The organism is Bacillus sp. FSL W8-0640, assembly GCF_038007725.1.
Classification (GTDB): Bacteria; Bacillota; Bacilli; order Bacillales; family Bacillaceae_G; genus Bacillus_A; species Bacillus_A cereus.
This window is the reverse complement of the sequence record NZ_JBBOXT010000002.1, coordinates 173,015-230,685: the sequence shown is the minus strand read 5'-3', so window position 1 is coordinate 230,685 and position 57,671 is coordinate 173,015. Positions and strand designations below refer to the sequence as shown.

Below are 57,671 nucleotides of genomic sequence, written 5' to 3'. Positions count from 1 at the left end.
TAAGGCAAGAGGAAATTGAATATAAGGATTTTCATAAGTATTTAAGCTTAATGGAACATATTAAACATTTTCATTTTAGTTCTTTTAAACATTTAACGATTCCTTATAGTGAGGTACGTTGCTTTGAGGGAGAGAATCCAGTTAATGGATCTATTGATGAGAGTATATTACATGAAACTTTATTAAAATTGAAGAAAAATACTTTGGATAAAAACATAGGTATTGTATTTGAGGTTCAGGAAACGGATTATACGAATAGAAAGAGGTCATGGGAGACTCTTAATTGGTTTCAAAAGAATATTGCTGGTATGCAAACAAAAATGAATTTTTTGGAGATATAAAAAGCACTATCGGTTTATTTATTTTTACATGCAATTTGAGTTAGAGATTATTTTAATGAACCTTTTCTTCTAAGTAAGTGTGTTAGGAGGGAAGGTTTTACTATTAATCTTTTTTAATTATAGGGAGGACAAATGAAGAAACTAATTCTGACAAAGAAGACTATTGTAACTTTTGGGGTTTTATTGCTTTTCCTTTTTAGTAATTTATCTGGAAAAGTAATACCAGTACATGCTATGACTAAGAACGACCAAAGTTCTCTCATGGCAGATAAAGTTCGTGCTAGTCGAGCTATTGAACATACACGTTTTCTGTCTGAGAAAATTGGTCCACGTCCAAGCGGGACTAAGGAAGAACATAAAGCAGCTATATACATTGGAGATACATTAAAAAAATTAGGGTATGAAGTTGAGTATCAGGCATTTCCTGTACCAGATCAATATATTGGGAGTATCTCTTTTAGTATGTATGGAGAAAAAGAATGGCAAGTTGGAGCAGCATCTAATGCATCTATACCTAAAGATCCTGTCGTGGGGAAGGTAGTTTCTATAGGAAAAGAGAATGATATTAAAAATTCACCTGAATCAATTCATGGGAAAATAGTATTATTGGAACAAGCTGATACGTATGAGAAATATAATGAACAAGTTGAGTATGCAGCAGAAAAGGGAGCAAAAGCTGTATTGTTATATAGTACGATTGGGGATAGGGGCAACTATGGAGAAGCCTTTAACCCAGTTTTAAAAAAGAAACAAGAAATACCTGTATTTGGGCTTGCTTATAATCAGGGAATAAGAATGAAAGATAAGATAGTGCATAATAAAAATATAGTTAGTTTAAAGGCAAAACACGAAATGAATTTGAGTTCATTAAATGTTATTGCGACAAAAAAGCCCAAATACAAGACAGATAATGAGGATGTAGCAATAATGAGTGCTCATTATGATAGTGTTATCGGAGCACCTGGAGCAAATGACAATGCTTCCGGCGTAGGACTTTTATTAGAGTTAGCATACAATTTTAAAGATATAGAGACTAATAAAGAAATTCAATTCATAGCCTTTGGAGCAGAAGAAAATGAATCTTTAGGTGCTTACCATTATGTTAATCAATTATCTACAACAGATAAGAAACATATTCTAGGGGTTTTTAATGCAGATATGATAGCGACAAGTTACAAACAGGCTAAGGACTTATATGCAATGACACTAGATGGTTCTCAAAATGAAGTAACAAATACTGCGGTAGCTACTAGTAAGGCATTAGGGAAATCGGTTGTATTAACTGGAAAGTTTGATTCTAGTGATCATGTGCCATTTTACGAAGCTGGAATTTCCTCGGCACTATTTATTTGGATGGATGTAGAGAGTTGGAATCCCCTAATTTATCATGTTGAAAAGGTATTCCATACACCTCAAGATACCGTTTTAGAAAATATTTCTCCTCAACGTATGCAGGAGGCACTAGAAATTATAGGGACAAGTTTGTATTACTTTATCAAAAGATAGGTTTTTCGGAGGTTTCAGCATAGCCGGCTAAATTTAGGTTTTAATAATAATATAGTAAAACTTTTGTTGGGATAAAAATATACTTTGAGCATAGGCGAGGTAACTATATGAGGAGTGCATGGAAAGAATTAAGGGGGATGGACCTTAATGTCTGGATCCGCTTTATTGGGGAAGCTTTAAATGGTATTGCAATGATGATGTTAATGCCATTTTTTGCATTATATTTGAAGGACAAAGTGGATTCTCTACTTGAGGTAGGTATAATTATAGCCTTATCTCCAATTGCAGCAAGTATTGGTTCATTAATTGGAGGGCATATAGCAGATACTTATGGTCGGAAACCAACTATGGTGCTCTCTATGGCGAGTAATGGGCTACTAATGCTTGTTTTTTTGTTTATTGATGGTTTTATAGCATATGCCATTTTATCTATTGGTTTAGGACTATGTAATTCTTTCTTTGAACCAGCGGCATCTGCAATGGTTACCGATGTAACAGAACCCGAAAAAAGAACTGAGGCATATGGATTACTTAGAATGGCTCATAATATAGGAGCTGCGATAGGCCCTATAATTGGTGCAGCAGTTGTGGTTGTATCAAAAGATGTCATATTTTTGATTACTTCTGGGACCATGCTGTTTTATACAATATTAATGTTATTGTTTCTAAAGGAAACAAAACCTAAAAATATCATAATACATGAGGAAACACATAAACAGTCAATAAGATTTACGTTAAGAGTTGTTATAAGAGATAGAATATTTCTATTTTATATAGTGACGGGAATCATTATATTTATGGGATTCTCACAATCGGAAGGTATGTTACCACTTCATTTTAGTAATGAGGATACAATGATTTTTGGAAATAGTAATCCATTTCCATATTTAATGACTTTAAATGGCTTATTGGTTGTATGTTTTCAATTTCCTATTTCAAAGTGGTTAACTCACAAATCAATTGGTAAATCAATGCTATATGGTGCCATTCTTTTTGGCGTTGGTCTTTTAGCAATAGGATGGTTACCGAAGTGGTTTCAGGTAATAGACGCAAATGATTTAGTTATTCTAGGCTCATTATTAATAGCCTATACAATTTATACAGTAGGAGAAATGATTATGTCACCTGTCCAAATGACATTTGTTGCTAATATAGCTCCAGAACATTTGAGGGGGACTTATATGGGAGCAGCTAATCTGCAATGGATTACAGGTAATGTATTTGGGCCTCTTCTAGGTGGTATATTACTGGATCAGCTTTTAGGGCATATGTTATTTACAATCTTAGGTGTAGGTTGTATTATTTCTGGATTTGTTTACTTACTTTTAGATAGACTTATTGAGAATAGAAGTAAAGAATTACCTATAAAACAAACATCTTAATTTTAATATTGTTAATGAGTTGAAAATTAAATTTTATGTTTTAAGAATTAAATAAAGTACACGTTTATTATTAGTAAACGTGTACTTTATTTATTAGTATTTAAATTAACTCATATATAAATTTTTTAGGTTACGACTTAAGTATATAAAAGTAATTTACTGCTTCTTTTAATCAATCATAACTAAACTTCTTGACCTATCAATATGATTAAGTAACATACGATACTCTTCTTCGTACATAGTTACACTTTGTAGAAGGGACTGGTTTTCTGCTTCTAAGTTTTTTATTTGGTTTTGTAAGTTTGTAAATTCATTTGTTTTTTTATAATTTTGTAGAAAGAGAATAATATCATCTAATGTCATAGATAAAGAATTTGTTTCTTTTTTTTGTTGAGAGAGAGAAATATTGTTTCCCACTTTTCGATTTTGTTTTGCTTGTTGTATTTCCTCTTGGTATTGTTTTCTCACGTATGAATTCCAACGAAATCCACAAGCCGCAGGTGTCCGATTTAGTAGTTTTGCTACTTCCTTGAATGCAGCTAACTGTGTTCCACCGTTACGAATATTCTGGAGTACTGTTGATGCGAGAAGTAAATCGTTATCGTTAGTCCAGGAATCTTGTCTTGAGATTACCACGTTTTGCCCCCTTTATATGTTTTATATTACATATATGCAATTACCTATAATGATAGAAGCCTAACTTCTATTGAAATATTTAAGACTAAGTGGATGTAATTAGACATTCTTTCTTTAAAATGCGAAATTGCATAAAAAATTAGATTGACTATTCGTTATAGTTGTAACTATAATGGTTACAGTTGTGCAGCTAAATTAATAGGTTTGATGACATGAAGTAGTTGTATTAATGATGTATAAGCAATTATTGAAAAATGAACGGAGTTGGAAATATAAGAAGCTTATATAAAAAGAATTAAGGCCATATAAAGCATTTTATAATCATATATAAATTAAAAGAGGTGCACATTTTGAAAATTTTTAAGGGAATTATAGTTTCTTCAATTGCGTTAACAGCATTTAATGGGGTGGGTGGATTACTTCCAAGTGATAAATCAGAAGTTGCCTATGCAGCTAGTTACAATTATTCAAATAAGCAATTGAATTCTACTGTACATAAGCAAGCTACTAAACAATTAATTTTGAAATTTAAAAATGAAGTAAATTTACCATATCAGGATGGGGTGGAAAAATTCATTAAAGAAGAAAAACAAGACCCTGAATTAATTAAAATTTTAGCCGAATATCCAAATGTAACTATAAATCGACTTTTTAGTTCTTTAAATCCTAAAGAAATTAAAAATTTAGGTAGAGAAATAAACGACTCCGAACATATTTCTTCCAATTTGCTAAACTATTATATTGTAGAAAATCAAGGTGATATGGATGTACAAGCCTTACTTGCAAAGTTTGAGAAATCATCTCTTATTGAAACGGCATATCTACAGGAAGAAGAAACGCCACCTGAAGAGCGTTTACCAAATTTATCTGTTAATCCATATGATGAGCCTAGACTTACAAGACAAGGTTACCTTGAACCAGCACCATTAGGAATTAATGCACCTTATGCTTGGAGTATAAATGGTGGAGACGGAAAAGGAACAACTTTTGTAGACATGGAGTATGGTTGGTTATTAAGTCATGAAGATTTAGTGAACCAGAAGATAGAATTGATGTCTGGACAGAATAAGAGTGAACACCATGATCATGGTACCTCAGTATTGGGAATTGTTTCTGCAGAGGATAATAACATAGGTGGAATTGGGATTGCACCAAAGGCTAAGGTAAAGGTTGTATCCCAGATTAGGGATAACGGAAATTATAATACAGCTGATGCTATTTTAAGTGCCGTTAACAATATGCAAGCTGGAGATATTCTTTTACTAGAGGCACAAGCAACTTACGATGGATATGGAGATAAGAACTATTTTCCTGTGGAAGTAAAACCAGACATATTTGATGCAATTCGCATGGGAACAAATAAGGGAATTATTATTATTGAAGCAGGTGCAAACGGTGGAAATGACTTGGATCAATTTAGAGACCGTAATGGTAAACAAGTTTTAAATCGTAATAGTCCTGATTTTAAAGATTCAGGGGCAATTATGGTTGGGGCAGCTTCTGCAAGGGTTCCTCATAAACGTTCATATTTCTCTAATTACGGTAGTAGAGTGGATGTGTATGGATGGGGGAATGCAGTAGATACTACAGATGCTAAACCAAGTGAATTTATAACAAATCTATATACATCTAGTTTTGCTGGAACATCTAGTGCATCGCCTATTATTGCTGGTGCTGCTGCATCAATTCAAGGAATTGCAAAAAATAATAAGGGAAAAGTATATACACCAAGCCAGCTTAGGAATATTTTAAGCGACCCTAGTACTGGAACGAAATCTAACGATTCAATCTCTGATAAAATTGGTGTTTTACCTGACTTAAAAGCTATTTTATCTAAACTAGGTTTTTCACCAAACTTAGGTAATGATTCTTCCATTGTATTTCCTGAAGAGCAAGAAATAAATAAAGGAAATCAAGGTTCTACTATCACGTTCCCGAAAGAGGATTCCGATAATAGTGAAGGGAACTCTAATTTCATTTTCCCAGAATAATAAAAATACCTCCTATTTAGAATGATGTAAAATAGTTTACTCAATAAGAATAAAGGATATGGATTCAATAGAAATATGAATTCATATCCTTTTAATTTTAAGCTGTTTTTACTACCTTACAAAAACGTAATGTTAGCGTAATGGAAATGAATTTTGGCAGCCAATAGATTAGGATATAATTTTTGTGAGAAAAGATATGAGGTGAATAATATGAAACGAATAGTGCTTATGTGTAGCGTTTTTGTGATGTTTACTGTGGTGTTATCCGGGTGTAATTTAAATCGTCTTGGTACAGATACATATTATGTGCAAATTACCAAGGATGGTGAAAAATTAAAAGAGAAAAATGTAAATGGGGATACGACTTACGAATATAAATTACCTGGATTTGATAAGGATGGTAAGGAGAAAGAAATGGAGTTTACAGCGTTAAAAAATCTTCGTAAAGAAGCGTTTTTACGTATATATTACTCTGAGAAAAAAGGTGTGAAATCTTGGGAAGAAGTTAAAAAAGATGAACTCCCTACAAAGGTAAAAGAAAAAGTAAAGGTGGATTAATATATAATGCTTTGTTAGAGCAATATATCCTCAAACTATTAGAATGTATATTGTGAAATAGGCTAAAGTTCTTTAGAGTTGTTAAAGTAAGAGGCTGACAGTTATTGTCAGTCTTTTGCTTTTGCAGGAAGAAAATATAAAAGGTATTTAACAGGCAAGTGTTGGATTATTAACAATTATTTAAGATCCAAAGCTACAATATATCTACCCCTGAACTATAATAATTTTAGGTCAGAAATAAGCTTCTGATTTTGTGAGGAGTTAAGTACTAAAAAAGCTTAATTTTGTTTACATATTTATAGTCGTTTAAAGGATTTATGATTGGTTATGATATAATAAAATTCAAGTACAATAAGGGGGATTAATTAAATGATTTTTCAAAGCATGATAACAGCTATTATAGAAAAATTACAAGAGACGGTGAATCCCTATTGGATAATTGTGTTTGGATCAACGGCTGAGAACAGAGAACGAGAAGATAGTGATATTGATATAGCTTATGTAAGTGACACAACATTAGGGAACTATGAACGTTTTTTATTAGCACAGGAGTTAGCTAACATTGTTCATAGAGATGTTGATTTAGTTGATTTATCCGAAGCTTCTACAGTTTTTCAAGCTCAGATTATACATACAGGTAAGACAATATTTTGTTCGGATGAAAAACGTAAGGTTATTTTTGAAATGAAAACCTTAAAAATGTATTCAAAATTGAATGAAGAACGACAGGTAGTATTTGATGATATAAAGAAAAGAGGTTCTATATATGAAGAATGAGGTTATTTTAAATAAAATTTCTACAATAGAGCGTTGTATAAAAAGAATCCAAGATGTGTATGGAAATGACCCTGAAAATTTAGAGGACTTTACAAAACAAGATTCAATAATATTGAATATACAAAGAGCTTGTGAAGCGAGTATTGATTTAGCAATGCATATTGTTGCAGGGAAAAAATTAGGATTACCCCAATCTAGTCGAGAGGCCTTTGATTTATTGGTTACAGCAGGATTACTTAGCGCTGATCTAGCAAATAAGTTAAAGGCGATGGTTGGATTTCGTAATATTGCTGTTCATGATTATCAAAGTGTAAATTTAGATATTGTTCGTCAAATTATTGAAAAACATTTAACTGATTTCAAACTATTTACGAAGGAAGTAATGGGGATATTGGAATTTTAGGCGAAAGAACAGAATAATAAAGCTGAGAGAGAAAGTAATTCTATGACTAAAAAACCAGCTATTGAAACAATTACTTAATTTCGTAAGAAGAAACGCGGTCATAAGATGAGTTTGTTTTTGATTTTAGTGAATAAAAACAACATAAAATAATAGAGTTTCAAAAAAATAGCCCTCCACCAGACCTTTTTTGGTCAGATGGAGGGCTATTTTTTTCATGTTTTGATAAGTTGCGGTGAGATAAGCCTGCATTTGGACAGACTTCAGCCCCCGAAATCGAGCATATCGATAGCCATGTAGTTCTTTGGCGTCCGCAAAGCTTCGCTCTATAGTTGAACAGCGTACTTTGTAAAACTTTTTCCCTGTAACTGTTAGTTTGTTTTTTCTAGCGATATCCTTATATTTCTCCCATATATGATGAGTGATAACTTTTTGTTTCTTTGAAAAACATACCTCACGTAGCGGACAAACAGCGTAGTCTTCTGGGTTGGATTTATATTGATGATATCCTTTATGATCCGTTGTCGCATACTCTAAAATACATCCCATGGGACAAGCAAATGCATTTATTTAATTGGCTTTTTGACCCTTTACGCTCCTTGAGGAAGGAGTCTTCTTGGCTAAAATGATAAATTTGAAGCTATAAAAGCAACAGAATTATGTAATAAGTGAATCAAAAAAACAACCCAAAAAGCAGACATGGTAACCTGATATTTTTCATTCTTTTTTTTATATACCCAATAAGCATAGTTATATAAAAGACCAATTATCGTTGTACCAACTATATAAGTGATTCCGTATTGATGATTTAATCCAAATATAATTGAAGCTATTAAAATGATAAGGTAATCGCGATTTTTAATGTAAGGAATCCAACTTAATAGCCAAAATAAAAATACTTGAAAAACTACTGTTTCATATATAGGTGCCGCTAATACCCCTAATAAAACTTGAAGAATAAGAGTTGCTTCTGTTATTGGGTTTTTTTGTATTTCAGGTAAGAATAGATCTAATGGTATTACAAATAAAAATGATCCTAATAAAATAAGAAAAACAAAAGAAATGGTAGGCAAAGCAAACATAAATCTATTTATTTTTTTTAGCATCTATATTTCTCCTATAATCTTTTATTACATCTATATGAAAAGTAATAAATAATTGAGTCTCTTTTTGTTTGACATGTTTTCATCTACTATTGATAAAAACTGTTCTGTAATTGAATTCTTGGCTTATATGTAGATTTAGCGATAAAGTAGGGATATATTAACACTATATTGTTAATATCAAAATATTAAAGAGCTAAGTGAGATATTAAGATCACACCAATTTTATGATGAATATAATATCAAGCCCGTTAAGGAAATATGATGTATAGGACACGCTTGTACTGCTTATTTTACTATATGAATATTTAAGTGCATATAGTTTTGAAGGAGTATGTATTTTTGCATTTTTTAATACAAAAGTTTTTTATTAAAAATTTACTTTCTGCGCTACCTCATATGAATTTAAGACAATTGAAGAGTAAAGGCCAAAAGAGTCTAAGTTTTGATTGTACAGGTAAATATTATAATGTTATAGAAAAATAAGGAAAAAAGTTATAAAATAGGAAATTGAATTAAACTTTCAGATTTTATTGTTCTGCAAGATAAAAATAACTAAAGACCAGTCTCTTAAAAATTCTTATCTTTATTTAAAACTAACGATAGTATAAAAAATCCTCGCAGAAGGTGCTGCAACAAGTCTAATTTGAAAATCTTTAGGAGATAAATATGGAATTTTAAATATTCTTAGTCGTCTATTAAACATTATAGCAATTATTATAGGTAAACCCTTTAATATAATCGATTTAGAAGAAATCAGTACAAATAGAAAAGATGAAGTAGTAGAAGTATTACGTCTTCCTTTTAATAGATTTCCAGGAGCAGCTGGACATATAAAAGATGAAATTGTAAATGAAAAAAATTGGAACGTTTGGTTGAACGATTAGTATGCGATTTTAAAGTTTAAATTAATAACAGAAAGAGAAACTCTTAATATGCTACTACTTTGTTTTTGTATTGTTGAAAATAAGAAAGGTGAAATCAATGAAAAAATATTGGCATAAGCTATCGTTGCTTCAAAAAAATGTATTACTAACGGTATTAGTAATTCTGACCCTTGTTGGAAGTATGGGAGCGTTAAGTTTTAATATGTTTCAAAATAGTATGATGTCTATATTTGAGAGGCAGTCTTTTGAAACAGGTGATGCGGTATTAAATCAATTAGATCTAGAAATAGTAAAAGATGTAGCAAAAGACCCCACAGCTCAAAGAGTGAAGAAAGAAAAATTGACAGAGCAATTAGATAAATCTATAAAAGATATGAAAAGTGTTGGGCAAACATATGCTACAGGAGCCAAGCTAAATGATAAAGCTGAATTACAAATAGTAGCTTTGGATACACAATTAGCAAATACTGTTTCTGTAAAACCAGGTGAATACTATGAGCAGCCTACTTATTGGATGAAAACATATGATAAAGTAATACAAACAAAACAGGCACAAATGACAGAAGTGTATGAAGATGAATTAGGGTTCTGGGTAACAATTTTAGAGCCAGTTACAGATGAAAATAAAAATATAATTGCAATTGTTGCAGCCGATTTGGATGCTTCCATTATTCCTCTTACAAAGAAACAATTTATGATACAAGGTTTACTATTTATTATAATTTCATTAACAATCGCAATTACAATTCAAATATTTATCTCACGAAACTCTCTATCGCCTTTAAAGGATTTACAAGAAGGGTTACGTAAAGTTGGTGAAGGGGATTTAAGTATTAAATTGAATGAAAGATCTGATGATATAGGAATAACTAATATCTATTTTAATAATACTATTAAAAAGTTTAATAGTATTATAGATAAAGTAAGGCAGACTGCTGAGCAGGTTTCGACATTTTCACAGGAATTATCGGTAAGTACAAAAGAGAATAGCATAGCCTTTAAAGAAATTGCAAGTGCTATTACAGGATTAAATTTAGGAGCACATTCTCATGAATATGTAGTGCAAAAATGTTTAGGGATTGTTCAAGAAATGGAAAGTAAGATGAAAGAAATTAAAGGAGCTGCAAAACAAGTTGGCAATGCTTTGGAAGACATGGACCAGCATTCTGTAGAGGGAAAAGATTTGATTAAGCAAATCGTGAATCAAATGAAAAGAATCAAAGATACAGTTCAGGATGTATCTTCTAGTATTTATGCATTAGAAGTACGATCTAAGGAAATTCATGAAATTCTTACTGTAATTACAACCATTTCAAATCAAACAAATTCATTAGCTTTAAATGCTTCTACTGAATCCTCATGTGCTGGAGAGATGGGAGAAGAATTTTCAGGTGTTGCGGACGAGGTACGTATATTAGCGGGAAGAACCGAGGCATCTGCAAGGGATATAGCTAAATTAATTGGTGAAACCCAAGCTGAAGCAGAGAGAGCTGTAAGATCCATACAGAAGAGTTCAAAGGAAGTTGAATCAGGAATAACACTTGTTCAAAGTAGTGGTGCTTTCTTTGAAAAGATTTCAGAATCTGCACAATCTGTTACAAATCAAATTAAAGCGAATTCGAATCATTCAAGTGACATTCTAAAAGATAATCAAACAATTGTTCAGTTTGTAAATGAATTATCACACATTGCAAATACATATGTGAATAGCAGTAGTAATGTGGAGACAAGTATGAAAGAGCAAGAACTATATGTACAAGATATTGCAGAGTTAGCAAATTCTTTGAATTGGCTCTCGCAAGAGTTACAGGGGTTAATAGGGGAATTCAAAAGTAAGTAGGATAGAAGAAGGTGTAGGTATAGAGTATGACCTATACCTTTATTTATTCCCACATCAGAGATGAAAGCTTAGGTATATATGAAAAATAGCTAAACGAATAATTTTTTTGCATATTTTGTTGGAAATAGAGCATGATATTACCAAATTCAACGGAGGTGTTTAAAAAATGCAAATTCGAGAAAATAATAATTCAAACGAAATCTTAATAGCAGCGGCAGCAAGTGCAATTGAGCAAATGAAGTATGAAATTGCTCAGGAGTTTGGCGTTACACTTGGACCAGATTCAACATCACGAGCAAATGGTTCAGTAGGTGGAGAGATTACGAAACGTTTAGTTCGTATGGCGCAAGAGCAGTTATCTGGTCAATATAAAATTCACTAAAGTTAAAGGTATATCCCATTGAAGGGATATACCTTTTTAATTTGCTTTTAAAGAGAATCGTTACATTTTTTATTGTTGGTTAAGTTGAGAAACTGCAAATTTAGCTGTGAAATTCATTTTCTTCATGTAAGAAGAATTTACTCCTGCTTGAAATTGAACAGAAATATTACCGTCTTTTTGTGCTTTGAATACGCGACCATATGGTGAATTAGCATTGTATGTGCCAATTACTTGATTATCTGCATCAAAGACTGTATAAGAAATTGGGAACCCGGAATTTTGTACAAAGACTGTAAGTTCGTCCCCTTTACTAAGATTAAATGATTCTTTTTGAGAAACTTCATAGGAATTCATAGAGTAATATTTTGTAACTTCTTGAATTTCTAAATTCGTAGTTGCCGCACTCGCTTTTGGTGCCTCTACTCCTGGTAAATTCATACCTGATAGTACTGCAATTCCTAGTGCCCCTGCTAAAATAACTTTTTTCATAATGCTAGTTCCTCCTTTAATATATTTTGAGATTTGAAAAGGAAGTGAAAATACCACTTCTTGAAACCATTATAGTTACAATGAGAATGATTTTCAATATGGTTTGATATGTAATTCTGCATACATAAGGTGGCGCTATAAGATAATCTATCTGAGATTTAGAATATTCTTAGAAGAAGAGGAGGACAAATTTTTAAAACTATGAATGGAATTGTAGCTGTTTTTTTATATATGTTGGTTTTATAAGTGAATATTTCGTTGAGTTTATTTTTGTTCGTTTACTTTAAATGAAATATTTTAATGTTGATAAAGTTTTATGAATTGGGATTATTGAACAAAAATGAGATATTGTGTGTTATGCTAAAGGAGTAACAAAGCACACCATCCTGATAATATTGTGTATATTTACCCTATGTATGTCGTTTGTATTAGAAATAAGAAGTCTCTTAAAAAGAGACTTCTTATTTTTGTATGGAGGGGGTATTGCAGATGATTGATTATTATCATTTTTTTATTTACCATGTCAGGTATTGCCTTATTTTCTTATATACAACATGCTTGAAAACCAATGAAAAGAAACAAATGGATATTCTTTGTTGTAGTATTTTCATTTTTCTTTTTGAATTATTTATTTCTTAAATTCGCATAGGTAAATATAGGTGGGGATACGTTTTTAATTCTAAAATATAAGAAAAAGAAAGGTAAAATTCTTCCTTTCATGATTTAGTATATCTATGTGAATATTCAATAAGATTATTAAAATGTGTATTATTAGATGTGAAGCGAATTCATTATGTAATTTGTTAATGGAATTGACGCTGTGTATATTGTATCAAAATGCCCATAGGCATATGTTACTTCAATATATGAACAGAAGCCCCTGTAAAAGCAGAGGCTAGTAACATGTATAGATAACGAGTAAATCATTGTAAAATTGAAATGTTTAGTTTGAGATAATAATCAATACAATTTTATTGCTATTATTCTTGAATTATATAAAAATATTTTAACTTTCTTTTAAGCTTAAATAGAATTTGGCATAAAATTAGGATTTAGATTGATTGATCTATATAAAAACATAGCCATTTGTTCTCTAGTCACAGGAGCGTTAGGACTAAAATTCTTTCCACCAGTTCCACTAGCTATTCCGTTACTATAAAGGGCCTTTACATATTCATTTGCCCAATGCCCTTTCATATCATCAAATTCGTAGGGAGCTTTTACTTTCAAATCAAATGATTTTGTTAATACAGCTGCGATTTCAGCCCTTGTTGTTATATTTTTGGGATTGAATTTTTTTTCTGGATTCACACTAAATATCCCCATCTTTGTTAATGCTAAAATCTCTTTTTTAAACGGATTATCGTTTATATCAGTGAACGGATTGTTAGTTGTATCTTGTGGTTTTAGGTATCTATACAAAACAGCTGCTAATTGTTCTCTCGTAATATTATCAGTGGGACCAAAATAACCATTTCCATACCCGCTCATAAATTTCTTTTGAACCATATAAGTAATTTCGTTGTAAGCCCAATGATTTTTAGGAACATCAAGTAAAGAAAATGGTGTAACAGTAATATAACTACTAAAATATTTTGCGGATTTATCATAATTTACATACGCATCCGTTGGTGAATCACTCCATGTATCATGCACTACTATGTCACGATAGTTTTCATTTGTTTCAGGCAGGTATAGTTGCATATAACCAATTCCAGTCATTGTATGATTCCCATAATAAGGTTCCTCGAGCGTGTTTATTATTATCGGTCTATCTGAATCAATTTCTTTTATGTATTTTTCATAAGTAGGTTTCTCATCATACCCAATTACAGGATTATACCCGCGACTCTGAAAATACTGTTCAAGCCCTGGCTTCATTCTAGACTCGATAGTGCTACCTGCTGAATCTGTACCCATTGCGGCACCTAAATTATCAATTAATTGATTAGAAGTTTCATTACTTCGAAATAAATTATCATATCCATGTTGTCCCCAATAAGCTACTAAGTTTGCAATTGCTGTTGGAGAACAGCCATGATACCAGGTGTAATCAGGTACATTACTAATATTATGTTCTTTATAATCCGGTTCTTGTGAGTTTAATTCCATCTGGGGTGCATTATATGTGTGAGGTTGATGTTGTTTTTCTTTATCTTTATCTATTTGTATACTTTTGGCTTGATTTATACCTATGGCTTGGCTGGTGTGGATATTAATTACTTTGTCTTTCTCTTTTTTTAGATGGTGAAGTGGCCCAGTATATATAGCTTTTCCCTCGTCAATATTTTTGTAGGGATTAGAACCTTCTCTAGTAGATTCTAAGATAGGAGAACCATTGTTCTTACTATCCGCAATGATATATCCAAGATCTTCATTATTCTTTTGTACTTGAAATAAGTATCCAGTAATCTGTCCTTCTAAATCATATAGTGTTTTACTTTCGCTGAAATGGGTATCTTGCCACTTTGAGTTGGCTTGTTTACTTACTCCTTTAAGATATTTTTCAGCTTTACTTTGTGCTTCTTGTTTTGAAATAGTATGGATATCTGTTTTTGCGGCATACGTATTGCTAGGGTGGCTTAGAGATAGACCTATAAGAATTGCAGCCGCAGATGATAATAAACGCTTTATTTTCATTTAAATTCCTCCTGTGTATTTTTTCCATAAAGTAACAATGTTTATAACATAGCATAATTTTCTAAAAATTTACATATTTTATTTTGATGTTTGTAAAATTTTGGAGAATTTTTAGGATCTTAAAAGGTGGTGCATATATTATTAATTTAATAGGGAATCAAAAGGTTAAAAGTTAATCGTCTTGATATTGCTATGTGATAATTAAATCTAGATTAATTAATTTTTTTATTCTAGAAGTTATATGTTTGTTTAAAAATAGAGATAAAAAAATTGATGTGTACAAAATTTAAGACATTATATTTGTGATTCTTATTTTATTATTAGCCCTTGTAAACTTGTTGATTTAGTGAATATATGCATATAACTTATTTCTTACTATGTATCATGTTTGAATATAGAGGAATAAGAGATTTGAAGTTAAAGAAACCTTTTCTATTGATTACTAGTTAATTATTATTTGATTTTTTTTGAATGAATATGTAGTCTTAAATGATTATTTTTTCCAAAAAAAGTATTTACAATTTTTAGATCATGTGTTTATAATTTACAACGAATACACTGAATAATTTGTTTAGTGAAAAAATACAGAATAATCGGAGGGTATTATGAATAAAAAAATTGTAATTAGTTCATTATCGGCTGTCATGTTATTATCAGCTGCACCTATTTCTTCTTCAGCAGCAACTCAACCTAACAACTATCAAGATATACAAAAAAACATAATCCAAGAAAGTACAATAGGGAATGTGAATTTTAATGTGTTAGAAACAACAGAATTTAGAACTATTAAAGTTCAGGAAAACGGAAAGAATAGTATTGTTAAGTTTAATAAAATGACTAACGAATTAACTATCGATGATGAATTAGTCGAAGACTTGAATATGAATAATGTGTTACAAGGGCAATCGCGTACACTTAATGGATTGGACAAGGGTCCTCAGTATAATCGAGGAGGGCAGGAGTTTACATATATGGGCAAATTGTATGGTAGCACAAGACCATTAAGAGACTCTGTAGCAGTAACAGCTGCAGGTATTTCTGCTATAACTAAATGCCCAGTTGCTGCTTTAATACTTGCTATGGGAGGAGCAAAGGCAGGTTTACTTGATATTTATTACTATTACTATGAATTATATGAAGCAAATCCTTTAACTACAAATTGGTTACAGTTTACTGTTACACGTTTATATTCAGATGAAGCAATGAAGAAGCCGCTTGGAGGAGAAATGACAAGTTCTGTTTATAAAATAAATTTGCCAAATAGTTGATATAAACCTAGATTCTGTGTTTTTACTAGTATAAACACAGCTTTCATCTTTAATTATGGAGCTGTGTTTATTACTGTCTAAAATTAATTAATGATTTTCACGCTTAATAGCTTGCGATGATTCAAGAGTCTTTATCCAAATATCTTAAAGTTAATTTAAAATAACTAAGGGGATATCTATTTCTTTATAATAATCTTTTGGGCTATATATTAGGAGGGAAACTTATGAAAAAAACATTAAGTTCTATAATGGTAATGGGGATAGGGGTAAGTTTAGTTTTCACCAATCCTGCATCTGCAGAAGTTAATTTACCTAATTCAAATGGGAAATTTGAAATTGCGAAAACTCAAGATGGTAGAATTCAAGGGGTAAAATCTATAGAAAATTTAAAAGTTGAGCAAATAGATTATATTTTAAATGAGATGGGATTTTCACAAGGTGAGATTTCAAAAATGAATGGCCAGTTAAAAAAGGATATAGTAAAAGCGGGAGGGAAAAAGGCCTCTTTAGAATTTTCAGAAAAAAAGCATGAATATACAGATTTAAAAGGAACTAAATATGTTATTGACGATCATAATAAAGAATCAATAGAAAATATGGAGATAGAAGAAATAAATGAAATTTTAAAAAGAAATTTTAAAAAGAGTAGTGCTATTCAATATATGGACCCCCCTTCAGTGCTGACGGATCAAGGCCAAAATTTTAATCTATTTGCCATATATCAAGGAGAACAAGATTCTAATTACGTTTATCAAATATTTTCAAGTCAATTTTGGAATGAAATGCCCCGTATTCGAGGGAATGATACACTTGGAATTACATGGGGAGATAAAGGGAAAGCTTTAGATAATACAGATTCAGCTCGTCAATCTTGGTTTGCTGGTGATGAATTTGAGCAAACTTTAAAAGCGGATCGATCAAGTATATATGGAACTCAATGGAAAATACCAGAAATAAATAATTCTACTGCCCGAGGTGTTTACACTTCTCAAAAAATTTCCATTCCTACCAAATATAAAGATTCAAAAATTAATATTAGTGCTGGTTTCGTCCATGGTTGGGGACAACCTAATTATTCATTTAAATTTGGGCCGAATGCAACTATTGACTTAAGTAATGCAAATGGGCATCATAAGTGGAGTTTAAATTATAATATTAATGCAGGATCATAATAATTAATCTTTTTAAGAATGTTAATTATTACTGTTGTAGAGATTATTGGTCAAAATATTAGCCAATAATGAAATGATGGCAAACATAAAAATATGCTTTGGTTGAAAATATATACATATATAAATATATATATATATATATGATAATAGATTCCTAATGTAATCGTATTTTATCCTCTAAGTTTAATAACTTGGTGGATGCACGCTCTTTAATTTTGGACAACTTGTTTTTGCAAATCAAGTTGTCCCCTTTTTATCAAAATTACAATATAGAACATATGTGTTTCCTAATAAATAAATATTCTTTTTCCGCTATATTATTAAGATACTTAACTGGCCCTAGTTGTTTACCTTTATGTATATGTTTTTCTTCTTTCAATTCTTATATCACATGGTAGGTAGGAGTTATTATGCATTGTTATTAAAAATATCATTTGACTTTAATCTAATATAACCAAAAGAGGGGTAAAAATGAAAAAGTATCATTTTATGTATTCTGCTGTTGCGCTTTCAGTTGGATTATTTTTAAGTCAGCCAACTGACTCCCATGCGGCCGAAACAGCTACAAACACTATTTCAAAACAAGAAGCACAAAGTAAAGCTGAAAAATATCTTAAAGGAGTAAGTAAACAAGCCAACTCAAAGTGGCAAGATACCCATTTCAGCGAAAGTAAAACACTATATGATTTAGAAGGACAGATTACTGGATACTTATTTCAAGTACAAAAGAATAATGAAGATCTTGGATATATCATTGCGGATAGTAAGAACAATGGTTCTCCTATCTTAGAATCTACTAGAGAAGGTTCTAATCCCTACAAAAATATTGACGAGGGAAAAGCTATATATACTGGGCCACTTCACCATCTAAAAAAAGAGAAAGACAAAGTAATTAATATCCACACCAGCCAAGCCATAGGTATAAATCAAGCCAAAAGTATACAAATAGATAAAGATAAAGAAAAACAACATCAACCTCACACATATAATGCACCCCAGATGGAATTAAACTCACAAGAACCGGATTATAAAGAACATAATATTAGTAATGTACCTGATTACACCTGGTATCATGGCTGTTCTCCAACAGCAATTGCAAACTTAGTAGCTTATTGGGGACAACATGGATATGATAATTTATTTCGAAGTAATGAAACTTCTAATCAATTAATTGATAATTTAGGTGCCGCAATGGGTACAGATTCAGCAGGTAGCACTATCGAGTCTAGAATGAAGCCAGGGCTTGAACAGTATTTTCAGAGTCGCGGGTATAATCCTGTAATTGGGTATGATGAGAAACCTACTTATGAAAAATACATAAAAGAAATTGATTCAGATAGACCGATAATAATAAACACGCTCGAGGAACCTTATTATGGGAATCATACAATGACTGGAATTGGTTATATGCAACTATACCTGCCTGAAACAAATGAAAACTATCGTGACATAGTAGTGCATGATACATGGAGTGATTCACCAACGGATGCGTATGTAAATTATGATAAATCTGCAAAATATTTTAGTAGCTATATTACTGTTACACCATTTATTTTTAAAGAGAAAAAGTCAAATGTGCATTACAATTGGGGAGCTAGTGGTCCTTTTAAAAATCATACAGATGATTTTATGGCTATATTTGACCAATCTCAAAATTTAAATGCAGGGGATTATTTTGTGCAAACACTAGCAGATGATAGAGTTCGTGTAACCTTTGATGATAAAAAAATAATTGATCGTTGGTATGATTCCGGTGGACAAATTGACAGGGCATTGCTTACAAATATGACCAAGGGCCAACATTCTATTCAAACGGATTTTTATGAGAATGCGGGAAATGCAGTGATTTTCTCTGACATTGTACCGTTTGACCACTGGCTAGCCTATTATTATCCAAACAAAAATTTAGAAGGGACTCCTTCTGATGCCAAGGTAATTGCTCCAAAAGGAAGTGAAAAAGTTTTGTTTGAAGATAGTGGAATCGGGTCTCCCACTTCAAAAGTACCAAATGATAATTTTTCAGTTCGTTATACTACAATAAAAAGGTTACCGGCTGGAGAATATATAATACGTGGAAAAGCAGATGATGGCATGCGTGTATTTATTGATGGTAAACAGGTTATAGATCGTTGGTATGGGAGTGGAGGATATGTAGAGGATGCTCAAAAAGTTATAATTAATGACAATGCAGGAGCGGCTGTATTGGGAAAATCTACTGAAAAAGATATTCATCTGGTTGAAGTACAATATTTAGAAGAGGGTGGTCTAAGTAAAGTAGAATTCGGTATGGAACCATATAAAAATGCTATTTTATCTCCACAATGGACGGCGGAATATTACCCTAATAAAGACTTGAAAGGTAATGCTCTGGTTAAAGGCGGAAAGGGATCAATAGACCAAATTAATAATATTGATTTCAATTGGGGGAGCGCTTCTCCGTCTCCAATTATCCCAAGTGATAATTTTTCTGCACGTTTTACTAAAATAGATACATTTGAACAAGGAAACTATCATTTTCAAGCAAAAGCAGATGACGGAGTTCGTTTGTATATAGATGATAAGAGAATTTTAGATTCATGGGGTCCAAATGGAGGAGATATAAGAACTGTGACAGTTCCTATAACCGCAGGTCAACATAAAATAGTGTTGGAGTATTTAGAGGAAGCAGGGCAAGCTCTTTTACAATTTACCTACAAAAAACAATAAAAGTAAAAAAACAGCTCAATGTGGTGGAATTCCCCCAATTGTTAGGCACCGTCTAACGATTGGGGGACAGTTTTTTATGACTAAATTTACTTTAGAAGAAAAAATGAATGTAGTGATACATTAGCAATTTGACAGTAAGAGTGTAAAGGTTATTGGGAAATCATTGGGGCGAATCAAGAAGTAGACGCCCTTAAACTGAAGAAAAATGTCGTCTATCTATGACTAAGGACAATCAAAAATTAATCAACAAACAAATACGAATGGAAGAGTTAGTGAAACTATTACAAGTTGAATTAGCTACGATTTTTTTATTCAATATAATGCTCACGGTCTATTAAGAAATTCATATTGAATAAAATATTAAAAACCATCAATGTAAAATATAACATTATAGGTAAATAAATTTAATTATAAATGATTAGCTAGTATATATATGCTAAAAGTAAAACCTAGTATCAACTCAATGCTAGCCAATACTTTAGATTTATTTAACTTAAAGTCCCTTATGCCTCTAAATATAAACATAGTCCCTAATAATAAATAGGTTATGTACAGATATTGGCTAATTCTAAAAGTTATAAGAGCGGATACTATAATTAAGGTAGTAAATATAATATCTGGTACCTGGAACTTTATGAATTTCTCCTCATTATTTTTTAACATTATATACCTCCTTAATATTAAAACGACTTAGTTACATATCTATTGCATTATTGTGGCATTTAAAAAAGTTTAATATTATTTTATATTAAATTTATAAACCTAATATAAAAACAGATATCGCATACTACATTCTAACATATATAGAAATAATTTTAAATTAATATTTGATAATTCTCAATATGGGGTATCTTGAAAATTATCAAATATTAATTTAATTTCATATAAAGGTAAATAGAGATGAAATATAGTTTTAGTGCAAAAAATTCAGGAGAATTGTAATAAACTTATTAATCTTGTGGATGCTGATACTATTAATATAAAAAGGAAAAAGTGTTTACATGAAAGCATTATAATTCTGATTTTATGTTGGTAATGGTACAGTCTTAGTTTTTATGATTTAGTGGAAAAGATTGTGAAAGGGGGCTTATCTATTGCTTTTACAACGATTATGCGTTGGGTTCATCAATACAGCCCTGAACTAGACAAACGAACCTAAAATTTTCTCAAAAGAACAAGTAAATTATAGAAGAAATTAATAAGAGAATATATGAAAGATTGGAAGAAACGTGAAGAAAGGATAGATAAGAGGATAGAGTTATAAGAGATGATAATTTTATGAAAATGGTCAGAGAGATTCAAGAGGCAAAACGAACTATAATATCAGTTCAGGAGGAGGTAGCTACAGAAAAAAGAAATCTAGAATGGATTTTTGGGAATGGATACATTTATCAACTGCTGTAATCTGAATTTTAAGGTGAATTATGACTATAAATAAGATGAAATCTGCTTTAGTTAGTTAGGAAAAAATAGTTATCAATTATTGGATGTATGAGAAGGAAAGAATTCTGGAAAATGTAAAAAGATAAAAAGGAGTTGAATAACAACTCCTTTTTATATAGGACAGCTTTATTATTTGAAATATTACCTACTGAAATACTTTTTCAATTGTAGGCATAACAGCTATTGGTGGTAGGGATTTAGTCCATGCAGCTGCATATACATTTAATTTCTCACCTAATGTGTAGTTTGCACCATCTGAAACAGGGACCCTTAAAATCTTATTTTGAGAAACTAGATCCCACCAATCATGTTGATAAGCAAGAGCTTCATCTTTTGTAGGCGTAGCTGCAACTACTAAATAATTGTTCTCTACTGAAATGACATATCCAGTAAAAGGTTCTTGTTCTTGGTTCTGAATAGAATGAACAGGAATATTGTTGGCGGAAATCTTGTTAGAATCTGCAAAGGCCGGTGTTAATCCGAATGTAAATCCACATCCTAGTGTTAAAGCTGTTACCGTTGTTACGAATGTTTGTTTTTTGTTAAACATGATATATCCCCCTTATATTTTATCCTTACACTATCCATTTTCAATTTACATACATATAAAGCCTTTTAATATTAAGATACTTAACAATTCTGTCACAATTATTCCATAAATGTTAATATTATCTATTAATGGAATTGGGTTTATGTTATAATTCACTAGGTGAACTATTATTGTTCATTTCATCTCTTGATGAATGTATGCCCTTCCTTAAGTGTAAAGATGTTCGATTTTATTGGTGAAGAGAGGATATATCCCTCTTCTTTTTTTATTAATATAGGACTTTAGGGAATGAACAGAAAAAGAACCCTATGGGGTTCTTTTTCTAGGCATATTAACAGTAAGGAGAGTAATGAAATGCTATTTTCAAATCTTTACAAGGAGAAAAATTTGAAAAAGCTTATCATGTTATTATTTTTACATACATGTACTATAAAGTTAATTGATAATATGTAGATTCACTATTATTAATATTCAATTAAGATAGTTAGCACTGTGTTAATAGTGTTAACTATCTTAATTGGTGTGGAATGTGATAGAAAGTATAGGTTTACCGCAAATTTATGCTTTCAGGATTTGAAGAGTATTCTTAATATGAATTTTAAAGAAAATACAAAATTTTACTAGACGTGAGAAAAAAGGAACTGAAAATATCCTTTAAAATAAGATATATTTGGGTCAAAAAATTAGAGGGCACCAATTCATTAAAGTAGTAAAAACGTTTTAATGAATTGGTGTCCTTTTTGTTTTAAAAAGAGAATATATTTTCTCAACAGGACAAATGGTAATTAGCTATAAGTATTAATTATAAGGATAACAGGAAAATAGAAATTAATAATAAAGGGGAATGCGAAATGATAACATTAATATCTGAAAGAAATCTAGCTGAAATCCAAGAAGACGATGTAGATGTATTAAAAGTAATGGCACATCCTGTTCGATTACAAATTGTAAATGAATTAATGCAACATAAAGTCTGCAATGTTACACAGTTAACGGAGATATTGAGACTCCCACAATCCACTGTTTCACAACATTTATCAAAATTGAGGGGAACCGTACTCCGCTCAGAAAGAAGAGGGATAGAGATGCATTATTTTATAGATAATGCTAAGGCCCGTCAGATTGTTGAAATTTTAGGTTTTTAGGTTAATAATACGTAAAAGGTTTCCTGTTACAAAGCAGGAAATCTTTTTTATATGTATAACTAATTGTGTGATAATATCATACCGTAGAAACTACCTAACAATAATTAAATTTAACACCTTGTTTTATCTTGCCACACATAATTTAACACGATGTATAGGTATAAACTTATAAATAAGGGATTTAAACGGAAATTAGATATAGCAATGGATAATGGTAAGTGCATTAAAGAAATTATAGAATTAATGATATAAAAAATAATCAATAGTTGTTGTAAAGGCATATATTTATGAGAATTTGGCAGTAATGAAATGAACTTTATAGTTACTTTAACTTGGATGAAAGGAGATTTAATAATTGTTTAATAGAATTCGCTACCTAGTTAATACGGAGTTCCTCGGCTTGAAGGGGGAGAATGTAAAAAATAGTGAATAGCCTTATTTTGATTAATCCTTTTCAAACCAAAAATAGTAACGTGAATAGTCCGAAACAGGGGTGTTTCGGACTAAGGGCTCAAGATTTTATAAAAAATAATAGGTTGAATTTTCTGAATTTACAAAAGGGAATATATTACGTTAATCAATAGATACTCCACCAGAGACAATCGTTTTTGTTGGTGCTGGCGTATCTCCACCATTAAAAGAAGAGTGTTGTGATACATTTAAACTAATCATGCTACATGTTAATGCACTTACTACTACCATACTTAATACAATTTTCTTAATCTTTTTCATTATTTTAACGCTCCTTTTCTCAAATGTTTCTTATCAGCATTAATACTAATGTAGGAGATTTAAATAGAGACGAAACAAGATATTCTTATTTATGTATGGGACGCTTATTGTGGATGGTGCTATGGTTTTTCAGAAGGATTTAAAATCGTATATCTAAAAAATATAAACATATATATTTTAAGAGAACTAAGTTTGAAAGTATAACGATAAATGTGCTAGGTTTACTGACACATTTATAATCAAAAAAACAAACTATTCAAGACCAATGCTATTAGATACTACAATTCTACTGGTCACGTTAATTATTTCTCACTTGTAATAGGGGGGATTGTAGTGTTTTGAAATGTATCTGTTTTTGTTTCACTATATGAACGATTATAGCAACGGACTCCTTACTGAAATAATGAAAAATCATCATTTGTTTATTCTGATTTCTGGAAAAGTTTTAATAGATTCATGCTGAACAAACATACTTTTTAGAAAGAGGAGAGATTATTGATGGATAGTCAGTTACTATATCAACAGCAAAAAAGAGAAAAGGCACTCGTGATTGGAGCTGGTGTTGCAGGCTTGCTTACTGCACGCGTGCTTTCCAGTTATTTTGAGACAGTGATAGTTGTTGAAAAAGATGAATTACCTCAAAAACCATCTGAACGTCCAGGTACACCACAAGACTTTCATCCTCATCGTGTATTACCACGCGGAGAAATAATTATGAACCGTTTCTTTCCTGGATATGTTGATGATTTATTAAATCTAGGGGCCCATAATGTCAAGAATGATAAAATGATCCGATTTTCTCCTTATGGGGCACTTGAACTAGTTATAGAACGAAAAGGTGCAGCGAGCAGTCGAGCATTGTTAGAATGGACAATCCGCCAACGTGTACAAGAAATTTCTAATGTACATTTTCATTCAAAGCAAGTGGTGACAGGTCTTCTAACTTCGTCTGATCACAAGCTTGTTATTGGAGTCAATATTCAAGAACGAGACGAATTAAAAACAAAGCGAACTGTGTTAACCGATTTGGTAGTTGATACATGTGGTCGTCAATCTAAACTTAATAAATGGCTTACATCTATGGGATATGATGTTCCAGAACCAGAACGTTTAAAGGTGAATTTTGGATATAGCACGAGATATTATAAAGTGCCTTCACATATCAAAGAGAAATTGAGTGCAATTTCTGAAGGAGATCCAGCTAAAAACGTTGGAGCTGTAGGGTTATTATATATTGAAGATAACATAGCTCAAGCGCTACTATTTGTTGCTGGAGGTACGCACTATCCACCAACCAATTCAAAAGAATATGAAAAAGAACTGGACTCATTAGTTACCCCTATGATGAGGGAGTTAATTAAAGAGTTAGAACCAATTAGTGTCCCAAGAGGATTTAGAGCGCATGAGTCAACTCGTCAACATTTTGAACAAATGGAAAATTGGCCATCTGGATTATTAGTGTTAGGTGATGCTTTTTGTAACTTTGACCCTATTTATGGGCAGGGGATGACCGTAGCAGCCATTGAAGCTGAAATGTTAGATACTTGTTTAAAAGAACATTCTACTCATAAACCTGGATTCGAACGCAAAGTGCTGCAACGTATGCAACAAGCTATTGAGCCGGCATGGTGGCTGAGTTCAATTGCGGATTTACGTTGGAAAGGTGTTGAACATGTAGGAGCCGTTCCACTAAAAGGTGTGAAATTTGCACAAAAATATTTTGATTTATATCTTAAACAAGCTTTAAAGCAAGCAAATGAGGATAATTCATCCATGCTCCAAAAATATATAATGATGAATGGGCTAGTTCATTCGCCTCATGAAATCATTAATTCAGATATATTAAGCATGTTAATCACTGGGGATGAGACTTCGGAGGGAAATGAACTTTTGAACGAACTTGGAGAAGTAGGTAAGAAATCACTGCAAGAAAGAATACATGAATTAATCCCTTCCTTTACATTAGCTTTTGACAATAGTATTCCAAATCTGTTCTCTTCCATTTCAATCTCTAATGCCAAATGAGGAAAAGGTAGTACAAATCGATGACTATTTGTACAAAATATACTCTAAATTTGTATATTTTACACACTGTATCAAAGAAGAAACATATCCTCTTTTTTTCTGCAGGTATATGTTTCTTTTTTTTAGACAACTTTGTGCGTATTCTCACGTGATTTTACTTATACTGGCTGATGTAATTAAATAGCTTAAATATAAAAATCACCAAATGTTTTTTGGTCCAGATTAATTAATCACTATGGATAATTTATAATTGGCATGCAGGTTTAGTTTGGTTAAAAATTGATCTAGTACTTCATTAGAAGAAAACTTACATTCAAGAAGATAACAACCTTCACCACTAATTTTAAAGTTATTTATAATATATTCATGTTGTGTTTTTATAAAAGATAAAAAGGGCTGATGTTGAACGTCTTTTGTATATATATTTATAAATGTATGTACAGGGTAGCCTGATTTTAGTTTGTTTAATTTAATCGTATAACCTTCTATGACACCGTTCTCTTCTAACTTTATTACTCTAGATGAAGTTGCTTGCCCCGTCAAATGAACTTTTTTTCCTAATTCTTTCATCGACATACGACCATTCTTCGATAATTCTCTTAATATTTTTTTATCTGTATCGTCTAACATCGTTTCAAATCCTTTCATATTTCAAGTCAAACCATCTAAATACTTGATTTTGACCATGTAAAATTATTTACTTCTTATTTTATACTATTAGTAAATCTTGCAAAAGGAGGATTACTTCATGGATATCAGGCTCATACGAAATGCAACGCTAGTTTTACATTATGGTGATAAGAAGTTTCTAATCGATCCTTTTTTAGCTGAAAAAGGATTGATTCCACCGTTTCCTAATACACCAAATCAACATATGCTAAACCCTTTGGTTAGCTTACCAACTTCTATAGAAGAAATCATTCAGGTTGATGCTGTTATCATTACACACTTACATCCTGATCATTTTGACCAGATTGCAAAAGAGGTTTTACCTAAAGATATACAAATCTATGCACAAAATGAAAAAGACGTGGAAGCAATTAAAAAAGAAGGTTTTCAGAACGTTGAAGCATTAACTAATGCTATTAATATGGGGAGCATTACCCTAACTAAAACCGATGGAAAACACGGTACGGGAGACATAGGACATCTTATGGGGGAAGTTTCAGGTGTTGTCTTTAAACACCCAAATGAAAAAACACTCTATATAGCAGGAGATACAATATGGTGTACCGATGTTCAAAAGGTGCTTAAAACGCATAATCCGGAAGTAATTGTTGTAAATGGAGGAGGGGCACAATTTCTTCAAGGAAATCCTGTAATTATGACTAAAGAAGATATTTATCAAACATACATGGAAGCTCAAAATTCAACTATTATTGTTGTTCATATGGAAGCTGTCAACCATTGCTTACTGACTAGAAAAGAATTAAAAAATTTCATCAATGAAAAAGGACTTTCCGACAATATTTTAGTACCATCTGATGGTGAAATATCTCACTTTCTAATATAAATACTTATGCGCTTTTTGATTATAAGCGTTGGTTTTCACGGTAGAGGCCCACCAGACATGCCTATTAAGTTAAGAAATTATAACACTCCCAGAACGATAATTTTTTGAGTGTTGGTCGTATTTATTGTTTTGGGATAAATCCGTTCTGGTTAGCTTGATAGTCATGGAGTACAGCTAGCAATCTAGGTTTAAAATAACATTATGCTGTTTATAAAAAAGCTGTAGAAATATTGTGTCAAACCATACCACTATTTAAAGAGAATGTATATATGGCGGACCTTTTAAAATAGATGTAATTACGTGAAAATTATAGTAAGAAGGGCAAGGGAATGTTTAATGATTTTAAGTTTGTAGCAAATCATTCGATTTATGCCCAATTTCATAATTATTTGAAAAAATGATTGTGAAATGCCAACTATTGGAGCATCTATTGAAAAGGGGAATAGTTTATGAAATTAGTAAATGATAGAGCCATGTTACGATTAATGCATCTAAATGATATCGAAAGCTTATTTAACATTGTGGAAGGAAATAAAGAAATATGGACGTATTTAATAGCTAAAATGGATAGCTATCAAGATATGGAGCAGTATGTTGAAGTAGCAATAAAAGGTTTTGAAGGGGAAACGGATTTACCATTTGTTGTTGTAGATCAGAAAACGAATGAAATTGTAGGCAGTACACGTTTGTACAGTATTTCAAATGATAACAAAACGGTTGAACTTGGGCAAACGTGGTATCATCCAAGTGTACATCGTACAAGTATAAATACTGAGTGTAAGTATATGTTATTGCAATATGCTTTTGAAGAGTTACACATGCTACGTGTGCAAATAAAAACGGATTTACGGAATGAAAAAGCTCAGCGCGCAATTGAAAGGCTTGGTGCTGTAAAAGAAGGTGTATTGCGAAACGAAAGACAATTGCCAAATGGTTATGTACGGGATGCAGTTGTATATAGTATTATTGCAAGCGAATGGCCGGTTATAAAAGAACAACTTTTACAAAAACTAGCTGTATATAAATAAAGAGAATATATAATGCTTCTATATTTTCGAAAAATAAAAAGGGAAAGAAAGCTCACTGGTTTCGAACTTAAAATGTTCATCATAACACAAGTTGATTACATTCTTTTTGGGATCTATTTTATATAGAATTTGCAAGATGTGTCCTTAGAATAAAACAAAAAGGATATTGAAAAGATCTTGATATTCATATCAAGATCTTTTCAATATGTAAAATTATTTCACTGCCTCTTTTAATTCTTTTCCAGCTTTAAAAGCAGGTGCTTTTGAAGCTGCGATTTGCATTTCTTCACCTGTTTGTGGGTTACGTCCTGTACGTGCAGATCTTTCACGTACTTCAAATGTACCAAAACCAAGAATCTGTACTTTCTCTCCATTTGCTAACGCATTTGTTATTGTATCTAATAACGCTTGTGTTGCTGTTGCAGCATCTTTTTGTGTAAGTTCAGCTTTTTCTGCTACTACTTTTGTTAATTCTGTTTTATTCATTTTCTGCACCTCTTCATATGTAATTAGGTGACTATTATAACGTGTGTGTATTCATGACGCAATTATACTGTACTTAGAAAAAGCCATAGCAAGAGCTAGAGGACAATGTTTGTGTAAAAGGAATAAGAAGGATATTAATCATCGCTTTAAACTCTGTTCATATTTCTTTACATCTTCCATGGTTTTAAATATTAACACATCAAAAATTCCTTTTTCATCCCCACATACGACAACAAAACCATCTGTTGCTTCCAGAACTCTACCGACGCCACCATCTGTAAGTGAAATATTGGTGAGATGTTTTACGCTCAGTTTTTCTTCTTTTTGAATGTAAGTAGTTATGGGTGTTCCTACAGGAAATGCGTCTGTGATCTCTTTTGTTGTATATGTGCCATCATCTATTGATTGAGTTTTAGCTGTAATAGAATCAGTTTGAGTGGCACATCCTGTTGAACATATTAAAAGAATTCCAGTAATAATACTTACACAAGCTGTTTTTACCATTCACAAAATCCTCCTATAACTGTTCGTATTTTCAACCCATTTAGGGTAACAAATTATATATACGAAGTTTGTTGATTTATATGAGTCGTAAATGAACAAAGATACAGGTATTTTGGCAGAATGTGTTTCAAACAAAAAAAGACACCTAAAGGTGCCTTCCTGCGACTGGAACCATCGTAATATGGTATTGAGTGCCAATCTGATTATTTTTACCACATTAAGTAATGTTGGTTGTTGAGAAATATAATTCAAATCTATAGTTTGTTTATTTTTGCTTCGTTAGATTTTTTGTAGTGAATTCTTCAATCTGTTCAGATTTAATTTTAATTTCAGGGGTTATTGCTATCTTGCTACCTGGGGGCACACAATAACAGTATTTGTTGTACCAGAACAAAAAAAGTGATTAAATGTAAAAAAAGTTAAAATTCGAAACGTATGTTATTATTATATTAAGAATTATAAATTAAAGGTGGCATCTGGAAGGGAATAGTTAAAAATGAAAACAATAAAGGGGAAGTTATCTTTTAGCATTGATATTATAGGTTGTATCCTTTGCATTATAATGCTTATTATAAGTCTTGGTAATTTTAGAACATGGGTGCGCCCTTTTTTATTTCTTGTCTGCGGACTAATTTTCTTCATTAATATAGTAAATACCCGTAAGGGAAAAGGGCGTAATTCAAATTAAAATAAAATTGTATCCGTATAACCCAAAAACGCTATTCTTTTTGTAGAAATATACAGAGAGGATGGCATTTTTTATGAATTTTTTGTTCCAAGATAAACTTCAATGATTTGCTGAGGTTATATCAATATTTTCCTCCTTCACTTTTAGAACAGCTTGCTAGAGGGGGAGATTCTGTTTAAAGAAAGGGAGATTTTGCGATGTTACCTGATTATATAAAGATAGCTTATGAGATAGCCCAAAAAGCCCATGCTGGACAAGTAGATAAAGCAGGTATGGATTATATCAAACACCCTGAGGCAGTTGCTAGCTTTGTAAATACGAACGAAGAGAAGGCTACTGCTTATTTGCATGATGTTCTGGAAGATACTGAGATAACTGCTAATGATCTGTTAAATGCTGGTATACCTCATAACGTAGTTAAGGCAGTGCAGGTGCTGACAAAAGAGAAATACACGCCTTATTTTGAGTATCTGAGCAGAGTGAAAGAAAATTCTCTTGCCCGTACAGTTAAACTTGCAGACTTAAAACATAATTCTGATCGCTCAAGACTTGCTAGGATAACAGAGAGAGACCTAAAACGATTGGAGAAGTACCGCAAAGCGATTAAGTTTTTAGGGGAATAAAAGAAACAGCAACTTCTTTAGTTGCAATTTCCTAGAATATTAGTTGTTTGAAGAGACAACTTCTTACGAATATTCAATGTTCCTCATATGGTATTTTTAATAAAATGTAAAAAATAGTACACAATATGTTAAAGATTATATGCAAAATGTTAAAAATAGGATAAAATGTTTATGGGAGGTGGAGGTAGTTGTTAAACAACCGGATAGTTGTTTGTCGTGCCGAAAAAGGTTGGACACAGCAAGATTTAGGAGAGAGAGTAGGTGCTAGTAGACAGACTATCGCTTCTATGGAAAGGAATAAATATAATCCCTCTTTAATTCTTGCATTTAAAATAGCCCAAGCTTTTGGAAAACCATTAGAGGAAGTTTTTGAATTTAAGGAGGAATAAAAAAATGGAATTTATAAAGTATGCTGTAATTATTATTATAGTTTTATCATGCTTAAGTGAATTATATATGTTTAAATTTCAAAAAAGCCCAGAGGCAAGAGATGAGAGAGGTTTAGAAATTCAGTATAAAACTACTAATTTTTTATATAATACTCTTTATCTGGGAATAGTTATATTATTTCTCCTTAACATACTTCAATATATTACAGCAGGACAATTTGTGAATATCCTCCTATATTTCTTTATTTCTTTAGGGATAATAAAAGTTGCTTATTTATATTGGAGAAGGAGCTATTAAATATAAAAAGAAATACTAAAAATAAGGTTCATATTATTAATATACTTGTTCCTAAATTAATAATAGATTATTTTCTGCGGAGGTATTAATACTTAATATTAAGAGAAATTAGCCGCAGCTTACTAAATATAATTATAGATACACCTATGTACTTATAGAATAAATGCAGAGCCTTTATAAGCATGGAAAAATTGCAGTTTCAATTGAAACTGCAATTTTTAATTCATCCTTGCCATTATAGGGGAGGGGATTTGAAGTGTGCTAAGATAAAGTCATTTTAGTAAATTTGCTTCATTTTAAAGTAAGTTTGAATGAAGGAGACAATTTGCTAAATACACTATGTTGTTCATTTCCTTCTTGGTTCATACCTGCTTGATAAGAAGAAAATCCTTTATACATTTTTCTTTTCCATTGCCATAAGCCATTAGTTTGATCGAATTCACCATAGTAATGATTGTAATCGAGTTTGTTTCCAGTGTTTTTATTAAAATTATTGCTAATAAAAATACGGCTATTACTTGCATAGATTTGGTTATTGGTAATTACATTGTTTCGGGTATCGTAATTTAATTCGATTTGGCCACTCTCTTGATCTTTTGTATCATTTTTATAAATTACATTGTTCGTAATTGTGTTATTTTCAGCATATCCTTGCTGACTGTCATACCCACCAATTGCAATACCACTCATAATATTATTTGATATTGTATTGTCTCTAACAGTAATTTGGCTTGCGCTTTTTCCAGCATGTTCGCTAGCTACTTCAATACCGAGATCATTTTCATAGCTTTGATTTTGCTCAATGACAATTTCCTTCCCACCATCCACGTAAATACCATCAGCTGAATATTCATTATAACTAGTATTATTGATGGATGAATTGTGATGGACAATGTTATTACGAACAACTCCATTTCGTGCCTGATCTAAAGAAGCTACTGGTGATACGCCTTCATGTCCAATCAGGACAATTCCGATGTTGTTGTTATCATGTACTTTATTATTGGTAACTTCAAAGAAATCTACATTCCCATTCACAGCAATTGCTTCACTCAGTCCTAACTTCAAATTTGCTAATTCGTTATTATCAATGACAATATGATTTAAATTATTTTGAGCACTAGATGAAGTACCGTATACAGCAATACCGTGTGCATTTCCATCCTTAACATTTGCTTCAATGTGGTGAATATAATTATTTCTAATATCAATGTAACTTCCTGTTCCAGTGATATAAATACCAATAGGGGTTTCGTTAACTTTCGTTGACTTTAAGTTACGAAATTCTAATCCTTTTACTTGAATATAGTTTTTGTCTTCTATTGTAAATAACCCATCATCTTCTAACTTGACTTTAGAACCATCAAGAATGACTTTTTCATCTTGGTAATTTTGAAAAGTAATGGGTGCTCCTGAGGTACCAGAATGAGCGACACGAACTTTTTGGTTATAAACTCCGCCTCTTATGTAGATTGTACGTCCTTCTTTTGCGACATTAGCAGCTTTTTGAATGGTAGCGAAAGGTTGATCTAATGTACCAGGATTGAGGTCATTTCCTGTTGGAGATACATAGTAATTTGTAACAGGGTTTGCATTGCTATTGGATTGTGCAAAGGTAGAGGCAGGGAGTGTGAAAATTAACATACTGAAAGAAAGGATAAAGATAAAAAGCGATTTTTTTAATGAGGGAAATATTGTTTGATATTTCATCATGATCCTCCTTCTTTATAAGCATTCCTTCTCAACTATATAATTCAAACAGACGATTTATATCTTGTACTAATAAAAAAAGACCCAGTAATGTATTCTGGATTAAGAAACACCAACTCCTATGGTCTACGTATTCTATCTGAAACTAAATTTTTAATAATTCATGGTTTTTCGTATAAAATCAAATCATATATGTGTACTTGAAGAAATACGGATATTAAAATCGATAGACGAGGGAATGAGGGATACTGATACTAATTTTAAGGGGAGTTATTCAAAATATATTTTCTATTCAATTAAATCTTCCCTGTGTATCGTGTTAACTGTTGTACTAATTGGATTGGTAAGATTAACAGATAATTATTTAAAGTGGGGGTAGTTCAATAAATCTGAAATTAACATTGTTTAATATAAGTGTTCAAAAAAGTTTATCAAGTTTTAATATTCGAAAAATCATTTATATAAACAAGTATGTTGTGGTAACATTTAACAAAAGGGGGTAGCGTATATGAATGTTGAAATTATTTCTAAAGAAGAAATCACAAAATTATTAAACGACTGGTATCAAGCTATAATTTCACAACGTGTATTACAGTCTAATAAAATAAAAGAAGAGATTGCAGATAAAATCAATAATATTAAGGAAGACCAAACAATATTAGTCTACTATGCTTTATTGAATGCACGGTATAATCTGCTAATTCGTGATATGGATAGTTCAAAAGATATTTTGGATAAAATTGAGCCATTACAAGAGCCTACAGAAACATTTTTAGAGTACTATCATCATTTATTTAAAGCAATTTATGCTACTAATACAGCAAACCATAGTGAAGCAAGAATGCAATTTGAAGAAGCTGAAAAGTATTTAGAGTACATGCATGATGAAATCGAAAAAGCTGAATTTAATTATTGGCTTGCAGTTCATTACTATCACATATTGAAACCAATCCTAGCAATTCAATTTGCTACGAAGGCAAATGAAGTATTTTCAATTAGTCCAGGGTATGAATTAAAAACTGCTGCTTGTTTGAATACTTTAGGGATGGCACACACTCGCTTAAGTGATTTCGAAAGTGCAGAAGAATATTTACTTTCAGCATTGGGTACTTTCCAAAAATCTCATGACGAAAGTCTTACTAAACGTGTAAAGCACAATTTAGGACTTTTATATGCAAGTCAAAACATGTCAGAGTTAGCAATTAAGCATTTAGAGGGATCACTAGAAAACAACGCTAAAACGATGTTTCTTTTAGCAAGAGAACATTTTAAGTTAGGTCACAATCATAATGCTAATGAATATATTGAGAATGGCTATAAGATTAGTGACTTATGTTATCGTCATCATTTTCAAATTTTAAAAGCATTACATAACTATGCACCACAAGAAGAATTAGAAAAGGTGGTCATGGAAGGTATTTCGTATTTTGAAAGAGAAGAATTATATGATTGGGTGAAAGAATATGCTTATCTTTTAGGTAATATATTCTATGGTACAGAAAATCACGAAAAAGCCAGCAAGTATTTACACATCGCTTTAGATGCAGACAAAAAGAGTATAGAAAGAAGGGCGCTAAAATGAAAAAAGCAATCTTATTAATGATGATGTTATCCGCTGTTTTTACTTTTGGTCTTACTAATGTAAAAGACGTATCACAAAATGAAACTATTGAAGTGTTTATGGATCATGGAGAGCATATTTAATTATCTAAAAAAAGAGGGAGCTGCGAGCTCTCTCTTTTTTAATTATGACCATATTAATTTAGAAATAACATAAGTAGCAGTAGGAATGAAAAATATAAGAGATAATGTTCCATATTAGATGTCATAAAAAAACGCCTCCTATGTCGTTATTGAAAACAAGACAAAAGACGTATAACTACCCGTTGTAGCTGACCGCGACCCTGTGTCAAGTCACCGTTAAGTCAACGGAAAATAAAAAACCGTATCAAACGTTAATTTGACACGGTTTCTATCAGTATGACCCCGGAGAGGCTCGAACTCACGACCTCCACCCTGTCAAGGTGGCGCTCTCCCTGCTGAGCTACGGGAGAAATGTTGATTTAAAGGCATTTACATGAGTTTATATAAGCGGGATTTTATTCGAAATACAATGGTTATTGTGATTTATGTGACCATTTGTGACCACAAAATTAAGTTCTTAACTGTCTGTATAATGGTAAAGGGAATGGGGTGACTCATTCCCTTTTTGCGTAGAGGGGGGCTATTTTCCACATTCTCTAGCCCTCTTATCAGAGAAGGGATACATAGCACATACATTCACACCAATGTCATGTATGAAACGCCGATACGAGACGTGTATTTGATGCTTTTTGTTCAACACAAACATTTCATCCGCAAGTATTTATAATATGAATCTCGAAGCGTATATGCTTAATCAGTTTGTATCTTGAAATTTCTATTTTGCTTGTGGAAAACAAGTATAATTACAATGGAAGTTTTTATCAACAAATTAGCCTAAGTAATTTGTAATGAAAATGTAACAATTGGTCAAATTATGCTCAATCCTTTGATGTTGCAGGGTTGAGAGCGTTTTACTGTGTAACTTCAACAGTAGAGGTTGAGCATGATATGATTAAGTTTGAAAACATTCTATGTATCAAAACATACATAAGTTTAATGATGATGAAGTGGCACGTATTATTCGGGATGTGAAAGAGAAAATCTATTCCAATGTGCGTGATAAGCTCATTCTTACATTTTTGTTGATACAGGTATTTGAGTTGGTGAATTATGTAATATCAAAAATGAAGATGTTACATACAAACAGATTAAAATACGCTACTTACCGAATGATTGCAGGCATTACTTCGTTCAAACACAGCTACGCAATGGTGTTAATGGTACACGCTAAGTTGAATCCTAGGGTACTATTACTATGACACGAGTATGACTGCTAACTATCTTAGAGGTACGAAACAGGATGGCTATCTTGAAAAAGGGGAATTTGTCTTCACAATTGAAGGATAAAAGACTTTGAAAACAAATTGCCTTTGTAAGTAGAGTGTAAATAAATTGGGGAATAATGATGTGTTAGATTTGATAAGGAAGGAACAATAATCAGTGAGGGGATGTATGTATATTGGATTTGCAATTATTTGAAGAGATGAAAGAACGGTTAGGCGATGCTGTTAAAAATGGCACTGGTGATAAGGAAAGATTCCATGTATATGCTTGGGAGGCTGGTATTGGAAAGAGTACACATGTAAATGACTCAATCATTGAGCATTACAACAAGTTTGCTTTTGAAGAAGGTGTCAAAAAGTTTCTTATTGTAAAGAAGTTTAAAAGTGATGTGTATGAAACGGTTGAAAGGTTGAAAAATGATGGTTTATTGGATATGTATGGGAAGGATTCGATAATTGGACTAACATCTGAAAATGTTAAAGAGTATAGTTTAGATGATATTAAAACGTGTATGGTTTTAATTATCACACATCAAAGATATATCGAAGCATGTTCAGAAGAACTTGCTGCATCATTTGGTGAAAGGGATACGCTCATTATAGATGAACAACTACAGTTTCCAATCACGAAATATGGGCGTGCAGAATACAATGACATGAGAAAAGATATACACTTATATGAAGGGCAAGTTTTGTTTGATAAGTGCTTTTTACCTTTACTTAAGAAATTGGATAGTGTTTATAAATCAGGAGACTATAACGATATTGTTACCTTTAAAGATTCATTTGATAAAGAAACATTGAAAGATTTCAAAAAATGGGTGAAAGTGAACGGTAACGATTTACGGAAGAAAAAATATAAAGATATTATTGAGAAGATTGAACTTCTACAAAAAGATGAATCTAATGGACTTATCCATAACAATGCTTTGTATCTGATTGACCAGTCAAAGAAATTCCGAAAGCTAAAGAATAATATTATCTTAGATGCAAGTGCAGACATTACGCCACTATATAGACTGAAAAAGCAATTTAAGATTGTAGAAAATAGACTTTGTATTGACCATTCGAAATCAAATATGGCATACATGAAGGTGAATACGAGTAAGTCTAGTTTGAAGAAGAATTTAGAGGCAATTATACAGGATATACAAAACAGGCTGAGAAACTTTAATGACAGTGACAAAAGAGTGTTAGTAGTCAGTCACAAAGAAAATGCTAAAGAGTTGAATAATACACTTAGGAACACCCTCAAAAAGGGGATTTACTACCCAAATGAAGATGAAAATGAAGAGGTGATGAGCTTTAAAGCAGCAACAGATTGGTACGGAAATATTGTTGGGAAAAATCTTTATAAAGATTATGATTTGTGTTTTATTGTTGGAACTAATAATATGCCTTTGCCAATATATCTATTGCAGTTTTATCAATATAGTACTGGAACAGACTTTAGTAAATTGCCAGATAAGATGGCATTAGAAGCAGGGAAATTTAAGATTGAAGAATTGGAGACTATTAGAAAAGCATTTGTTGCTTCAGACTTCTACCAAGCGGCAAGACGTATTCAACGTAACCAGAATCCTAAAGCAACATATATTCTGTATACATTTGATGAGGAAGTTATTGAGACGTTTAACTCAAAGTTTAAAAATCTGGTGGATATTATAGAATTAGACAATACAAACATAATAGGAGCAAGCACTTCTGCATTGGAAGAGAAGGCAGAAAAGATACTAAAATATATAAATGACAAGTATGAAGTGGGCGAAATAATCTTGAAGAAAGATGTTTCAGAAGCACTTGGAATCCCAAGTACTAACCTAGCTCGATGTTGGAAGAGCAAAGTTATCCAAAACATGGTTGATAGAGAAGTGATTGAGATTCGTCATAAAGAGATTGTGAAAAAGGGAGCTATTGAAGCAGACGAGCAACTCGTCAATGCTTCTATATAAAGAAAATTGGTGACGAGAAGAGATGCTAGGTGAATAAAAGTTGAGTTTTATTAACAATATATGTGTGCGCTAGATAATTGAGCACCTTTCGCCGAGCGAAAGGTAGCTCAATATTCTTTTAAAGCAGTAGAGCTTTAGCTCTACTGCTTTTTCTTATGCACAAGGTTAATTTGTTATTCATCATATTGATTCATTTCCACAACAATTCCCAAAGAATCGTGTAGAATAGTTGTAGGTGGAGAAATGGTATGAAAATACTAAGTGGGGAGGTTAAATGAATGAAAACTAAGCGTCAAATGACAGAAGAAGATATTAAATTGAAATACATAACACCTGCAATTGAGAAGGCAGGTTGGGATATACAAAAAGAAGTATTCTGTGAGCACGGTTTCACAGATGGTCGAGTTATTGTACGAGGTAACTTGACAACAAGAGGTAAGTCAAAACGTGCTGATTATTTATTGAATTACAAACCAAACTATCCAATTGCGATTGTAGAAGCAAAGGACAACAAGCAAGAAGTAGGTGCGGGTATGCAACAGGCGCTTGAATATGCGAATATTCTTGATGTGCCTTTTGCATTTGCATCGAATGGAGATGGCTTTATAGAGCACAATCGTAATACAGGAGAAGAACGCGAAATTTCATTAGATGAGTTCCCGACTCGTGAAGAACTATGGGAAAGACATGTGAGAGATGCGAATATCTCTACTGCTCAACAAGCAATTATAAATGAACCGTACTTTTTCCAATTAGGTGATAAGACACCAAGATATTATCAACGAGTTGCTATTAATAGAACTGTAGAAGCAATTGCAAGTGGTCAAGATAAAATCTTACTTGTTATGGCGACTGGAACAGGGAAGACATATACAGCATTTCAAATCATTTATCGTTTGTGGAAGGCAGGGCAGAAAAAGAAAGTGCTATTCCTTGCTGATAGAAATGTATTAGTAGACCAAACAATGACAAACGACTTCAAGCCTTTTGATAAAGTAATGACAAAAATTAAAGGCCATAAACTTGATAGCTCATATGAAGTCTACTTAGCTCTATATCACCAATTAGCAGGGGATGATGGTAAAGAACCGTTCCGTCAATTCAAGCCAGATTTCTTTGACTTGATTGTTGTTGATGAAGCACATCGTGGCTCAGCTAAAGAAGATAGTCGTTGGAGAAAGGTATTAGAATACTTTGACACAGTAGGTACGACACAAATTGGTTTGACTGCTACGCCAAAAGAAACGAAGGAAGCTTCAAATATTGAATACTTTGGAGAACCCATTTACACATATAGCTTGAATCAAGGTATTGATGATGGTTTCCTTGCACCGTACAAAGTAATGCGTATCGGTTTGGATAAGGACTTAGAAGGTTATCGCCCAGAACGAGGCAAGACAGATATATATGGTGAAGAAATTGAGGATAGAGAATATTCTCAAAAAGACTTCGACAAAAATATTATTATTGATGACCGCACAAAAGTTGTGGCAAAGCGTATTACAGAGTACTTGAAGAAGACTGACCGCTTCGCAAAAACAATCGCCTTCTGTGTTGATATTGACCATGCTGAGCGTATGAGAAGAGCTTTAGTGAATGAGAATAGCGACTTCGTTAAAGAAAACGACAAATACATCATGCGTATAACTGGAGACAATAAGGAAGGTAAGGCGCAACTAGATAACTTTATTGATAGAGAGAGCAAATACCCAACAATCGTGACAACGTCAAAGCTATTAACTACAGGTGTTGATGCTAAGACATGTAAGTTGATTGTATTGGATTCAAATATTAACTCTATGACCGAGTTCAAACAAATTATTGGTCGTGGAACGAGACTTGATGAAGAACATGGGAAGACGCACTTCACGATATTGGATTTTAGAAATGCGACACGTTTATTTGCTGACCCAGAATTTAATGGTGACCCTATTTCAGTTATTGATGTGCAAAAAGGTGGCGAGATTGAAATTCCAACTGATGATGGATTGGAACAAGTAGATGGTAGTGAGAAGAGCGAAACTGGTGGATGCATTCCTTTAATAGGTGGCTATATCGATGATGAAAGCAAACGACGTAAAAAATATCGTGTGAATGATGTTGAAGTACTTATTGTAAATGAGCGTATCCAATACTATGATGTAGGTGGTAAGCTCATTACGGAAAGCTTAGTAGACTACACGAAAAAGAACATCCAAGAAGAGTATGCAACACTAGATGAATTTATTCGTTCGTGGAATAGTGAGGATAAAAAAGGAGTTATCCTAAGTGCTTTAAAAGAGCGTGGTGTGTTATTAGAAGCACTTCGTGAACAGCAGCATCTAAGTGATTTGGATGAGTTTGATTTAATCCTTCACTTAGCTTATGACCAACCACCATTAACAAAAGCTGAACGAGTGAATAAAGTGAAGAAACGTGGTTACATCTATGAATATAAAGATGTTGCACGCGAAGTGTTGGAAATGCTGCTTGATAAATATATGAATGAAGGTATTTCTGAAATTGAAGGTACTGAGGTTCTTGAGTTGAATGAATTCAAGAAGTTTGGAAGCCCAATGAAAATTGTAAGAGCCTTCGGGAATAAGAAGAAGTATCTTGAAGCAGTGAAAAAGTTGAAGGATGAGATTTATATCTCGTAATTATAGAAAGTAAAGAGGTATTAGTATGACAATCAGTTCATTTGTAAAAACACTTCAAAACATTATGCGAAATGATGCAGGTATTTCAGGCGATGCACAACGTATTGAGCAAATCGTCTGGATGCTATTTTTAAAGATTTACGATGCGAAAGAAGAAGCATGGGAGTTTCACGATGATGATTATGAGTCAATTATTCCAGAAGAATATCGTTGGAGAAACTGGGCTGTAGATGAAAAAGATGGCGAAGCTAAAACAGGTGAAGCGTTATTAGGTTTCGTGAACAATGAATTATTCCCGACTTTAAAGGCAATTGAAGTAGACGAGCATACGCCAGTTAGCAAAGCAATTGTACGTTTTGCTTTTGAAGATGCGTATAACTACATGAAAGATGGTGTCCTATTACGTCAAGTTGCTAATGCAATTGATGAAATTGACTTCACTGACTATAAGGAAAAGCATGCGTTCAATGAAATCTATGAGCAAATCTTGAAGGATTTACAAGCGCAACGTGCATCTGGTGAATTCTACTCACCACGCGCAACAACGGACTTTATCACACTTATGATTAAACCTAAATTAGGAGAACGTGTAGCTGACTTTGCATGCGGCACAGGTGGATTTTTAACTTCGGCATTGAATCACTTGCAACCACAAATCAAATCAACAGAAGATAAAGATGTTTATAACAAATCTGTTTTTGGTATTGAGAAGAAGGCTTTCCCATATTTATTAAGTATCACAAATTTATTACTACATGATATTGATGACCCTGTGATTCTTCATGGAAACAGTTTGGATAAAAATGTCCGTGATTATAGTGAGAAAGATAAATTTGAAGTCATTATGATGAATCCTCCTTATGGTGGTTCTGAAAAAGAGAACATTAAAATGAACTTCCCGATGGAGCTAAGAAGTAGTGAGACAGCAGATTTATTTATGTCCGTTATTATGTATCGATTAAAACAAGATGGTCGTGCAGGTGTTATTTTACCCGATGGCTTGCTGTTTGGGACTGATGGTGCAAAGAAAGCAATTAAAGAGAAGATGCTGAACGAGTTTAATCTACATACGATTATTCGTTTACCGCATAGTGTTTTCGCGCCTTATACATCAATTCGTACAAATATTTTATTCTTTGATAAAACAAAACCAACTGAAGATGTTTGGTTCTATCGTTTAGATATGCCAGAAGGATACAAGAATTTCTCGAAAACAAAACCTATCAAGCTGGAGCATTTTCAACCTGCTATGGAGTGGTGGGATAATCGTAAAGTGATGGAAGAGGATAACGGCTTTAAGTCTCAACGGTACACAGCTCAAGAAATTATTGATGGTAATTACAACTTGGATTTATGTGGATTCCCACAAGAAGAAGAAATCATTCTTGAACCGCAAGAACTAATTGTAAACTATCAAGAAGAGCGAGCGCGTTTGAATACAGAAATTGATAGTATCCTTGTTGAGATTCAAGAAATGTTAGGTGATAAGTAATGGATGCTAAACAACTAAAGGATTCAATTCTACAATATGCAATGCAAGGGAAACTTGTTCCACAAGACCCGAACGATGAGCCTGCTATTGAGTTGTTGAAGCGGATTAAAGGGGAAAAAGAGCAGCTAATCGCTCAAAAGGTTATAAAAAAAGAGAAGGCGTTACCAGAGATTTCTGAGCAAGAAATTCCATTTGAAATCCCTGAAACATGGGAATGGTGTAGAATTAAAAATGTATATTATAATATAGGTCAAAAGAAACCCGACAAAAAATTCACTTATATTGATGTTGCTGCTATAGATAATAAGAATGGTGTGCTAAAGGAAGAATTAAGTGAAATAGAATCTGCAAATGCACCCTCACGAGCAAGAAAAGTTCTTACTAAAGGTGATGTGATATATGCTACAGTTAGACCGTATTTAAAAAATATTGCGGTGATAGATAGGGAATTTGCAAATGAACCGATAGCAAGTACAGCATTTGTAGTAATGACTCCTATACAAATTGAAGTTGATTTTTTGTACTATGTTTTGGTAAGTCCTATGTTTGATACACAAGTGGCATCAAAGGTTCAAGGGGTTACATACCCAGCGATTAATGATGCTAATTTTAATAACCTAGTAATTCCTGTTCCGCCTAAAAATGAACAAAAAAGAATTGTCGAACAAATAAAGAAATTGCAAAGTATGGTTTCATTTTATGGTGAAAAACAAGCAAGGTTAAATCAAATACAAAATGAATTCCCTGTTAAGCTTGAAAAATCAATTCTACAATATGCAATGCAAGGCAATTTATTGGAGCAAGATTCTACAAATGAACCTGCAAGCAAATTAATAGAACGAATTAAATTAAAAAAAGAAGAATTAATCATGAATAAGGTAATTAAGAAAGAAAAAGCTTTACCTGAAATAACAGATGAAGAAATTCCTTTCGATATTCCTGAAACATGGGAATGGGTGAGATTAGGTGAGTTAGCTAGTATAACTTCAGGAGCTACTCCTTTAAAATCGAACTCGAAGTATTATGTTGATGGAAATATACCTTGGTGCACGAGTACTGTAACGGGGTTGGAAATTGTAAACGAGCCTAATGCTTATATCACAGATTTGGCTTTAAAAGAATGTAGTCTCAAGGTTTATCCTAAAGGGACTCTTTTGATGGCAATGTATGGTCAAGGAAAGACTAGAGGACAAGTAACGGAATTGGGTATTGATTCTACAATAAATCAAGCCTGTGCAGCAATTGAATTATATAACGATACCATTACTACAACAGGATATATAAAGATTGCTTTAAAATTTGTATATAATACTATAAGGCAAAAAGCTGCGGGTGGAGCTCAGCCCAATCTGAATCAAGGTAAAGTGAAAGAAATATTGATACCTCTTCCACCAGTAAATGAACAAGTTAAAATAGTTGCAAAATACATTAAGTACCAGGAACAAGTAAGAGTGTTGTTATCAAAATAAACTTCATTTAACTGAGCACTATTGATACAAATTATTATTCCAATATTTTCGGTACTTTATAATGTATCGTATACATTTATCAAAAATGATTTGGTGAATGAGGTACTTTGATGAGATATGGCAATGCATGTATGTCTTCTGCAACTTTATATAGAGCAGTTAACCAGCAGTAAATTTAAAAAGAGGGACACATCAATCCTAGAGCGGAAGGATTGATGTGTTCCTCTTTTTTGTTTTTTCTAGGAAGATATAGTAGCTCAGTAGGTGCATTTTTATGATGTCGAATTTAGAGAATAATAAAATTTTGATTTTATTAATAGAGTCACTTTAAGACGGATAATAGTGGAACATTTATTTGGATTATAAAATGATATAAGTGCATGCTTGTAAAGCAGTAATTTCGATTTGGAATCTACATAACTTTTAACTAAAAAAATCCGTAATCAATAAGTAAAAGCTTTTTGTTAAATTATTTGGTTCCGCTAACATCTGGATAGTTGTTCTATCTCTTGAGCCTTAATAAACTTTCTTTCTAAATATACTGATGCATTATTATAAATTAATCTTGAGATTTTTTTAATCGTAACGCCCGAACCAGTCATCAACCTAAAGCTGTTTCCGTTCTTTCTTTTATAGATACTTAATTTAACATCATATTTAGCAAAGTGTTCTCTAAACTGTTCAAGTAACACTCTTGAATTTCCTACTATTTCAAATGAAAATCTAAATCTATTCGGGTCTTCTTTTCTAGGTGTATATGAAAAAGAACCATCGCCATCAATATAGCCCCTAATATAGTGGTGGATTAAATCCTCTCTTATAAAAGGCATTGAAAGAGTATCGGTCTTATTGATGACAACATTTAAATTATACAGGTCATTATAGAGTACTTGTGAGTTCAGTACGAATCTAGCTAATCTAGATTTTCCAAATCCCCTATCTGAAGAATCATTATCAAATTCATATATTTTCGAACTATAAGCGCCGATATGTTGTTTAAATAATTCTAAATGTTCTCTATCTGTATGTTTTAAGTTTATTTGAAGTCTAAAAGAATTCCATTGACTAGTTTTGGCTACAGAACCGTCAGCGCTAATGAAGCCTAACCAATAAGCTTTCTGCTCGGTATCTATATTTGTAAAGTAGTTCTCGTTAAAGAAATGTTTTCTCATTGTCTCACCTCTTAATTATTACTAACTAAAAAATCCATTATATCTATAGCATTCCCATCAGACGTCTATTGTATTCTTTCCTTTATGTTTATTGGAAAAGCCTCTATTGTGCTGTGTTGAATTCAAAGGGTATCTTAATAAGGAGATTGAGATAATGCCGATATTTCTATATAATTTTATATAGAAAAGTTTGGTAATATTTTATTGCTTTACTTAGAAGTGAAAATGGCTAGTTTTGTAAATAACATTGCTTGCATCTTCACAAAAAATCACAGAAAATTTATAGGTAGTAGGGGGGATGAATTTGGCAAAATTACTAGTTTTATCATTAGCGGAAACTACTAGTGATAAAGAAAAAGGCTATGCAGTCATTGCAAGAAATCTTGATAATAATTCTTGGGTGATAATTCCAACTCTTTCAAAAGAACTGTTTAAGATTAATGGGAAATATGTTTGGGATATATTTGCAATAACGGAAGCGGATATTGTTAGGAAGTTAGAAAATAGAGATGATGTTTATGAGGTCATAAGTGATAATTATGTTCCGTATTTAATTGAGCCAGCATGCAAGAGTAATAAAAAGAGAAAAGAAATCTTAGAGGAACTTTCCTTAAGCAGCATATCTGATTTGCAAGAAAGTCCATCTTGGGTAGGGATTATAAGGAATCCCCGAATTGAAGATTTATATTTTTATAAGAGAATGGAAGAAAGAGTTTTATATAATTCAAAGCAAACGTATTATTGGGAATGTCGACTGGATTTTAAAGATGAAAATGGGTATTATTGGAAATATAAAACAGCACCTGGAGTTGCTGTAAAGGATATGAGATTCAAAGCATATTGGAGAGATTTAATGCTTTCTAGAGAAGAGACGTTTACAGAGAAAAAAACAAAATGGATTAATTACATGCAAGAAAATGATACTTATTTATTAATTGAATTTTATCCAAGTCGCTATTTGAATTCAGTAGCTGTTATATCTGGTGTACTCTGTATAAATAAAAAAGAAGCGAGGCGAGATAATTGAAAGAAAAAATTTACTATGAACAATCTAGCGATAGAACTTTAGTACTTGATTCTCTTGTAGGGTTTGTTGATTGGGAAATAGGTGAAAAATCTTTTCCTCAATTACAAATAAAAGATTTACAAAAGCTAATAGAAGATAAGGGGCAGTCTTTTTTGAAAGCTTTACCACAGGATATTCTTATTTCTACAATAGAACGGTATAGCAAGCTTTCAATAAAGGAGAACAACGGGCAATCGTTTCTGTTTATGTTAAATAGAAATATCGGTGAAATAAAAAATCAAATTCTGCATGAAGATTTTGATAGTTTACATCGTTACGGTGGATTAATAATTACTTTGCTAGACGAAAAAGAAAAGAAGATTATTTTTATGATGCCTAATGTTAAAAAATATGAAAAGACATCAAAGAATGTTAGGAGTAACATTATTAAAAGCAATGTAATTAGTTCGTCTAGAAATTCCTATAGTAATGCTACGAATAATGAAGAGTATATAGAAGCGAAAATAAGCTTACCAAAGAATATGTTTAATAATAACCCAGAAGTATTAGAGTTAGCGATGAAAAATAATGATATGTTAATAGAACTTTCTCGTGATATGAATTCAAAACTAAATTATCTAAATAATTCTATAAATAATCTCTTAGAAGATAATCAGATGAAACTTGTAATGAGTGAAAAAGACAATATGATTGAAGAACTAAATTTTCAACTAGAGAAACTAATCCGAGATAGAAAGATAATGGATAATGAAAGAAAAAAAGCTGAATTAATAGCTTTAAATCAAATTAAAAGTGAGCTTAAATTATCTGCTATAGCTATTGAAAAGCAAATTGACCTCGAAGAAACAACAACATTAAAAGATAAATTTAAGGCTTTGTTAGGAGAGGTTTTAGATTCGGTAGAGATTAATTTAGAAGAAAAAAAGAGAATCATGGATAATGAGGATTTTAATTATAAGTTAGAGGCATTATCAGATAATTTTGATTCAAAAGTCCAGTCTTTGAAAGATATAAAAAGCGATTTTATTAAAAATAACATTATTAGTCCTAAAGGAGATTAAGAAATGTATTATGGTATAGACCTTGGTACTACAAATTCGGCAATTTCTTATGGCATTGAAATAAGTTCAAAAGATTTTTTTGAACTTGAGACATTAACAAATACTAATGGTGATTTACTAACACCATCAGTAGTTCTTTTTGAAGATGAAGAAGAGCCTCTTGTTGGAAAATATGCTTTAGACAATTATAAGCATGAACCTAGTAAAACTGTAAGATGGGTTAAGAGGAAAATGGGATTAGATTATAATTATAATTTTGGAAATAGGGAACTAAGCCCACAAGCTATTTCAGCTTGTATTCTCAAGGAATTAAAATCTTATGCTGAAAAAGGAAATATTGAAGATGCCATTGATAATGTTGTGATAACTGTGCCTGCTGATTTTGATACAAAAGCAAAACAGGCAACAGTAGACGCTGCAAAAATTGCAGGCTTTAAAGAGGTTCACTTAATTCCTGAACCTAATGCAGCAATTCTTAATTATATATATAAGACATATGAAAAAGAAAATTTAAGAGAGATTTTTTCTGAAAAAGAAAAGTATATGCTTGTTTTTGATTTAGGTGGGGGTACTTTTGATTTATCATTATCAGCAATTTGTTTTAATTCTGAAGGGAGATTAAGCACAAGAGTAGTAACTTCTTCAGGAAATAAGTACTTAGGTGGAATAAATTTTGATAAAGATTTAATGATTTATGTTTTAAACAAAGCTTTAAAGCTCTATCCAAAAGACATAGAACCATTAAGAGAATTATTAGAATTTGCCGAAAGACAAGATGATTACGATGGGAACGAAGAAATAAGAAATGCCTTAGCGCAACTTATAAGGGATTGTGAAGTGTGTAAAGAGTTTTTAAGTCATAATAATAAACGGACTGTTAGCTTTTTTTCACATGAGAGAAGAGTTTATAAAGTTGAAATTAGTAAAGGGGAATTTGAAAGATTACTAGCTCCTTATTTCTTGAAAATACAAAAGCATGTGGATGAAATCTTATTAAAAGCTACAGAAAGTACGAGTGATTTTAAAGACTGGTTAAATTTATCAGGAGTATTACTCGTAGGAGGGTCAACTAATATTCCTGCAGTAAAACAATATTGTAAAGATACGTTTAAACATGAACCAATTATCGGTCAAGAAGTCTATACCTCTGTATCAAGGGGAGCTGCTATATATGCTTCTATACTAGCTGGGAAAAATGTACTAATAGATGACTATAAAACAGTTATACCTCATGACTTTTACATAAAAAATGACCAGGAGTATTTGCCGATATTTAAAAAAGGTAGCATGAGTAAACAAAAAAACATTAATTATGAGATTCCTTTTGCCTTGGATACTAAAGCCCCTATTCAAATAATACAAAAATACTACAATGCAGAAGGTGAAGAAATTGATATATTACTAGAGACTATTAATTATTCTCACCCTTTCATGTTTACGGGAGATACTTTGGAAATGAATTTTAATATTGATGATGATTTAATAATGTCAGTCTCTACAAGAGAAGATTGTATAAATGACTCTGTAGAAGTTTCTTTTGATAATGAAATTAAATTTACACAGGAACAATTACAATTAGAAAAAGAGAAACTATATTTGGTGGGTGAGTAATGAATATGGTATTGGTGGAAACTGAAGAATCTATCTCAACCCCAAATAAGAAAAGTCATAAAGACATTATGTTAGATGATTATTTTAAAACTGTTTTAGAAAAGAACTTTAAAGTTTCTTATCTTATAATTGCGGGAGAGAAGGTTGAAGGGAATTTTATAAATAAGATTATAAATAGTATACTTGATGCCGTAGAGTTAGATGAATATCCTTCAATAAAAAATAAAAATCACTTTTCTGTTTATTGGGAATCAAATGAAATTATTGTGAAAATAAATAATCAATCCTCTGAAAATAATAATTCTTTGTGGGAGATAGTATTTGAAGGGAGATTTGCGACTCTAGAGGAGTTTCGAACTAGGTTTTTGTCAACTCTAGTAAATCGCAAGTTTATTAAGCAAAAACATTGTCTATATGATGAAATTTCTGATGAAATTTGTACTGTTGCATATCCAATACTAAGAGAATTAGAAAATATGTTAAGAAATTATCTTCTAAGGTTTTTCACAAAGAAATTTGGTCTTAAATGGTGGGATATTAATAAAACTCCTCAATTAGATGGGAAAGTAAAAGAAAGGGGAGAAAGAACGTTTGGTAGTTTGTTAGACCTACAACTTTATAGTATAGATTTCATTGATTTGACAGAATTGTTGGATGGGAAAGTAAGGATAGAAAACCATGAAGTTGTAGAGGCTATCGAATTCTTATCGAATGTTAGAGAAGATATAGATAAGTTTGATAGAAAAGTTGAAGGGTTAAATAATAAGTTATTAGGTAATTGGAAAAAGTTTTTTGAAGAACATATAACTATAGGGAATTTTATTGCAATGTGGAAAGATTTATATCAAATTAGATGTGATGTAGCTCATAATAGTTTTATGAACTTAACTAAATTCACTAGGTTAGTAGATTGCTATCATCAAATAAAAATACAAATTGATAGGCTAATTGAAGATATAAAAATTGTTAAGTCAATAGAATATGAAATACTAGAAAAGATTTTGGGGCTTAGCATTATAATCTCAAAGACTGATGTTGATACGTTACTTAAGTACGGGTCGATTCCGTTAAGCCCACAAAATTTTTCCAAGGAGACCTTGAGTACTTCTGAGTTCGATAGTTTATTTAATGCAGTGAAGGATGAACTGGGGATATTTGGAGAATACGAGGAAGAAGAGTACCAGTTTAATTTAGATAATGAAGATGATACTCCAATGCCTAATACGCAACTTACATCAATTATCAAAACCCTTGTCTTTTCATCAATTTCAGATGAGGTAACAAATGCATTACATGTTGGTTTGAAAAATAAGAAGTTTCTTTGAATATTAAATTATTAAAAGATAGTACGTAGTTAACTACGTACTATCTTTTTTGGTGATAATATATTTTTCGCATATTCTTTTTCATTAAATTGTTAGAAATCCTGTATGAATAATATTGAGTCTTCTGAATACTGATAGGATATAAAATTTCAGTTAATAATAAATGAGTATAAGCTATAATAAAATTACCATACACAGACAGTTAAGGACTCTAAGGAGGCTCTTAACGATGAAAGGAAGCGTCAAAAAAGATAAGAAAACAGGAAAGTATTTTTATATTGTTGATATTGGTATTGACCCTCTAACAGGTAAAAGAAAACAAAAGAAGAAAAGAGGATTTACTAGCAAAAAAGAAGCAGAAAATGCTTTAACAAAGGTACTCGCAGAAGTTCATACTGGAACATATGTAGAACCTAGCAAACTTTTTTATGGTGAATATCTTGAGAGTTGGTTTAATACAAAGAAGCACAGTGTTGGTATTCAAACAGCGAAGGTACTGAAAGGGTATTTAAACAGTCGCATCATTCCTTCTCTAGGCAATATCAAACTAGCCAAGTTAACATCACTGCACATGCAAAACTACGTCAATTCACTGCGAGAAGAGGGGTTAAAGAGAGGAACAATTGAGAAGATAATCAAAATCATTCGGAACTCTCTTGAACATGCGATTGATTTGGAGTTAATCACTAAAAATATTGCAGCTAAAACCAAGTTGCCTAAAGGTGATAAGAAAGAGTTAATCGTGTGGAACGAGCAGGAAATACAGCTGTTCTTAAAAGCTGCACAGGATGGCAGGTATTCTATTGTCTTTCATTTAGCTCTTGTAACTGGAATGCGACAAGGGGAATTGCTAGGGTTGCGATGGAAAGATGTTGATTTAGAAAAGGGACATTTAACCATTAGCCAAACGTTAAGTCATGATGGTAAGACGTTCTTACTTGGAGGAAAGACGAAATCAAGTTTAAGAAAGATACTATTGCCTGCATCAACAGTAGCAAAGCTAAAGAAACATAGAGCAGTTGTATTGAAAGAGAAGCTGAGTCAAGGTGAGGAATACCAAGACAATGACTTGGTGATGTGTACTCCTTCTGGAACGCCAATCAATCCTGCTAATGTGAGACGAAGTTTAAACGCTTTGATTAAGAAAGCAGCTGTTCCAAAGATTCGATTCCACGATTTACGTCATACACATGCTACTCTGCTATTGGCTAAAGGTGTGAATGTGAAGGTGATTTCTGAGCGGTTAGGACATAGTAACATCAAAATCACATTAGACACTTACTCACATGTATTGCCAACAATGCAAGAAGATGCAGTTAACAAAATAGAAGAGATTTTGTAGGTAATGTGACCAAACTTGTGACCACGACCCCTTTTGAATACAAGTTTACAAAATAAAAAACCGCATCAAACGTTGATTTGACACGGTTTCTGTACTTATGACCCCGGAGAGGCTCGAACTCACGACTTCCCCCCTGTCAATGTGGAGGTCTTTTTGATGTATTAATCTTTTTTCTGTATTATAAATTCCCAAAACTTCTTTAATTCCTCTTGCTTTTGGGGAGAGGCACTTTTAATAGCTTTAAACCATTTTTCTAATTCTGTATTATGTACTTCGGTACTATCTTTTGCAATGAATCCTATTTCTTCTAATAAGGATTTAGTACTTATATTCATTGCGTTTGATATCTTTTCTATTACTAAGAGTGTTGGTTCTACAGGTTTTCCAGTTCTTGAATCTACACCTTTTTCAAGTTTGTCTATATAAGTATGACTAACATCACATTTTTGAGCAAACTCGCGTAAGGATAGTTTATTTGTTAAACGATAATTTTTTATAATTTCACCAAGAGTTTTCTTCATATATAATCCTCCTAGTACAATTGTAAACAATAATTTACAAAAAGAAACTAAAATAGAGAAAAAACATGTAAAACATTGTTGACGATTAAGTAAACTATGGTTTACAATTGATTTGTAATCATATGAATACATAAGTGAAGAGGAGTAGAGCAATGAATAAGATAGCTGAATTAAGGAAAGAAAAACTAATATCACAAGAAAAGTTAGCGGCACAAGTTGGTTTATCGCGCACGTATATTTCTGAGATAGAGAATAATAAAAAACAACCTAATGTTAAGTTAGCCATAAAAATAGCAAAAGTTTTAGGAACAAGCGTGGAGTCTATTTTTAGCCCCTCTTGTAAACTATAGTTTACGATGATAGAGGTAGAGAATTTGATTGCCAATATAGCTGTTCCATCATAATTGAGATAGTCCAATTAATAGTAAAAAATACAGAAGAGGAAGTGTTCAATATGAATATGAAAACATTTGAAATGCGTGAAAAACGATTAGCAGAACTACTAGGTGCAAAAGTACTATGGGAATTTATCAGTGCCGTCACAGAGGAAATTGAAAAGCAGGAATTAGAGTCTACACCAGGTTTATTAGAAGATCTATTCATACATGTAAAAGAAACTATTCAAATTCAAAATATGAATCAACGCATAACAAAAGCCCCTGTAAAAACAGAGGCTGAAGGTATAAATAAAGATACATTATTTATGGAAGCATATGTAGAGTTAATCAATCATAAGTTTGTTATTTCTGAATTAGCTGTAGAGCTTTCATCTGTTCTAAAAGAATTAAATTGTTTTGTTCAATCATCTTTGCCACAGCTTCAAAGTGAGCTTGATTCTCAAGAACCTCAATCTGCTTCTCTTTAGGGAGTGATTGAAGTATTTCTTTTATTTCTTTACACTCGTATATGTTATTCTCCGAGTCTTCGATTAATTTATTGCGACGATTGGTGTATTCAAGTGCACCTAAAGTCGCTAATGCGCGAGGATCTAATCCTAGAATTTCCATGTATTCCTCTCCTTTCCTCTACAATAATTCGATAGGGGGAAGGAGATTCCTTTAATAATTTGGTAGAGTTTTTATAGTTATATAACATATTTTTTATTAGTGAGAATTTTATTTTGCAGGAATACTCTAGAATTAGACTTAAAATGTTTACCTTCGTCTAAATACAAGTTATACACACATATATTGATCTTATAAAGGTATATATTACACATAATATTATGTTAAAGGTGGCGAATTGTATCATGAAAGATTTTGTTCTCGAAAAAGAAAACATTATTCGTAAATATGGTGAATGGACCGCTTATGATATTAAATTAACGGATACTCTATATACAAGAGATATTCGACAACCAAATCCTGCGTTAAAAAAAATTGTGACAATGATTCAAGATATCACACAATGTGATTTTAAAAATCTTCGAATCTTAGATTTAGCTTGTTTAGAGGGGCATTACGCTATTGAGTTTGCTATGCAAGGAGCAACTGTTGTAGGGATAGAAGGAAGAGAATCAAACGTACAAAAAGCTATATTCGCTAAAGATTTATTAAGGTTGGAAAACTTAACCTTTTATCAAGATGATGTAAGAAATTTAAGTGCTGAAAAATATGGTCAATTTGATATTGTTTTATGCTCTGGTATTTTATATCATTTAGATTGCTCAGATGTATTCCCTTTTTTAGAAAAAGTGTATGAAGTATGCAAAAGGTTTGTAATAATTGATACTCATATCACTCATACTCCGAATGTATCAGTACTCTATAAAAATTATGAATATAAGGGGCACACAATGCTAGAACACTCTGCTAATTCATCAATAGAAGAACGTTTAAAATCAAAATGGGCATCATTAGATAACATTACTAGTTTTTGGATGACAAAATCCTCTCTATACAATTTTTTAACGCGAACAGGTTTCTCTTCTATAAATGAATCCAGAAGTTTAGTTCAAGAAGATAGGGTTACTGTTGTAGCTTTTAAGAAATATCCTATAGAAATTAAAAGCTCTCCTGAAACAGAAAAATACATTGAACCCGATTATTTAGAATGTTAAAAATAACACGTTTAAGTTTAATATCCTAATCACTCTGTATGAGGTTGTACTATATGCCTCTCAAGCTAAAATCTTAAAGTATCCCTAAACAAAATTATCAATTTTCCAAAAGCTATTTATATAAATGCAACTTGTTGTTTCCGTTTTGAGGGCACTATAAAGTTTTAGCTTGATAGCACCGCATTGCTATCAACTTAAAGAAATACTTCCGAAAACAAAAAATGAAAAGAATAATAAAAAAGCTTATCATAACGTGTTAAAGGATAAGCTTTTTTATTTAGAGTTCGATAGAACTCTTTACTTAGGAATTCCCCACTTCTAAACGAAGTGAAAGTGGGGGTAGTTCAATTGTAATTACAACAAATTAGTTAACAAAGACTTAAATACAAGTGGTTACTAAAATAGTGTTTTCTTAAATTGTTCTCATTTAATGTACCTCATGTATCAGTCTTCTTATCTCATTTTTTCTAAGAGTCATCCCAGCTTCAGAAACTGTGTAATGGAAACCAAAGAAACATGAAGCAAATTAATACAGTAAAAGAATAATTTAAAAATATGTTTAGATTATAAAGTGGTGCCAAGAAAGGATTGCTCATTTTATGCTTCTACAGTTCATACAATAAATTGATGAATTTCTAAAAGCGGAACCATATTCGGAAATTTAGGCTGATGGTGAGTGAAGTAAAGATGCTTGGTGTTGTGAAAAATTAGGTAGTTTAAAAGGGGATTTTTTATGAAGAATGAACGAGTAGTAACTTGTAATAAAAAAGGAAGTATTGCTGTCGTTACAATTCAAAATCCACCAGTCAACACTTTAAGTTTAGAAGTAGTTCAACAATTAGTAGATGTATTAGAGGAAATAGAAATTGATAATGATATTTCAGTCGTAATTATAACTGGAAGTGGAGAAAAGGCCTTTGTAGCAGGAGGGAATATAAAAGAATTTCCAGATTGGATGGGCAAAGGTGAAAAATATGCCGAGATGAAATCATTAGAATTGCACCAACCTCTTAATCAACTAGAGAATCTGTCTAAACCGACTATAGCTGCTGTTAATGGGTTAGCACTAGGTGGTGGATGTGAATTAGCACTTGCTTGTGACTTAAGGATAATAGAAGAACAATCTTTAATTGGATTACCGGAAATTACGTTAGGTTTATTTCCTGGGGCTGGAGGAACCCAACGCTTACCTAGATTAATTGGAGAAGGGAAAGCAAAAGAGATGATGTTCACAGGGAAATCGATTACAGCTAAAGAAGCAAAAGAAATAGGCTTGGTTAACTACATTACCCCTCGAGGAGAGGCGTTAAATAAAGCAAAAGAGATTGCAAGGGATATAAGTAAATTTTCTCTTCCAGCTCTCGCCTATATGAAGTTGGCAATTCGCGAAGGGGCAGCAGTACCTTTACAAGAAGGGCTTGAGATTGAAGCGCGTTACTTTGGAAAAGTATTTCAAACAGAAGATGTGAAGGAGGGGGTAAAGGCATTTATTGAAAAAAGAATGCCGCATTTTACAAATAAATAGAATGGGACAAAAAAAGTTATCCAGGTTTATTCTACACTATGTCAACATAGCTGCTGTTTTTAAAGCTATTTATTTGTTTTTCGCAACACCTTTCAGATCTAGTTCGTCTAATAAATAGATTTGTAGTAGCATGTCTATTTCAGAAGTGAAAATAAATAAAAAGGCGGAGGAATAGAATGGAAAATGGTACAAATGAAAAGGAAATAAATCAAACGCCTTTAGTAAGTGTATTAATTCCGACGTATAATCGTCCACACTACTTTGAAAAAGCTTTATGTAGTGTATTAGAACAAACGTATACTAATATAGAAATTATAATAGGGGATGATAGTACAAACGACGAAACAGAGAAAGTGTTACAAAAGTACTTGTATGATCATTCAAATATTATTTATATAAAAAATAAGTCAACTCTTGGACAATTTGAGAACTCACGTATGTTATTTCATAAAGCGAAAGGTGAGTATATAAACTTCTTAATGGATGATGATTTATTTCATGTAAATAAAATTGAAAAAATGATGAAATACTTTTTAAATGACCTAGATAATGAAATTAAGCTTGTAACATCCCATCGCCAAGTAATGGATGCAGAAGGAAACCTATTGCCAGATGTTTATGCAACGATGCGTTTATTTTTTACAGATACGATTATAGATGGGCTACAATTAGGAAAAATGGTGATTATGAATCAAAAGAATTATATAGGAGAACCGACAACGGTTTTATTTCGTAAAAGTGATTTAACAGAACCGTATGGTGTATTTGATAAAAGGCGGTATCTTTGCAACGTAGATGTAGCTTCATGGTTATCCTTACTGAGTAAAGGGAAAGCAGTATATATAGCGGAGACACTCAGTTACTTTCGATTACATTCAAATCAGCAGTTAAATGAATCTAATAAAATGATGGATGGGTTAGAGGATTTTTCTCATAGTATTATTATAGCTGGAGAAAAATATGGTTTCTTATCCTCCGAAGAGGAGTTAGACAGAGCTATTACAAATTTTCTAGACTATGCAAGAAGAATTGTTCCATCATCCATATTATATTCATTGGATTACTATCAACAAATCAAGCTAAAGAAAATAAATATTGAAAAGAAAAAACAGCGTATGAATATCAACTCGCACCTCCCAAAAGTCAGTATACTAATTCCTGCCTACAATAGACCTCATTACTTAGAATTAGCCCTCAAAAGTGCTTTGAATCAAACCTATGAAAATATTGAAATTATAATTTCTGACGATAGTACAAATGATGAAGTAAAAACAATGATCCAGCCATACTTAAAAGAACATGAATGTATAACATATGTTAAAAATGAAAATCCATTGGTGGCTGAAAATTTTAATCAATGTATAGAGCTTGCTACTGGTGAATATATAAATTTTTTATTAGATGATGATTTATTTCATCTTGAAAAGATTGAGAGAATGATGAAATACTTTTTTGAATTAGAAAACATTGCATTTGTGACGTCGTACCGTGAACTGATTGATGAGAATGGAGAGGTATTACCCCCCTCAACATTGAATATGAAAATTGCCACAGAAACTACAATTTTTGAAGGGAAAATACTAGGGAATTATATGTTGAAAAACTTAAAAAACGTAGTTGGAGAACCAACAACGGTTTTGTTTAATCGTAATTTTTTTGGAGGGAAATTTGGTTATTTTAAGGGGAAAGCATATTCTTCTATTAATGACATTGCAACTTGGTTAGATATGATGAGGAAAGGAAAAGCAGTTTATATACAGGAACCTCTTAGCTACTTTAGACAACATAGTGGACAAAATCAAAAACAAATGTACTTTATATTAATGACAATTGAAGAATGGATTGAATTAATTACAGATGCACATAATAGTGGGTTTTTAAATTCTGAACAAGATTATAAAGAGAGCTTATCTTATTGTTTGGAGAATGCGGGATTTATACTTAAGGATGCAGTAAGAAGTGGAGAACTAAATCAAATTTATAATGAAAAGATAAAAAGCGGGTTAATTAAACTAGTTACGCATATATTTGAGAAAAATATTTGTTATTGCCAATATTGCAATCAAGAATTTAAAAGTTTTTCTCCTTGGCCAGCACATTATGATTTTCTAAAATATGAATTTGAGATGTGGAATAAAGATACAGGTATCTGTCCAGTTTGCTATTCGATGGATCGTGACAGGTTGTATCGTGCGTACATTGAAACAGAAACGGATTTGTTAAGTAGGAATTATACTATGCTTCATATTGCACCTGAAGTGAAGGTAAGAGGATGGCTTAACCAGTTTAAAAACATTACTTATATATGTGGGGATTTAGAACCAAAGGATTCTTTAA

At 32.0% G+C, this 57,671-nt stretch carries 47 protein-coding genes and 4 pseudogenes (2 of these 51 running past the window's edge); 38 read left to right on the top strand and 13 right to left on the bottom strand.

Going from position 1 to position 57,671, the window contains the following annotated elements; genetic code table 11:
- The 3 genes from N2V80_RS28260 to N2V80_RS28250 form a co-directional block, all read left to right on the top strand.
- A protein-coding gene (locus N2V80_RS28260) for a TIM barrel protein (RefSeq protein ID WP_061655874.1) crosses the window boundary here: on the top strand, nucleotides 1-341 show its 3' end. 595 nt of this gene lie to the left of the window's left edge; the window shows 341 of its 936 coding nt (coding positions 596-936); its start codon lies beyond the left edge, outside the window; the stop codon is at nucleotides 339-341.
- 132 nt (nucleotides 342-473) lie between these two features.
- Nucleotides 474-1,847, top strand: coding sequence for a M28 family metallopeptidase (locus N2V80_RS28255; RefSeq protein WP_061655867.1), 1,374 nt, complete (start codon nucleotides 474-476; stop codon nucleotides 1,845-1,847).
- Between the two features lie 107 nt (nucleotides 1,848-1,954).
- The gene (locus N2V80_RS28250; protein ID WP_061655866.1) at nucleotides 1,955-3,229 is read left to right on the top strand and encodes an MDR family MFS transporter; all 1,275 of its coding nucleotides are present in this window, start codon (nucleotides 1,955-1,957) and stop codon (nucleotides 3,227-3,229) included.
- A 168-nt stretch (nucleotides 3,230-3,397) separates the two neighbouring features.
- Here the strand turns inward: N2V80_RS28250 and N2V80_RS28245 are convergent, their stop codons facing one another.
- Complete coding sequence (locus N2V80_RS28245) at nucleotides 3,398-3,865, bottom strand: RsfA family transcriptional regulator (protein ID WP_061655865.1); 468 nt, start codon at nucleotides 3,863-3,865, stop codon at nucleotides 3,398-3,400.
- 350 nt (nucleotides 3,866-4,215) lie between these two features.
- Between N2V80_RS28245 and N2V80_RS28240 the strand changes: the two genes are divergently transcribed.
- From N2V80_RS28240 to hepT, 4 genes are all read left to right on the top strand, one after another.
- Nucleotides 4,216-5,856, top strand: a complete 1,641-nt coding sequence (locus N2V80_RS28240) for a S8 family peptidase (protein WP_061655864.1) — start codon at nucleotides 4,216-4,218, stop codon at nucleotides 5,854-5,856.
- A gap of 210 nt (nucleotides 5,857-6,066) precedes the next feature.
- Entirely contained in the window at nucleotides 6,067-6,414 is a 348-nt protein-coding gene (locus tag N2V80_RS28235; RefSeq protein WP_061655863.1) for a YxeA family protein, read from the top strand.
- Between the two features lie 369 nt (nucleotides 6,415-6,783).
- Entirely contained in the window at nucleotides 6,784-7,191 is a 408-nt protein-coding gene (gene mntA, locus N2V80_RS28230) for a type VII toxin-antitoxin system MntA family adenylyltransferase antitoxin (RefSeq protein ID WP_000577226.1), read from the top strand.
- Nucleotides 7,181-7,594 carry a type VII toxin-antitoxin system HepT family RNase toxin gene (gene hepT / locus N2V80_RS28225; protein ID WP_000787540.1) on the top strand — a complete coding sequence of 138 codons (414 nt, stop codon included), beginning with the start codon at nucleotides 7,181-7,183 and terminating at the stop codon, nucleotides 7,592-7,594. Before mntA ends, hepT begins: the two co-directional genes overlap by 11 nt.
- A 123-nt stretch (nucleotides 7,595-7,717) precedes the next feature.
- On the opposite strand, the pseudogene N2V80_RS28220 reads toward hepT, so the two are convergent.
- Together N2V80_RS28220 and N2V80_RS28215 are read right to left on the bottom strand one after the other, a co-directional pair.
- Nucleotides 7,718-8,161, bottom strand: a pseudogene (locus N2V80_RS28220) (transposase); the annotation flags it as partial.
- A gap of 50 nt (nucleotides 8,162-8,211) precedes the next feature.
- Nucleotides 8,212-8,697 (bottom strand): CPBP family intramembrane glutamic endopeptidase, encoded by a 486-nt coding sequence (locus N2V80_RS28215; RefSeq protein WP_061654678.1) that lies wholly within the window; start codon nucleotides 8,695-8,697, stop codon nucleotides 8,212-8,214.
- A 981-nt stretch (nucleotides 8,698-9,678) separates the two neighbouring features.
- On the opposite strand from N2V80_RS28215, the gene N2V80_RS28210 reads away from it, so the two are divergent.
- On the top strand, nucleotides 9,679-11,421 hold the full coding sequence (locus N2V80_RS28210) for a methyl-accepting chemotaxis protein (RefSeq protein ID WP_061654679.1): 1,743 nt from the start codon (nucleotides 9,679-9,681) through the stop codon (nucleotides 11,419-11,421).
- Nucleotides 11,422-11,587: 166 nt separating this feature from the next.
- The gene (locus N2V80_RS28205; protein WP_001167049.1) at nucleotides 11,588-11,803 is read left to right on the top strand and encodes an alpha/beta-type small acid-soluble spore protein; all 216 of its coding nucleotides are present in this window, start codon (nucleotides 11,588-11,590) and stop codon (nucleotides 11,801-11,803) included.
- Nucleotides 11,804-11,872: 69 nt separating this feature from the next.
- Here the strand turns inward: N2V80_RS28205 and N2V80_RS28200 are convergent, their stop codons facing one another.
- Both N2V80_RS28200 and N2V80_RS28195 read right to left on the bottom strand, forming a co-directional pair.
- Nucleotides 11,873-12,292 (bottom strand): hypothetical protein, encoded by a 420-nt coding sequence (locus N2V80_RS28200; RefSeq protein ID WP_061654680.1) that lies wholly within the window; start codon nucleotides 12,290-12,292, stop codon nucleotides 11,873-11,875.
- 1,023 nt (nucleotides 12,293-13,315) lie between these two features.
- Nucleotides 13,316-14,932, bottom strand: a complete 1,617-nt coding sequence (locus tag N2V80_RS28195; protein ID WP_340981013.1) for an S-layer homology domain-containing protein — start codon at nucleotides 14,930-14,932, stop codon at nucleotides 13,316-13,318.
- A gap of 605 nt (nucleotides 14,933-15,537) precedes the next feature.
- On the opposite strand from N2V80_RS28195, the gene N2V80_RS28190 reads away from it, so the two are divergent.
- From N2V80_RS28190 to N2V80_RS28170, 5 genes and pseudogenes are all read left to right on the top strand, one after another.
- Nucleotides 15,538-16,200: a hypothetical protein gene (locus tag N2V80_RS28190; protein WP_061654720.1), complete on the top strand. Its 663-nt coding sequence runs from the start codon at nucleotides 15,538-15,540 to the stop codon at nucleotides 16,198-16,200.
- A gap of 224 nt (nucleotides 16,201-16,424) precedes the next feature.
- Nucleotides 16,425-17,372, top strand: a complete 948-nt coding sequence (locus tag N2V80_RS28185; protein WP_061654721.1) for a hypothetical protein — start codon at nucleotides 16,425-16,427, stop codon at nucleotides 17,370-17,372.
- A gap of 471 nt (nucleotides 17,373-17,843) precedes the next feature.
- Nucleotides 17,844-20,078 carry a PA14 domain-containing protein gene (locus N2V80_RS28180; RefSeq protein WP_340981012.1) on the top strand — a complete coding sequence of 745 codons (2,235 nt, stop codon included), beginning with the start codon at nucleotides 17,844-17,846 and terminating at the stop codon, nucleotides 20,076-20,078.
- A 1,039-nt stretch (nucleotides 20,079-21,117) separates the two neighbouring features.
- Nucleotides 21,118-21,231, top strand: a pseudogene (locus N2V80_RS28175) (IS6 family transposase); the annotation flags it as partial.
- Between the two features lie 39 nt (nucleotides 21,232-21,270).
- A pseudogene (locus N2V80_RS28170) lies at nucleotides 21,271-21,482 on the top strand (DUF3967 domain-containing protein); the annotation flags it as partial.
- A 184-nt stretch (nucleotides 21,483-21,666) separates the two neighbouring features.
- On the opposite strand, the gene N2V80_RS28165 reads toward N2V80_RS28170, so the two are convergent.
- Nucleotides 21,667-22,071 carry a DUF3221 domain-containing protein gene (locus N2V80_RS28165; RefSeq protein ID WP_061655546.1) on the bottom strand — a complete coding sequence of 135 codons (405 nt, stop codon included), beginning with the start codon at nucleotides 22,069-22,071 and terminating at the stop codon, nucleotides 21,667-21,669.
- Between the two features lie 851 nt (nucleotides 22,072-22,922).
- On the opposite strand from N2V80_RS28165, the gene N2V80_RS28160 reads away from it, so the two are divergent.
- Complete coding sequence (locus N2V80_RS28160; RefSeq protein WP_061655545.1) at nucleotides 22,923-23,216, top strand: ArsR/SmtB family transcription factor; 294 nt, start codon at nucleotides 22,923-22,925, stop codon at nucleotides 23,214-23,216.
- Nucleotides 23,217-23,789: 573 nt separating this feature from the next.
- Here N2V80_RS28160 and N2V80_RS28155 read toward each other — a convergent pair.
- Nucleotides 23,790-23,948, bottom strand: coding sequence for a Phr family secreted Rap phosphatase inhibitor (locus N2V80_RS28155; RefSeq protein WP_080450949.1), 159 nt, complete (start codon nucleotides 23,946-23,948; stop codon nucleotides 23,790-23,792).
- 63 nt (nucleotides 23,949-24,011) lie between these two features.
- Here N2V80_RS28155 and N2V80_RS28150 point away from each other — a divergent pair.
- Together N2V80_RS28150 and N2V80_RS28145 are read left to right on the top strand one after the other, a co-directional pair.
- Nucleotides 24,012-24,119 (top strand): annotated as a pseudogene (locus tag N2V80_RS28150) (DsbA family protein); the annotation flags it as partial.
- 327 nt (nucleotides 24,120-24,446) lie between these two features.
- Nucleotides 24,447-25,973 (top strand): NAD(P)/FAD-dependent oxidoreductase, encoded by a 1,527-nt coding sequence (locus tag N2V80_RS28145; RefSeq protein WP_061655544.1) that lies wholly within the window; start codon nucleotides 24,447-24,449, stop codon nucleotides 25,971-25,973.
- A 222-nt stretch (nucleotides 25,974-26,195) separates the two neighbouring features.
- Here the strand turns inward: N2V80_RS28145 and N2V80_RS28140 are convergent, their stop codons facing one another.
- The gene (locus tag N2V80_RS28140) at nucleotides 26,196-26,603 is read right to left on the bottom strand and encodes an Lrp/AsnC family transcriptional regulator (protein WP_061655547.1); all 408 of its coding nucleotides are present in this window, start codon (nucleotides 26,601-26,603) and stop codon (nucleotides 26,196-26,198) included.
- Between the two features lie 118 nt (nucleotides 26,604-26,721).
- On the opposite strand from N2V80_RS28140, the gene N2V80_RS28135 reads away from it, so the two are divergent.
- Together N2V80_RS28135 and N2V80_RS28130 are read left to right on the top strand one after the other, a co-directional pair.
- Nucleotides 26,722-27,486 carry an MBL fold metallo-hydrolase gene (locus N2V80_RS28135; RefSeq protein ID WP_061655543.1) on the top strand — a complete coding sequence of 255 codons (765 nt, stop codon included), beginning with the start codon at nucleotides 26,722-26,724 and terminating at the stop codon, nucleotides 27,484-27,486.
- Between the two features lie 449 nt (nucleotides 27,487-27,935).
- The gene (locus N2V80_RS28130) at nucleotides 27,936-28,514 is read left to right on the top strand and encodes a GNAT family N-acetyltransferase (RefSeq protein ID WP_061655542.1); all 579 of its coding nucleotides are present in this window, start codon (nucleotides 27,936-27,938) and stop codon (nucleotides 28,512-28,514) included.
- A 213-nt stretch (nucleotides 28,515-28,727) separates the two neighbouring features.
- Here the strand turns inward: N2V80_RS28130 and N2V80_RS28125 are convergent, their stop codons facing one another.
- The gene (locus tag N2V80_RS28125; protein ID WP_061655541.1) at nucleotides 28,728-29,000 is read right to left on the bottom strand and encodes an HU family DNA-binding protein; all 273 of its coding nucleotides are present in this window, start codon (nucleotides 28,998-29,000) and stop codon (nucleotides 28,728-28,730) included.
- A 138-nt stretch (nucleotides 29,001-29,138) separates the two neighbouring features.
- Nucleotides 29,139-29,504: a hypothetical protein gene (locus N2V80_RS28120; RefSeq protein WP_061655540.1), complete on the bottom strand. Its 366-nt coding sequence runs from the start codon at nucleotides 29,502-29,504 to the stop codon at nucleotides 29,139-29,141.
- An 885-nt stretch (nucleotides 29,505-30,389) separates the two neighbouring features.
- On the opposite strand from N2V80_RS28120, the gene N2V80_RS28115 reads away from it, so the two are divergent.
- The 3 genes from N2V80_RS28115 (at nucleotide 30,390) to N2V80_RS28105 (ending at nucleotide 31,502) form a co-directional block, all read left to right on the top strand.
- Complete coding sequence (locus N2V80_RS28115) at nucleotides 30,390-30,815, top strand: HD domain-containing protein (protein WP_061655539.1); 426 nt, start codon at nucleotides 30,390-30,392, stop codon at nucleotides 30,813-30,815.
- 188 nt (nucleotides 30,816-31,003) lie between these two features.
- On the top strand, nucleotides 31,004-31,204 hold the full coding sequence (locus N2V80_RS28110; protein ID WP_000933886.1) for a helix-turn-helix transcriptional regulator: 201 nt from the start codon (nucleotides 31,004-31,006) through the stop codon (nucleotides 31,202-31,204).
- A gap of 4 nt (nucleotides 31,205-31,208) precedes the next feature.
- Nucleotides 31,209-31,502, top strand: a complete 294-nt coding sequence (locus N2V80_RS28105) for a hypothetical protein (protein ID WP_061655538.1) — start codon at nucleotides 31,209-31,211, stop codon at nucleotides 31,500-31,502.
- Nucleotides 31,503-31,793: 291 nt separating this feature from the next.
- Here the strand turns inward: N2V80_RS28105 and N2V80_RS28100 are convergent, their stop codons facing one another.
- Nucleotides 31,794-33,212: a right-handed parallel beta-helix repeat-containing protein gene (locus tag N2V80_RS28100; RefSeq protein WP_061655537.1), complete on the bottom strand. Its 1,419-nt coding sequence runs from the start codon at nucleotides 33,210-33,212 to the stop codon at nucleotides 31,794-31,796.
- 508 nt (nucleotides 33,213-33,720) lie between these two features.
- Between N2V80_RS28100 and N2V80_RS28095 the strand changes: the two genes are divergently transcribed.
- The 6 genes from N2V80_RS28095 (at nucleotide 33,721) to N2V80_RS28070 (ending at nucleotide 43,691) form a co-directional block, all read left to right on the top strand.
- Entirely contained in the window at nucleotides 33,721-34,794 is a 1,074-nt protein-coding gene (locus N2V80_RS28095) for a Rap family tetratricopeptide repeat protein (protein WP_061655536.1), read from the top strand.
- Nucleotides 34,791-34,916, top strand: a complete 126-nt coding sequence (locus N2V80_RS28090) for a hypothetical protein (protein ID WP_000709205.1) — start codon at nucleotides 34,791-34,793, stop codon at nucleotides 34,914-34,916. The genes N2V80_RS28095 and N2V80_RS28090 overlap by 4 nt, the downstream gene beginning before the upstream one ends.
- 1,399 nt (nucleotides 34,917-36,315) lie before the next feature.
- Nucleotides 36,316-38,091 (top strand): hypothetical protein, encoded by a 1,776-nt coding sequence (locus N2V80_RS28085; protein ID WP_061655534.1) that lies wholly within the window; start codon nucleotides 36,316-36,318, stop codon nucleotides 38,089-38,091.
- A gap of 278 nt (nucleotides 38,092-38,369) precedes the next feature.
- The gene (hsdR, locus tag N2V80_RS28080; protein ID WP_061655533.1) at nucleotides 38,370-40,730 is read left to right on the top strand and encodes an EcoAI/FtnUII family type I restriction enzme subunit R; all 2,361 of its coding nucleotides are present in this window, start codon (nucleotides 38,370-38,372) and stop codon (nucleotides 40,728-40,730) included.
- Nucleotides 40,731-40,755: 25 nt separating this feature from the next.
- Complete coding sequence (locus tag N2V80_RS28075) at nucleotides 40,756-42,222, top strand: class I SAM-dependent DNA methyltransferase (protein WP_061655532.1); 1,467 nt, start codon at nucleotides 40,756-40,758, stop codon at nucleotides 42,220-42,222.
- Nucleotides 42,222-43,691 (top strand): restriction endonuclease subunit S, encoded by a 1,470-nt coding sequence (locus N2V80_RS28070; RefSeq protein ID WP_061655531.1) that lies wholly within the window; start codon nucleotides 42,222-42,224, stop codon nucleotides 43,689-43,691. The genes N2V80_RS28075 and N2V80_RS28070 overlap by 1 nt, the downstream gene beginning before the upstream one ends.
- A 482-nt stretch (nucleotides 43,692-44,173) precedes the next feature.
- Here N2V80_RS28070 and N2V80_RS28065 read toward each other — a convergent pair whose 3' ends face one another.
- The gene (locus N2V80_RS28065; protein WP_061655530.1) at nucleotides 44,174-44,863 is read right to left on the bottom strand and encodes an LAGLIDADG family homing endonuclease; all 690 of its coding nucleotides are present in this window, start codon (nucleotides 44,861-44,863) and stop codon (nucleotides 44,174-44,176) included.
- Nucleotides 44,864-45,167: 304 nt separating this feature from the next.
- Here N2V80_RS28065 and N2V80_RS28060 point away from each other — a divergent pair, with 304 nt between their 5' ends.
- The 5 genes from N2V80_RS28060 to N2V80_RS28040 all read left to right on the top strand — a co-directional run bounded on the left by N2V80_RS28060 (nucleotide 45,168) and on the right by N2V80_RS28040 (nucleotide 51,229).
- On the top strand, nucleotides 45,168-45,890 hold the full coding sequence (locus tag N2V80_RS28060) for a hypothetical protein (RefSeq protein WP_061655529.1): 723 nt from the start codon (nucleotides 45,168-45,170) through the stop codon (nucleotides 45,888-45,890).
- Nucleotides 45,887-46,951 carry a hypothetical protein gene (locus N2V80_RS28055; RefSeq protein WP_061655528.1) on the top strand — a complete coding sequence of 355 codons (1,065 nt, stop codon included), beginning with the start codon at nucleotides 45,887-45,889 and terminating at the stop codon, nucleotides 46,949-46,951. Before N2V80_RS28060 ends, N2V80_RS28055 begins: the two co-directional genes overlap by 4 nt.
- 3 nt (nucleotides 46,952-46,954) lie before the next feature.
- Nucleotides 46,955-48,562 (top strand): Hsp70 family protein, encoded by a 1,608-nt coding sequence (locus N2V80_RS28050; protein WP_061655527.1) that lies wholly within the window; start codon nucleotides 46,955-46,957, stop codon nucleotides 48,560-48,562.
- Nucleotides 48,562-49,887, top strand: a complete 1,326-nt coding sequence (locus N2V80_RS28045) for a HEPN domain-containing protein (RefSeq protein WP_061655526.1) — start codon at nucleotides 48,562-48,564, stop codon at nucleotides 49,885-49,887. Before N2V80_RS28050 ends, N2V80_RS28045 begins: the two co-directional genes overlap by 1 nt.
- Nucleotides 49,888-50,116: 229 nt before the next feature.
- Nucleotides 50,117-51,229, top strand: a complete 1,113-nt coding sequence (locus N2V80_RS28040; RefSeq protein WP_061655525.1) for a tyrosine-type recombinase/integrase — start codon at nucleotides 50,117-50,119, stop codon at nucleotides 51,227-51,229.
- A 161-nt stretch (nucleotides 51,230-51,390) separates the two neighbouring features.
- On the opposite strand, the gene N2V80_RS28035 is transcribed toward N2V80_RS28040, so the two are convergent.
- A complete protein-coding gene (locus N2V80_RS28035; protein WP_061655524.1) occupies nucleotides 51,391-51,750 on the bottom strand; it encodes a helix-turn-helix domain-containing protein in 360 nt (119 codons plus the stop codon).
- A gap of 152 nt (nucleotides 51,751-51,902) precedes the next feature.
- Here N2V80_RS28035 and N2V80_RS28030 point away from each other — a divergent pair, with 152 nt between their 5' ends.
- The 5 genes from N2V80_RS28030 to N2V80_RS28010 all read left to right on the top strand — a co-directional run.
- Nucleotides 51,903-52,100: a helix-turn-helix transcriptional regulator gene (locus N2V80_RS28030; RefSeq protein ID WP_001033047.1), complete on the top strand. Its 198-nt coding sequence runs from the start codon at nucleotides 51,903-51,905 to the stop codon at nucleotides 52,098-52,100.
- A 104-nt stretch (nucleotides 52,101-52,204) separates the two neighbouring features.
- Nucleotides 52,205-52,615 (top strand): hypothetical protein, encoded by a 411-nt coding sequence (locus tag N2V80_RS28025; protein ID WP_061663539.1) that lies wholly within the window; start codon nucleotides 52,205-52,207, stop codon nucleotides 52,613-52,615.
- A gap of 384 nt (nucleotides 52,616-52,999) precedes the next feature.
- Nucleotides 53,000-53,809, top strand: coding sequence for a class I SAM-dependent methyltransferase (locus N2V80_RS28020; protein WP_000651404.1), 810 nt, complete (start codon nucleotides 53,000-53,002; stop codon nucleotides 53,807-53,809).
- 733 nt (nucleotides 53,810-54,542) lie between these two features.
- Nucleotides 54,543-55,334, top strand: a complete 792-nt coding sequence (locus tag N2V80_RS28015; RefSeq protein WP_061655964.1) for an enoyl-CoA hydratase — start codon at nucleotides 54,543-54,545, stop codon at nucleotides 55,332-55,334.
- A 176-nt stretch (nucleotides 55,335-55,510) separates the two neighbouring features.
- Nucleotides 55,511-57,671: the 5' portion of a glycosyltransferase gene (locus N2V80_RS28010; protein ID WP_061655965.1), read on the top strand. The gene runs 398 nt beyond the window's last position; the window shows 2,161 of its 2,559 coding nt (coding positions 1-2,161); the start codon lies at nucleotides 55,511-55,513; its stop codon lies off the right edge, out of view.

Coding starts and splice junctions, on each gene's coding strand:
- N2V80_RS28255 (WP_061655867.1), top strand. CDS start 474: ATGAAGAAACTAATTCTGACAAAGAAGACTATTGTAACTTTTGGGGTT.
- N2V80_RS28250 (WP_061655866.1), top strand. CDS start 1,955: ATGAGGAGTGCATGGAAAGAATTAAGGGGGATGGACCTTAATGTCTGG.
- N2V80_RS28235 (WP_061655863.1), top strand. CDS start 6,067: ATGAAACGAATAGTGCTTATGTGTAGCGTTTTTGTGATGTTTACTGTG.
- mntA (WP_000577226.1), top strand. CDS start 6,784: ATGATTTTTCAAAGCATGATAACAGCTATTATAGAAAAATTACAAGAG.
- hepT (WP_000787540.1), top strand. CDS start 7,181: ATGAAGAATGAGGTTATTTTAAATAAAATTTCTACAATAGAGCGTTGT.
- N2V80_RS28215 (WP_061654678.1), bottom strand. CDS start 8,697: ATGCTAAAAAAAATAAATAGATTTATGTTTGCTTTGCCTACCATTTCT.
- N2V80_RS28210 (WP_061654679.1), top strand. CDS start 9,679: ATGAAAAAATATTGGCATAAGCTATCGTTGCTTCAAAAAAATGTATTA.
- N2V80_RS28205 (WP_001167049.1), top strand. CDS start 11,588: ATGCAAATTCGAGAAAATAATAATTCAAACGAAATCTTAATAGCAGCG.
- N2V80_RS28200 (WP_061654680.1), bottom strand. CDS start 12,292: ATGAAAAAAGTTATTTTAGCAGGGGCACTAGGAATTGCAGTACTATCA.
- N2V80_RS28195 (WP_340981013.1), bottom strand. CDS start 14,932: ATGAAAATAAAGCGTTTATTATCATCTGCGGCTGCAATTCTTATAGGT.
- N2V80_RS28190 (WP_061654720.1), top strand. CDS start 15,538: ATGAATAAAAAAATTGTAATTAGTTCATTATCGGCTGTCATGTTATTA.
- N2V80_RS28185 (WP_061654721.1), top strand. CDS start 16,425: ATGAAAAAAACATTAAGTTCTATAATGGTAATGGGGATAGGGGTAAGT.
- N2V80_RS28180 (WP_340981012.1), top strand. CDS start 17,844: ATGAAAAAGTATCATTTTATGTATTCTGCTGTTGCGCTTTCAGTTGGA.
- N2V80_RS28165 (WP_061655546.1), bottom strand. CDS start 22,071: ATGTTTAACAAAAAACAAACATTCGTAACAACGGTAACAGCTTTAACA.
- N2V80_RS28160 (WP_061655545.1), top strand. CDS start 22,923: ATGATAACATTAATATCTGAAAGAAATCTAGCTGAAATCCAAGAAGAC.
- N2V80_RS28155 (WP_080450949.1), bottom strand. CDS start 23,948: ATGAAAAAGATTAAGAAAATTGTATTAAGTATGGTAGTAGTAAGTGCA.
- N2V80_RS28145 (WP_061655544.1), top strand. CDS start 24,447: ATGGATAGTCAGTTACTATATCAACAGCAAAAAAGAGAAAAGGCACTC.
- N2V80_RS28140 (WP_061655547.1), bottom strand. CDS start 26,603: ATGTTAGACGATACAGATAAAAAAATATTAAGAGAATTATCGAAGAAT.
- N2V80_RS28135 (WP_061655543.1), top strand. CDS start 26,722: ATGGATATCAGGCTCATACGAAATGCAACGCTAGTTTTACATTATGGT.
- N2V80_RS28130 (WP_061655542.1), top strand. CDS start 27,936: ATGAAATTAGTAAATGATAGAGCCATGTTACGATTAATGCATCTAAAT.
- N2V80_RS28125 (WP_061655541.1), bottom strand. CDS start 29,000: ATGAATAAAACAGAATTAACAAAAGTAGTAGCAGAAAAAGCTGAACTT.
- N2V80_RS28120 (WP_061655540.1), bottom strand. CDS start 29,504: ATGGTAAAAACAGCTTGTGTAAGTATTATTACTGGAATTCTTTTAATA.
- N2V80_RS28115 (WP_061655539.1), top strand. CDS start 30,390: ATGTTACCTGATTATATAAAGATAGCTTATGAGATAGCCCAAAAAGCC.
- N2V80_RS28105 (WP_061655538.1), top strand. CDS start 31,209: ATGGAATTTATAAAGTATGCTGTAATTATTATTATAGTTTTATCATGC.
- N2V80_RS28100 (WP_061655537.1), bottom strand. CDS start 33,212: ATGAAATATCAAACAATATTTCCCTCATTAAAAAAATCGCTTTTTATC.
- N2V80_RS28095 (WP_061655536.1), top strand. CDS start 33,721: ATGAATGTTGAAATTATTTCTAAAGAAGAAATCACAAAATTATTAAAC.
- N2V80_RS28090 (WP_000709205.1), top strand. CDS start 34,791: ATGAAAAAAGCAATCTTATTAATGATGATGTTATCCGCTGTTTTTACT.
- hsdR (WP_061655533.1), top strand. CDS start 38,370: ATGAAAACTAAGCGTCAAATGACAGAAGAAGATATTAAATTGAAATAC.
- N2V80_RS28075 (WP_061655532.1), top strand. CDS start 40,756: ATGACAATCAGTTCATTTGTAAAAACACTTCAAAACATTATGCGAAAT.
- N2V80_RS28070 (WP_061655531.1), top strand. CDS start 42,222: ATGGATGCTAAACAACTAAAGGATTCAATTCTACAATATGCAATGCAA.
- N2V80_RS28065 (WP_061655530.1), bottom strand. CDS start 44,863: ATGAGAAAACATTTCTTTAACGAGAACTACTTTACAAATATAGATACC.
- N2V80_RS28050 (WP_061655527.1), top strand. CDS start 46,955: ATGTATTATGGTATAGACCTTGGTACTACAAATTCGGCAATTTCTTAT.
- N2V80_RS28045 (WP_061655526.1), top strand. CDS start 48,562: ATGAATATGGTATTGGTGGAAACTGAAGAATCTATCTCAACCCCAAAT.
- N2V80_RS28040 (WP_061655525.1), top strand. CDS start 50,117: ATGAAAGGAAGCGTCAAAAAAGATAAGAAAACAGGAAAGTATTTTTAT.
- N2V80_RS28035 (WP_061655524.1), bottom strand. CDS start 51,750: ATGAAGAAAACTCTTGGTGAAATTATAAAAAATTATCGTTTAACAAAT.
- N2V80_RS28030 (WP_001033047.1), top strand. CDS start 51,903: ATGAATAAGATAGCTGAATTAAGGAAAGAAAAACTAATATCACAAGAA.
- N2V80_RS28025 (WP_061663539.1), top strand. CDS start 52,205: ATGAATATGAAAACATTTGAAATGCGTGAAAAACGATTAGCAGAACTA.
- N2V80_RS28020 (WP_000651404.1), top strand. CDS start 53,000: ATGAAAGATTTTGTTCTCGAAAAAGAAAACATTATTCGTAAATATGGT.
- N2V80_RS28015 (WP_061655964.1), top strand. CDS start 54,543: ATGAAGAATGAACGAGTAGTAACTTGTAATAAAAAAGGAAGTATTGCT.